The organism is Comamonas odontotermitis, from assembly GCF_014207855.1.
Classification (GTDB): domain Bacteria; phylum Pseudomonadota; class Gammaproteobacteria; order Burkholderiales; family Burkholderiaceae_C; genus Comamonas; species Comamonas odontotermitis_A.
The window spans coordinates 1-45,145 of sequence record NZ_JACHKZ010000029.1 but is presented as its reverse complement, the minus strand read 5'-3'; the positions used below and the strand labels follow the sequence as shown (position 1 = coordinate 45,145).

Sequence of the window (45,145 nt, the reverse complement as noted above, 5' to 3'; positions counted from 1 at the left end):
ACCGAGCTGGGCACGCCCCAAACGGTGGCCGTGGCATAACTACGTCTGGGGTTTGGGGAGACTCAGTCTCAAACCGATTTATGCAACAAAGCCACTTACATCGACAAAATCGAACATGTTTTCTTTCTTGCGTGAACAAGATAAACCGACCATTCAAAAGCTGTTTCGGCTCACTGTTCACATTGGGCGAGGCAGCAACGCTGAGATGCCCGCGAATCTCGTCGGGGCATTCGTTCCCGTTTTCATCGCAGCTGCTGATCATGAAACTGCAGCCCTGCAAGCAGCCACAACCCTGCGCAGGCAAGGCTTTGAATTCATCGACATAGCCGACGGAAAAATTTACGAGCTTGACGTGTCGAAGTGGGATGAGTTCGTACGGGAGGCTTGGCCCGAATTCGTAGACCATTTTCCTACTCAACAAGTAGTAGCTGATCGACTCACATCAGAATTTTTCTTCACTGGCCCGTTCGCCAGCTATGAGACAAAGGAGTCGGAAAACCATCGGCAGTAAGTCCGCTACGGCCAGAGTCCGCGAATTTCCGCTTTGGGTCGCAAGCAGCCCTCTGCCAAAGCCAACAATGGGCCCGTTCCTATTGATGGACCTGGCAAAACCAACAAGACCCCGTCCCTTTTGATGCGCGCGCAGCCCCCCGCGGCCCCATTCGGCGCTACCATCGCAGCCGAGGCATACACCGTTGCCCCTCCGTCCCTTTTCGGGGTTTTGGTCGTTTATCAATCTTGGTGCTGTTGGCGCTTGCTGGTGTTGGGTTTTGGCTGTTTTCATGCTTGAAATTCAATGAGGATGTGCGCTGGTAGCTATGGTTTTTTTGGATACCGCTGTGTCTGATTCCGTGCAACGCCCCGCTTCGCCTCCGCCCCGCCCCAAGGCCCGTGCCACGATTGCCGATGTGGCGCAGGCGGCGCAGGTCTCCAAGGCTTCGGTGTCGCGCTATCTCAATGGCCGCACCGATATCCTGGCACCCGACATGGCCGAGCGCGTGCAACAGGCGATTGCCCAGCTCAATTACCGGCCCAGCCCCATGGCGCAGGCGCTCAAGCATGGGCGCACGCGCCTCATCGGGTTGGCGGTGGCCGATGTGACCAACCCGTTTTCGGTGGCCGTGCTGCAAGGGGCTGAAAAAGCCTGCCAGGCCGCGGGCTATCTGCTGGTGCTGTTCAACCTGGGCAACGAGGCTGGCCGCGAGCGCGATGCCATGCACGCGCTGTCGGCCTACCAGCTCGACGGGATGATCCTCAACCGCGTCGAGACCAGCGCCCAGCTGTGGCACGACGCGCAGCTGCATGGCAAACCCATCGTGCTGGTGGATCGCTTCATGGAAGGCATGGATGCCGATTTCGTAACGGTAGACAACCCCGGCGTCATTCAGCTCGCGCTCGACCATCTGCAGGCCCAGGGTTTTGACGAGGTTTTGCTGGTGACTGAGCCGATTGCAGGCGTGAGCTCCCGCACTGCCCGCCAGCAGGCGTTTTTGCGCTACTTAAGCCGTAGCAAGGTGCTGCAGGGATCGGTGTGGGAGAGTGCGGCCCACAATGGCCCGCAACTGCAGCAGCAGCTGGCGCAATGGCGGCAGGCCGCCGTGCAGGCGGGCCGCAGGCCTGCGGTGCTGGCTGGCAATGGCGTTGCCAGCCTTCGGGCGGCGAGCGCCATCCATGCGCTAGGCTGGGTGCCCGGGCAGGAGCTGGGCGTGATCGGCATCGACGAAACCGACTGGGCACCGCTGGTGGGCCCGGGCCTCACCACGGTGGCCCAGCCTACCGATGCGCTGGGCCAGGCCGCCGCCCAGTGCCTGATCGAGCGCATTCAGGGCAAGCACAGCCCCGCGAGGAAGATCGAGTTACCCGGCACCATCATTGTGCGCGGCTCCACCGCATCACCAAAGCGTTGATTTTTATCAACTTCTGAAACTGTTACGTAGCATCCTAGAAAAAACCCTAGTAACCAAACCGTAACCTGCGATTACACTCCGCGCACTGAAACCGGTTTCAAAGCGACGCATCGCCATGAACTACACGTTCCAATTCGACCAGGTGCTGGCCGCCTGGCCCCAGCTTTTGCAGGGCACCTGGGTCACGATCCAGTTGTCCTTTCTGGCCATGGCCATGGGCCTCGCGGTCGCCATCGTCTGTGCGTGGGGCAAGACCTCGGGCCCGGCGCCGCTGCGCTTTGTGATCAACGCCTATATCGAGCTGATCCGCAACACGCCGTTTCTGGTGCAGCTGTTTTTCTTTTTCTTCGCGCTGCCCGCTATCGGCCTACGCTGGTCGCCTCAGACGGCCGCGCTCGTGGCGATGGTGGTGAACCTGGGCGCGTACGCCACCGAGATCATCCGCGCCGGTATCGAGTCGATTCCCAAGGGGCAGATCGAGGCAGGCCTGGCGCTGGATTTGAAGCGCTGGGAGATTTTTCGCTTCGTTATCTTGAAACCCGCGCTCAAGACGATCTACCCGGCGCTCACCAGCCAGTTCATTTTGCTGATGCTGAGCTCGGCCGTGGTGTCGGTGATCTCGGCGGATGACCTGACCTCGGTCGCCGCCAACATCCAGTCCGAAACCTTTCGCAGTTTCGAGGTGTACATCGTCGTCGCCATCATCTATCTGGCGCTGTCGCTGGCCTTCAACCTGCTGTTCAAGCTCATCTACCAGATGTTCCTGAACTACCCCGACCGTCGCTGAGGAATACAAACATGCGTACTTTTGGTTGGTCTGAACTGTGGTTCATCGTGGAAGCGGCCAAGTGGACGGTTGCGCTGTCTGCCATCGCCTTCATCGGTGGGGCGCTCGTGGGGCTTGTCGTGGCGCTCTCGCGCACGTCTGACAACCGGCTGGCGCGCGGCGCCGCCACGTTCTTCACCCAGATTTTTCAGGGCACACCGCTGCTGCTGCAGCTGTTTCTAGTGTTTTTTGGCGCGCCGATCCTGGGTTTTGAGATCAACCCCTGGGTGGCAGCTGCCGCCGCGCTGATTCTCAACAGCGGCGCGTTCCTGGGCGAGATCTGGCGCGGCTGCATTCAGGCTGTGCCGCGCGGCCAGTGGGAAGCAGCCGATGCACTCTCTCTGTCGTACTACTGGCGCATGCGCGCCGTGGTGCTGCCGCAGGCCATGAAGATTGCCGTGGCGCCCACGGTGGGCTATCTGGTGCAGATCATCAAGGGCACGTCGCTCGCCGCCATCATTGGCTTTACCGAGGTGACGCGCGCCGGCCAGATCATCAACAACGCCACCTTCCAGCCGATGCTGGTGTTCGGTGTTGTAGGCGCCGTCTATTTCATTCTGTGCTGGCCACTCTCCCTGTGGGCGGGCCGCCTCGAAAAACGCCAGGCCCAAGCACTGGCCCGGTAATTCTGCCTTCCCCTTTTTTCCTTTCCCGTTGCGTTATTCAACCCATAGGAGACATGAACATGCAACTCTCGCGCCGCACCTTCACCACCGCCGCTGCCGCCCTGGCCGCCAGCGCCCTCCTGCCCCTCAGCGCTTCGGCGCAGTCGCTGGCCGATCTCAAGAAAAAGGGCAAGATCACCATCGGCATGCTGGTGGATTTCCCTCCCTACGGCATTCTCAACAGCAGCAACCAGCCTGACGGTTACGACGCCGATGTGGCCAAGCTGCTGGCCAAGGAGTGGGGCGTGACGGCCGACATCGTGCCCGTGACCGGCCCCAACCGTATCCCCTTCCTGCTGACCAACAAGGTCGACATGCTGATTGCATCGCTGGCCATCACACCCGAGCGCGCCAAGCAGGTGCTGTTCTCCAAGCCTTACTCGGCCGCCTCGATCGTGCTGTTCGGCAACACCAAGACCGCCATCAAGGGCCCGGAAAACCTCAAGGGCCTGCGCGTGGGCGTGGCCCGTGCTTCGACGCAGGACGTGGCCGTGACCAAGGTGGCCCCCGAAGGCACGCAGATCCGCCGCTTTGACGACGATGCGTCGGCCATGCAGGCGCTGCTGTCCGGCCAGGTGGATGCCATTGGTTGCTCCATCACCGTGGCGGCCCAGATCGCCAAGCGCGCGCCCGCTGGCCAGTTTGAAAGCAAGTTCCAGCTGCTGCAGCAGAACATGGCAGTTGCCTTGCGCCCCGGCCAGGACGAAGTGGCCAATGCCGTCAACGATTTCATCGCCAAGAACACCGCCAACGGCGAGCTGAACAAGCTGTACCAGAAGTGGCTGGGCGCCGATCTGCCGAAACTGGATTGAGCACGCCTGCCGTCTGCCTGATTTGAACTGAAATACCCCGCGGAGCTAGACCATGACCACCCCTGCTGACCAGCCCATCATTCGCCTGCAAGGCGTGGAGAAATGGTATGGCAACTTTCAGGTGTTGACCGATATCAACCTCGACGTGCGCGCCGGGGAACGTATCGTCATCTGCGGGCCTTCGGGTTCGGGCAAATCGACAATGATCCGCTGCATCAACCGGCTTGAAGCCATTCAGAAGGGCAGGATCACCGTCGACGGCACCGATCTGACCGGTGACAGCAAGGCGATCGACACCGTCCGCAAGGAAGTGGGCATGGTGTTCCAGCAGTTCAATCTGTTTCCGCACCTGACCATTCTGGAAAACTGCATGCTGGCGCCGATGCGCTCACGCGGCCTTTCCAAGGAAGAAGCGCAGGAGCGCGCGATGAAGTACCTCACGCGCGTGCGCATCCCCGACCAGGCGGGCAAATACCCCAGCCAGCTCTCGGGCGGCCAGCAGCAGCGTGTGGCAATTGCCCGCGCGCTGTGCATGGCGCCCAAGATCATGCTGTTTGACGAGCCCACCTCGGCGCTCGACCCGGAGATGGTCAAGGAAGTGCTGGACACCATGATCGGCCTGGCCGAAGACGGCATGACCATGCTGTGCGTCACCCACGAAATGGGCTTTGCCCGCAGCGTGGCCGACCGCGTGATCTTCATGGCCGACGGCAAGATCATCGAGCAGGGCCCGCCCGCCGAGTTCTTTGACAGCCCCAGGCACCCCAAGACCCAGCAGTTCCTGGGCCAGATCCTCAGCAACCATTGACACCCCTGTGGCGCCTTCCCTGGGCGGCCCTTGCTCGGTGTGCGTCGATGGGCCGCGCCAGTTCCTGAGAACGTGCGAAGTTCCTGCCGATTGTTTGCTCACTTATAGATAGCTGCTAACGCCTGATGGACGGGCGTAAACGGCAAAGATCACCAAAAACCATGGCCTTGTCTGTGCACAACGCTGGCGCGCCAGCCCTCATCTCCCTCACATCGTTTGGCAATGCCGAAGTGCGCCGCCATGGCCAGCTGTACTTTGCCCGGCTCTCCCACGCCGCAGGCGCGAGCGGGGTGGAGGTGCGCGAAGAACTGCTGATCGACGCCGCTGACGAGCTGCCCGCCATTGCCGCCTATGTACGTGCGCAGGGGCTGGACGTCGTCTACTCCTGCCCGCAGCCACTGTTTGCGATGGATGGCGCGCTCGATACCGCCGTGCTGCAGCACGCCATTGCGGCTACCCAGACCCTGGGCGCCAGCTGGCTCAAGATGTCGATTGGCGGCTTTGCCCGGCAATCGGTCGCGCATTCGGCCACCGGGTTTGGCGCGCTCAAAGCCGCCATTGCAGAGGCTGGCATCACCTTGCTGATCGAGAACGACCAGACCGTGGGTGCGGGCACCGCGCAGGCCCTGCAGCGCTTTTTTGCCGCTGCCGATGCGGCGGGCCTGCCCCTGCCCATGACCTTTGACATGGGCAACTGGCACTACGTGGGCGAGTGCGCCTTGCAGGCCGCCCAGCTGTTTGCCAGCCGCGTGGCCTACGTGCATGCCAAGGGCGTGCAGCGCCTGCCTGCCAAATGGGTGGCCGTGCCGCTGGCCGAATCCGCCGCCGCCTGGCGCGCCGTTCTGCGCGCCTTGCCCGGCGATGTGCCGCGCGCCATCGAATACCCGCTGATCGGCGACGACCTGCAAGCCGTTACCCGGCACGAGCTGGCCGTACTGCGCGACGCCACTGCCCAGCAAAACCACTGAACCGCGAACTCAACCGCAAGAGACCCAGCCATGACCACCAAGACGTTCGACATCGCCACCTTTGGCGAAGCCATGATGCTGCTGATTGCCGACCGCCCCGGCCCGCTGGAGCAGGCTGAATTCTTTACCAAGCGCATTGCAGGCGCCGAGATCAATGTGGCCACCGGCCTGGCACGCCTGGGCTTCAACACCCACTGGGCCAGCCGCCTGGGCGCCGACTCGATGGCCCGCTACCTCATCAACCAGATGAAGAGCGAAGGCGTGCACTGCGAGCATGTGGTGCTGGACCCTGCGCAGAAAACCGGCTTTCAGATCAAGGGCCGCACCGACGACGGCAGCGACCCGCAGGTGGAATACCACCGCAAGGGTTCGGCCGCGAGCCTGATGACGCCGGCCGACATCGACGAGCCCTGGCTCGCCGCGGCGCGCCACCTGCACGCCACCGGGGTGTTTGCCGCCATCTCCGACACCAGCCTGGCGACGGCCAAGCGCACGCTGGAAGTTGCGCGCGCATCTGGCAGCACCATCTCGTTCGATCCAAACCTGCGCCCCACGCTGTGGAAAGACGAAGCCACGATGCGCCGCGAGATCAATGCACTGGCCGCAGGGGCCGACTGGGTCTTTCCGGGCCTGGCAGAAGGCGAGTTGCTGACCGGCCACAAGACGCCCGAAGCCATTGCGCAGTTCTACCGCAACCAGGGCGCGCGGCTCATCGTCGTCAAACTGGGTGAAGCAGGCGCTTACTTTGACGATTCACAAGCAGGCACCGGCTATGTGGAAGGCTGCCCGGTCGACAAGGTGGTAGACACCGTGGGCGCTGGCGACGCCTTTGCCGTGGGGGTGATCAGCGGCCTGCTCGATGGCCGCACCGTGCCGCAAGCCGTCAAGCGCGGCTGCTGGATTGGCGCGCTGCAGGTGCAGGTGCTCGGTGATTCGGAGGGCCTGCCCACCCGCGCCGCGTTGACGGCCGCTGGCTACTGAACCTATTCCAACGCCCAGGAGCTCTGCCATGACCCCATCCACACGCCGCCAGGTACTGGTTTTCCGCGAGCTGCCGGATGACCAGCTCGCCCGCCTGCAAGCCGCGCATGCGGTGACGGTTGCCAACCCGCGCATACCGGGCGAGCGCGACGCCTTTTTTGCCGCCCTGCCGCAGGCCGAGGCGCTGATTGGCTCCAGCTACCCCATCACCGACGCGCTGCTCGACAGCGCGCCGCATCTGCAGGCCATCTCCAGCATCTCGGTGGGTGTGGACAACTACCCCCTGGCCAGCCTGCACCAGCGCGGCATTGCGCTATGCCACACCCCGGGCGTGCTCACCGAGACGACGGCAGACACCATTTTTGCGCTGCTGATGGCCACCAGCCGCCGCATCCCCGAGCTGGCGCTGTTTGTGCGCTCGGGCCAGTGGCAGCGCAATATCGGCGAAGACCTGTTTGGCTGGGACGTGCATGGCAAGACCGTGGGCATTCTGGGCATGGGCCGCATTGGCCTGGCGCTGGCCCGCCGCGCGGCGCTGGGTTTTGGCATGCCCGTCATCTACAACAACCGCAGCGCCGTGCCCGAAGCCGAGCTGGGCGCCCTGGCTGGCCATGTGCGCTTTGTGGAGCGCGAGGCGCTGCTGCGCGAGGCCGATTTCATCGTCTCGATGCTGCCGTCCACCCCAGAGACCCGCCACCTGCTGAACGCCGACGCCTTTGCGCTGATGAAGCCCAGCGCCATCGTCATCAACGGCTCGCGCGGCGCGATCATCGACGAAGCCGCCCTGCTGCACGCGCTGGACACCGACCAGATCCGCGCCGCGGGCCTGGACGTATTCGCCACCGAGCCGCTGCCGGTGGAATCGCCCCTGCGCACCCACCCCAAGGTGGTGGCGCTGCCGCACATCGGCTCGGCCACCCACGAAACGCGCTACGCGATGGCAGAGATGGCGGTGACGAATCTGCTGCAGGTGCTGGAAGGTGAAAAGCCCGCAGGCTGGTTTGATTTGGGCAAAGCCTGAATCCGAAGCGGGCTTACTGCCCCGCAGGGTCGCAGCGCACCTGGTTCATGTAGATGCTGCAGTTGTACTTGTTGCCCTGAAATGTGGCCTGGTAGCGCGTCGATTCGCGCCGGCGGTCAAAGCCAAACACCTGTACATGCGCCTCGGTGCTGCTGAAATAATCAGCCGTCCTGTCGGCAATCGCCTGGTCCGACAGCACGGCGTTGCTGCTGATCGGGCCCACCACATCGCAGCCCGAAAGCGCCAGCACCAGGGCGCTAGCGGCAGCCAGGCCGCCCAGACGAAGGGATGTCGCACGCATGGGGTTTCCTTGGATCGAGTTCATGGCAGATGCGCAACTGTCGCACAAACCCCGGGCCAGCAGCTGCAAACAAAGGTATCCGGGGCCGCCACGCCTGCCACACCCCGGTTATCTAGGGAACCTCTGCAAAACCCTCGCCAGATGGGATGGACGCGGATCGGGATGAGCCGCAAGGCGTCTTTTGAAGGCAATAGCCGTAGCTATTGACGAAAAAGACAACGCAGCGGATCGCCCGAGACCGCGTTCAGACCACGGCAGGGAGTTTTGCAGAGGTTCCCTAGGCCACCCGCGCCATGGCCGCCAGGCGTTGCAGCGCCCAGTCAAGCCAGGCTGGCTGCCCGCCTGGGGGTGCGGGCTTACGCCGCATGAGGCAGCCCCGCATCGGCGGATGCGGCCTGCTTGCGGGCATTCCAGCGCTGCCAGGCCTTTTCATGAAAGAAGAAGGCAAACGCCTGCACTGTGGGTTCGAGCAGACTGAGCGTGAGCGACGCAATCAGGTTGCCGGTGACGGCATAGGCCACCATGGCCGCCACCGTGATGTGGATGACGTAATAGCTGGCGGTCTTGCTGAGCGTCTGGCGGTTGTTGCGAAGGAGGCTGCGGAATTTGGACATGGCGTGCTTTCTGGATGGGCGGGCTATCAGCGTTTTTTGATGATAATTATTCTTATTTACACAGTCCAATGAATCATGGCTACGGTACGCATAGGCAGGCCCAATGGCGTTCGCAATACCGCTATGATGCTCGGCAGCCGGCCAGCCCTGTGAGGGACAGGGGCCTGCGGCAATAGAGCCATTGCGCGCACCACATACACAACAAGCCATGACCACGGACCAGCAACGCAGCTACACCGCACCCTGCCCAGGCTGCGGCGCACCTGTCGAATTTGCCAGCGCACAAGCGGCCTATGCGGTATGCCCGTACTGCCAAAGCTCCATCGTCCGCGAAGGCGATGTGCTCCAGCGCATCGGCAAGATGGCCGAGATCTTCAACGACTACAGCCCCCTGAAGCTGGGCCAGACCGGCCAGTTCCAGAAGGGCAAGGACGGCAAGCCCGAGGGCTTTCGCCTGATCGGGCGGCTGCAGTACAAGGGCGATACGGGAAGCTGGAACGAGTGGCTGGCGCTGACCGATGGCAACGAAATGGCCGTGGTGAGCGAAGACAACGGCCAGTTTGTACTCGCCCGCGCCAGCGACGTTCCCGCCCGCAACCTGCCCGACGAAGGCCGCTGGCGCCCGGGCCAGAACGTGGCGATCAGCGGCGTGCAGTACAGCGTGACCAGCGTGGTGCACGCCCAACTGATGGCCGCCGAAGGCGAAATGCCCAAAAAGCCAGAGCTGGGCAAGCCCTTTACCGTGGTGGAGCTGCGCTCGCAGGACGACCGTGTACTGTCCATCGACTACAGCGACGCGCCGCCCTCCATCTACCTGGGCGAGCCCGTCAGGCTGGCGGATCTGAAGATCGCCGGGCTCAAGGACACCTCCACCAAGAAGGACAAGGGGCGGCACTTCAACTGCCCGCGCTGCGCGGCGCGGGTCGAGATCAAGCTGCAAACCACGCAGAGCCTCACCTGCCCGAGCTGCGGCAGCATCATCGATGTGTCGCAGGGCATCGGCGGCGAACTGCGCGCAGCGCTGCAGGACGAGCCGGTGCAGCCGCTCATCCCGCTGGGCAAGACAGGCACCTTTGCGGGCAGCAAATGGCAGGTGGTGGGTTTTCAGCACCGCATGGGCGTGGAGCCGGGCGACGACGAACACTTTGGCTGGGACGAGTACCTGCTCTACCACAGCAAGCAGGGTTTCCAGTTTCTGGTGAACAGCAGCGACGGCTGGAGCCTGGTCAAGACCCTGACAGGCGCGCCCAACTACCGTGCAGGTGGCAGCACCGCCACCTGGAACAAACAGACCTACGAAAAGCAGTACAGCTATCTGGCAGAGACCACCTATGTGCTGGGCGAGTTCTACTGGCCGGTGGTGCGTGGCGACAAGACCGACAATGTGGACTTCGCGCGCGGCCAGGATGGCGTGCAACTGCTCAATCTGGAACAGGGCCGGCGCGAGGTGAACTGGTCGATGGGTCGCAAGCTGGCGCCCGAGACCGTCGCCGCCGCCTTTGGCATGACCGACCAGCTCGCACTGTTCAAGCCCGCGAGCAGCTCGTTTTCCATGCCCAAGCTCGGCTGCATGCCGATCATCATCGGCCTGGTCATTCTGTTCTTTTTACTGATCTGGCTGTGGCCCAGCGGCTGCAATGCCGCTGATGAGCGGCGCAAACTGGCGGCCGATCCCACCTACGTCAGCAAGTGCAGCACCGGCAGCAGCCGGTCTTCGGGCGGATCGTGGGGCGGCTACAGCTCTGGCGGAAGCCACAAATAGCGGGGCGCGCCCAAGCCCGTTACCGGGCGGGCGTGCCCTTGGTTTTGATACCGGCAAGCAGCGCCCTGGTGCGCGTAGCCTGCCTTGATAGAGGAGTGTTGTGATGAATCTCGACTGGTTTCACCCGAATGCGTTCTTTGGCTCCATCCTGTTTGCCCTGGTGGGCGTGGTGGTGTTCTGGATCTGCTTTCTCATCATCGACAAGCTCACCCCGGTAGACATGTGGGGCGAGATTGTCGAAAAGCAGAACCTCGCCCTGGGCGTGGTGGTGGCCGCCATGTGCCTGGGCATCAGCATCATCGTGGCGGCAGCGATCGGCTAGCCAGCGCTTTTACTATCAAATACATAGCTGTTAGCGCTTTTTGATAGGGCGTCAACGGCTGTTTTGACCTTTATTCCTGCTTTTTGCAGGCATCTCGCCCCGTGTCTTCTTCGCCCCCTGCCGATACCACCGCCCGCGACGCGCACGACGCGCTGGACTTTGGCCCCGGCATCGCTGCCAATCCGCAGGATTTGCCCCGCCGCGCCAGCCCGCTGGAAATCGCCATGCTGTTCAGCGTATTCGTCGTCGCGGCCTGCGGCCTGCTGTACGAGCTGGCCGCAGCCGCGCTGGCGTCCTACCTGCTGGGCGATTCGGTACTGCAGTTCTCCACCATCATCGGCACCTACCTGTTTGCCATGGGCATCGGCTCGTGGCTCTCGCGCTACCTGGTGCGCGAGCTGCCGGCGCACTTTCTGCGCATCGAGCTGATGGTGGCCCTGGTGGGCGGGGCGCTGCCCGCCGTGCTCTCGCTCGTCAATGCCTACGTGCCCACGGCTTTCCACTGGATGCTGTACGGCACCGTGCTCGTCGTGGGCACGCTGGTGGGGCTGGAGATTCCGCTGGTCATGCGCATCTTGAAGCGCAACGTCGTGCTGCGCGATCTGGTCTCCAAGGTACTGACTTTTGATTACCTGGGCGCGCTGGCCGTGTCGCTGGCGTTTCCGCTGCTGCTGGTGCCGCACCTGGGGCTGATCCGCACCGGCCTGGTGTTCGGCCTGCTGAACGCGCTGGTGGCCGTGTGGGCGCTGTTCCTCTTCAAGGGCGAGCTGCGCCGCTACACCAGCCATGCGCTGGCTTGCCTGCTGGTCATCGGCGCGCTGATCGGCGGTCTGGCGGGGGCGGACAAAATCACCTCGCTCACCGAAGACCACTTCTACCAGGAACCCATCGTGCTGGCGCGCAGCACGCCCTACCAGCGCATCGTCGTCACCCAGGGCAAGCGCGGCACGCGCCTGTACCTCAACGGCAACCTGCAGTTTGCGCAAAGCGACGAATACCGCTACCACGAAGCCCTGGTACACCCCGTGATGAGCCGTTTTGGCGCGCCGCGCAAGGTGGCCGTGCTGGGCGGCGGCGACGGCATGGCCGTGCGCGAAGTGCTCAAGTACCCCTCTGTCGAATCGGTGACCCTGGTGGAGCTGGACCCGGCCATGACCGACCTGTTCAAGAACGTGCCCAGCATGCAGGCACTCAACAGCAATGCGCTCAACAGCCCCAAGGTCACCATCATCAACACCGACGCCTTTCAGTGGGTGCAGCAGACCGAAGAAGTGTTTGACGTCATCATCGTGGACTTTCCCGACCCCACCAACTTTGCCGTGGGCAAGCTGTTCACCAACAGCTTCTACTCCATGCTCAGCCAGCACCTGGCCGCCAGCGGTTTTGCAGTCATCCAGACCACCTCGCCGCTGATTGCCCGTGAAAGCTTCTGGACCGTGGTGAACACCGTCGAATCGGTGGGCCTCACGGCCACGCCCTACCACGCCCATGTGCCCAGCTTTGGCGAATGGGGCTTTGTGATCGCCAGCCGCCGCCCCTGGAGCCTGCCCGCCACCCTGCCCGCTGGCATGCGCTTTTTGAGCCTGCCCAGCCTGCCGCTGCTGTTCGATTTTCCGCCCGACATGGCGCGCGTGCCGACCGAAGTCAACCGCCTCTCCAACCAGGTGCTGGTACACACCTATGAGCGCGAATGGGGAAAGGTAGCGCATTGACGGCGGAACACCCCCCTGAGGCGCTGCAGGGCGGATGGCCCGTATGACCGCCATGCAACGCCGCACCGTGTTGAAAAGCGCAGCCGCACTGGCGGCCAGCGCGGCCCTGCCCAGCTGCAAGCCCCAGGCGCCCTCTACCAGCACGGCCCACATCACCGGCGGCTTTATCGGCCAATCGTGGGACCGGGGCCATGCCATGCGCGACCGCCTGCGGCAAGGCCTGCCCCTGCCCGCACCCAGCCGCACCCACCGCGTGCAGGTGCTGATTGCAGGGGGCGGCATTGCTGCACTGTCGGCGGCGCGCGCACTGCGCCATGCGGGCGTGGGCGACGTGGCCCTGCTGGAGCTGGAAGACACTGCCGGCGGCAACAGCCGCGGCGGCAGCATCGACGGCCTGCGTTGCCCGTTGGGCGCCCACTACCTGCCCGTACCCGGCGACGATGCCCCCGAAGTGCAAAACCTCCTCGAAGAACTGGGTGTGCGTGAGCGGGTGGCGGGCCGCTGGCAGTACCGCGACGAATACCTGTGCTTCAGCCCGCAGGAGCGCCTGTTCATCCACGGCGAATGGGTCGAGGGCCTGCTGCCCACCCACGAAGTGCCCGCCAGCACACTGGCCCAGTACCAGCGCTTTGCGCAACTGGTGGCCAGTGCCATGCAGGCGCAGCGCTTCACCATGCCGGTCGCGCGTAGCTGGCAAAAAAACCAAGGGCTGGCGCCCGCCCACCAAGCGCTGGACGCTATTACTTTTGACGCTTGGCTGGCCCAGCACCAGTTGGACGACGCCCACCTGCGCTGGTACCTGGACTACGCCTGCCTGGACGACTTTGGTGCAGGCTGCCGCCATGTCTCTGCCTGGGCCGGCTTGCACTACTTTGCCAGCCGCCACGGCTTTCAGGCCCCCGGCCCTGCAGATGCTGCCACCGAAGAGCAGCACGACGCCGTGCTCACCTGGCCGCAGGGCAACGGCTGGCTGGCCGAGCAACTGGCAGCGCCCACAGCGCAAGCGGGCTGGCTGCACACGGGCCATACCGTGCTGCGCATTGCAGAGGAGCCCGGCGGCGTCACCATCGACAGCTACAACAGCGCCACGCACAGCATCGAGCGCTGGCAGGCCGCGCACTGCATCGTGGCGCTGCCCACCTTCATCGCCGCGCGCGTGGTGCAGAATGCGCCAGATTTTCTGCACGCCGCCGTGCAGGCGCTCGACTGGGCGCCCTGGCTTGTCACCAACATCCACATCCGCGAACCGCTGGCCGACCGGCCCGGCGCCGAACTCGCCTGGGACAATGTTTTGTACGACGATGTGGCGCGCGGTGGCCTCGGCTACGTCAACGCCGGTCACCAGCGCCTCAATGCCCTGCAGCCGTTGCCCACGGTGCTGACCTGCTACCGCGCCCTGGGCGGCGTGGCAGCGGCAGACACCCCGCGCGCCGCGCGCCAGCAACTGCTGGATGCACCATGGGAAAGCGTGCGCGACCAGACCCTCGCCACCCTGGCCCGCGCCCATGCCGATATCTACGAAAAAGCCACCCGCATTGACGTGATGCGCTACGGCCACGCCATGGCCATCCCCAAGCCCGGCGCGCAAACCGTTTTAAGCCAGATCGGCCACTGGCGCCCAACGGGTGCGCGCCATTCGCTATCTAATGCAAAGTACCCCACCCCCAGCACCGCCCGCCTGCACTTCGCCCACAGCGACTGGTCGGGCTACTCGGTGTTTGAAGAGGCTTTCACGCGCGGGTGGTATGCGGGGCTGGCGGCGGGCCTATAGATCGTCTAAAGGTTGCCCAGGGGTTGCGGGCGCGCAGCATTCCGTATTGCCTGCCAAGACCCACAGGGTCTTGAAAAACCATCAGCCTGATAGGGAAAGTGCGGCTCTTTTCACATCAAGAATAATTCTCATTTAATATTAAGATATATCTTAATTATCGAATGAGCTATCCATGACCTTGCAACTGAGCCTGCCCACCCCGCCTTCTACCGAGCTGCTGGCCGCCCGCACGCCGCAGCGTGTGCGCCACGACATTCAGCTGCGCCGCACTACCGTTCAATCCGTTCATCGCCTCACACCGCACATGCTGCGCATCACCGTACAGGGCAGCGATCTGGCGGGGTTTGCGAGCCAGGGGTTTGATGACCATGTGAAGCTGCTTTTTCCCGATGCCAGCGGCCAGCTGCAAGTGCCGCCGATGGAGTCCGATGGCCTGCCCCCGGCGTTGCGCGCCTCGATGCGCGATTACACGCCGCATTCGTATGACGCGGATGCCCAGCAGCTGTCCATTGACTTTGCCGTGCACGAGGCAGGCCCCGCCACTGCATGGGCATTGCAAGCTGCTCCTGGCCAGCAGTTGGGCATTGCCGGGCCGCGCGGCTCCTTCATCATTCCTGCTGCGTTTGATGGCCACCTGTTGATTGGCGACGACACTGCCCTGCCCGCGATTGCCCGCCGCCTGCAGGAGCTGCCCGCAGGCACGCGCGTAGTTGCAGTGGTGGAAGTGGACAGCGCCGCCGACGAGCAGGCCCTGCCCAGTGCAGCCCTGGGGCAGGTCTACTGGGTGCACCGCAATGGCCGCCCTGCGGGCGACGCAGACGGTCTGCTGCAAGCCCTGTCGCAGCTGAATGCACCTGCTGGCGACTATTACTGCTGGGTGGCACTGGAGTCGGCGGCTGCCAAGACGCTGCGCCATGCCCTTATTACCCAGTACGCCGCCCACCCCAAATGGACCAAGGCGGCCGCTTACTGGAAGCGCGGCAGCCAGGGCGTGCATGAGGTGATCGAGGAGTAAGCGGAGAGTCTCACCCAAAGGCCGTCAACCCGGCGTCTGGCTCAAGGCATCGGGTGACGCGCCAGCGCCCGATGCCTCGGTACTGCAAACGCCCTACCGAACCACTTCGCCCGCCGAAATACCGGCTTCACCCGCCTGGGATTGGGGAAGCGGTTGTGCCGAAGCTGGCGTGGCGCGGCGCCACACCACATCACCGCTTGCCGAAGGCTGCTGCGCAGGCACACCAGAGTTGACGGGGGAGACCACCACGCCGCGTTCGATGGGCGGTGGATTGCCACGCGGGGCAGATGCCGTGCCGCCGAGCGAGGGAGTAGGAGCCGCCTGCGCGCCGTCACTGCCGCCCGCAGCGCCCGGCCCGGGTACCACCACACCCGGCTGAGGGCGCACCGGGTCATTGGGGCGCGGCCCCTGGGGCTGCACCACTTCGCCATTGAAGACGGGGTAGTCGCCTTCGCCGCTAGGGCCGCGGGTGCCGTAGTCGGGCTGGGCAGGCGTGCCAATGGGGCGCGCTTCCGGGTCGTCCACCACAGGCGGGCGACGATCGCCACCGTTGTTTGCGGGGCCTTGTACGGCGGGAGGCTGCTCGAAGGGATCCACCGGCTCCTTGCTCGTGCCAAAACCCAGCATCCAGCTGCGCAGGCGCTGTACAAAGGTGTTGTTTTCGGCGGGTTGCTCAAAGCGGGCTGCAGCATCGACCAGCTTGGTACGCTGCGCAGCCGCAGCAATATCGGCCACGATGGGCAACGCGCTGTGCGCACCCTGGCCCCAGTAGTCGTTCAGGGTGACGCGACTATCGTTGAAGCCGACCCAGGCCCCCGCCACCAGGTCGGAATGCATGAGCATGAACCAGCCATCGGCGTTGTCCTGGGTGGTGCCGGTCTTGCCGGCCCAGTCGCCACTCACGCCATAGCGTGCCACGCCCCTGCCGGTGCCTTTGCTGATGACGCCGCGCATCATGTCCACCAGCGCGTAGGTCACGCCACTGTCGAGGGCCAGCTCGGTAGGCTGCGGCTCAAACTCGGCCAGCACCTTGCCTTCGCGGTTGGTGATGCGGGTAACCATGACGGGAGCCCGGTAGCCGCCGCCGTTGGCCAGCGTGGCATAGCTGGTCACCATTTCCTGCAGAGTCACAGGGCTGGTGCCCAGCGCCAGCGACATCACCTCATCCAGCTTGCTGTCGCGCACACCCAGCGCGCGGGCCAGCTTGGCCACCTTGGCCGGGCCGACCTTGGCCATCACCTGCGCGGTGATGGTGTTCTTGGAGTAGGCCAGGCCATCGGCCAGCGTCATTGGCTGGTTGGAAGGCGGGCCGCCATCGGTGGGGCGCCAGTGCTGGCCGCCGGGCAAGGCAATGTCCACCGCTTCGTCCATCAATTGGTCGGTGGGCACGGCGCCGTTCAGCAAGGCCGCGCCATACACAAAGGGCTTGAAGGTGGAGCCGGGCTGGCGGCGCGCCTGGGAGACATGGTCAAACGGGTCGATGGCAAAGTCGCGGCTGCCCACCCAGGCCAGCACATGGGCGTTGCGCGGGTCCATGGCCATGAAACCAGCCTGCACGCGCACTTTGTCCTGCCGCAGGTCAGCCATGAAGTCGGCGTCGGCCAGCAGGCGCTTCAAGGCCTCGTCCTTGTCCTCTCCGCCCTCCACCGCCTGGCGATAGGCCTTGCTTTCGCGCACAAAGCTTTGCACCAGCGGATTCTTGGCCGAAAAGGCCGCGCGCGGGCTCCACAGCCCGTTGGCCGTCACCTGCAACTGGCGGCCATGGCGAGCAACAGCCTGGTTGGCCCATTGCTGGATGCGCGAATCGATGGTGGTCTGCACCACCAGGCCATCGGCATAGAGGTTGTAATCATTCGCATCGGCCCAGTCGATGAGCCATTTGCGCAGCGCCTGGGCAAAGTGCGGCGCCATGCCAACGGCTTCGTCCTGGCGCTCGAAGTCGAGCTGGATGGGGCGCTTTTTCAGCGCCTCGAATTCCTTGTCGCCCAGCTTGTCGTGCTTGTGCATCTGCGCCAGCACGGTGTTGCGGCGCGATACGGCGCGCTCGGGGTTGCTGACCGGGTTGTAGTAGCTGGTGCCCTTGAGCATGCCCACCAGAGTGGCAGCCTCGATCACGCTGAGCTTGCTGGCCGGCTTGTCAAAGTACGTGCGGGCCGCCATCTCGATACCGAACGCGTTGTAGAGAAACGGTACGGTGTTCAGGTAGGTCTCCAGGATCTCGTCCTTGGTGTAGGCCGATTCGATCTTGTAGGCGGTCACCGCCTCCTTGAGCTTGCGATTGAGCGAGCGCGCGCGGCCGATTTCTTCAGGGAACATATTGCGCGCCAGCTGCTGGGTGATCGTCGATCCGCCCTGTGGCCGCCCCATGACCGTGTGGATGACCGAGCCGAAGGTGCGGCGCCAGTCCAGTCCCCCGTGCTCATAGAAACGGTGGTCTTCGGTAGAGATGAGCGCGTTGATGACGTTGGGCGAAATGTCCTTGAGCGCCACCCATTCGCGGTTGGACCGCTTGTATTGCGCCAACACCTTTCCATCTGCCGACATGAGCTGTGTGGGCGCCTCCACCTTGGCTTTCTTGATATCGCTGATCGATGGCGTCAGCGGTATCAGCAGCAGCACGTACAGCAGCAAAGCCAATGGCAGGGCCAGTACAGCCATCAGCCATTGCTTCTTGCTGCGGGAAGCCACCCAGCCACGCAAGCGGACGGCGTGTGGAGCAAGGGCTTGGGCCATGCGGGTGGCCGTATTTTTGAGTGCGGAAAAAAGAGGCATCGCCTGGGTATCTCGTCTGCAGAACAAGGCTTGCCGGGGTGCTTCAATTTCGCATGCCCGCAAGCCAATCGCACATTGTCAGGCAGGAGCAGATGTACGGTAGGCCTCTGTGCCAATACCGCGGCGGGCTCTGTAACAGATGGGCGGAAGGGCATCTGCCCGCCATTACTCTTGTTTTAATAGCTGTGCGCGCTTGCCACTCGTACATCAACAGTGCTTTTTTTTGCTATTTGGAGACGCGCGCGCTGTAACGGCTGCCTCCGCTTTTGCAACGGCAGCGCGAAGGCTTTACGTTTGGCCATACAAGCCGTGGCTGCGCTCTGCTGTGGCCGGGCATTCTCCGATTTACTGCATGAACCAGCCGTGGCTCACCACCATCGACTGGCCGGTCAGCGCATTGGTCGGAAAGGCGGCAAAAAACAGTGCCACGCGCGCCACATCGTCCAGCGTGGTGAACTCGCCGTCTACCGTCTCCTTCAGCATCACGTTCTTGATCACTTCCTCTTCGGAAATTCCCAGCTCCCTGGCCTGCTCCGGAATCTGCTTGTCCACCAGGGGCGTGCGCACATAGCCCGGGCAGATGACATTGGCCCGCACACCCTGCGGCCCGCCCTCTTTCGCCACCACTTTGGCCAGGCCTTCGAGCCCGTGCTTGGCCGTGACATACGGCGCTTTCAGCCGCGAGGCCTCCTTGGAATGCACCGAACCGGTGTAGATAATGCTGCCGCCCCGCCCCTGCGCATACATATGCTTGATGCAGGCGCGCGTGGTCAGGAATGCGCCATCCAGCTGGATCGCCAGCATCTTCTGCCATTCACCCAGCGAAAAATCCTGCACCGGCTTGACGATCTGGATACCTGCATTGCTGACCAGGATGTCGATACCACCAAAGGCCCGGGCCGCGGCCTCCACCGAAGCATCCACCTGCGCTTCCTGCGTCACATCCACCGCCACGCCCATTGCGGTGCCCCCTTTGCTTTCAATATCCTGGGCTGCGGCGTTGGCCGCCTCCTGCTTCAGATCTGCAATCACCACCTTGGCACCTTCCTGTGCATACAGATCGGCGATTGCCTTGCCAATGCCACTGGCGGCGCCCGTCACATACGCCACCTTGCCTGCGAGTTGCTGAGCCATTGTTCACGTCCTTTCGATAGAAAACAGATATCGCCGGGCCATGCTGCGCCGGGCTGGAACCACCGCTCGTAGGAGCACAGGCCATTTGCACAAGTACACACAGCCAGGCTTGCAGCAGCCCACAGCGCAAGCCGCAATCGTCTCCTCCGCCATGGCGCTGTGCCTCAGAGTCTGAATGACAATCACTGCCCAGGTTGCAGACGCGCGCAGCGCGGCAATGCGTCGTGCAAGGCTTCGCACCAGCCTCTACACTTGCACTTTTGCCAGACTGCATGACAACACCATGAACATCTCCAAAGACAGCGCTGTCACCATCCAGTACAAAGTGACCGACGACAAGGGCAAGCCGCTCGACAGCGGCAACCTCGCCTACCTGCACGGCGGCTATGAAAACATCTTCCCCAAGGTGGAAGCCGCTTTTGAGGGCCAGTCCGCAGGCTTTAGCACCACCGTCGATCTGGCCGTGGAAGATGCCTTTGGCGCGCGCGACGAAAGCCTGGTGCGCACCATCCCCAAGGCAGAGTTCCCACCCGGCGTGAAGGTGGGTGGCCAATTGCGCGGCGCCAATGACAAGGGCGAACCCCAGGTCTATTACGTCAAGAAAATCAAGGGCCCCGAGGTCCATCTGGATGGCAACCACCCATTGGCAGGGCTCGCACTGCGCTTCAGCGGCAAAGTCATCGATGTGCGCGCCGCCAGCGCAGAAGAAATTGCCCATCGCCACGTGCATGGCGCGCACGGCCATCACCATTGAAAACATGGGGTAACCGACATTGATACCAGGTTACCCCTGACCGTGAGGCAAACAAACGGCTGACGCACAATTTTTATGCGCCAGCCGCTCTTTTTTCTATAGCGAATTCATGCCACCTGCATTGATCGAACCTCGTACTGCCCGACTGCAGCTGCGCCAGTGGCGCGCGCAAGACCGCGATGCATTCGCTGCCATGGTCGCCGACCCCGAGGTCATGCGCTACTTTCCGGCCCCATTGACGCGCACGCAAAGCGATGCCATGGCGGACAAATGCGAAGCACTGATTGCCGAGCGGGGCTGGGGCATATGGGTGGTGGAGCGTCTGGCCGACCAGCAGTTCATTGGCTTTGTCGGCCTGCATGTGCCACAGCCCGATCTGCCGTTCTCGCCCTGTGTGGAAATCGCCTGGCGTCTTGCGCAGCATGCATGGCACCAGGGTTTTGCCACCGAAGCAGCACGGGCCGCACTCACTGTCGGCTTTGGCACACTGCAACTGGCCGAAATCGTCGCATTCACCACGAAAACCAACACCCCTTCGCAAGCGGTGATGCAGCGCCTGGGCATGGAGCGCGACAGCGCCAGCGATTTCGACCACCCTGCCCTGCCGGCAGGCCATCCGCTGCGCCCCCATGTGCTCTATCGGCTGGGTGCAGCGAACTTTGGTGCACCTCCCGAACGCCAGGCTTATCCGGTGCCCCTGTAGGACAGTTGATATTTCTCAGGGCTTTTACCGATAAGCCGGGGTATATGGCCAGCGCCCCGCATTTGCGCGCTACGATGGTACGCAACCTGGTGTAGCAATGCATCGCCATTGCGCCACCCCGTTGCAATGGCCGGGCGGGGGCCCGGCAGGTTCGAGAAAGGAGCACATCTATGCAAGTTCAAGTGCACGCTGGCGACAACGTTCAAGGCGGTGAATCCCTCGCGCAATGGGCGCAGACCGAAGTACAGGACAGGCTCTCACGCTTTCGCGAATATGTGACTCGCGTAGAGGTCTATCTGACCGATGTGGATGCACTGAAAAACGGCGGCAAAGGCAAGCGCTGCGTGATGGAAACCCGTGCAACCGGCCGCCAGCCACTGGCTGTGAACGCCGAAGCGGAGAAAGTGGCGGAAGCATTCAATGCGGCTCTTGAAAAACTGCACCGCGCGCTGAACACCGACATCGCCAAGATGCGCGACAAGAGCAACCGCGACACCATCCGCACCGGCAGCGAGCAGGACAGCGAAGCCTGACTCCACCTCTGCATCCCAGCAAGGCACCGTGCGCGGTGCTTTTTTATTGCATGAATGTCCGCTCTCCTGTGGATAGCGGACCAGCTCCAAGATTTTCGCAACCGCATAGTTGCGGTATCGCGCAGTAACGCAGGTAACGCAGGTCATCAGAACAGCGCAGAGGCGGCACTTTTGCCTGGTTTGACAGGCCTTGCCGCGAAGGCAGATACAGGAGCCAGCGCACCCCAACCCCAAACGCCGCAAACAAACAGGCTGGCAGGCCTTGCCCGGCTTATTGGGCAATTGGCTTGAACTCTTGGCTTATTCATGGGCAGCGCAGACGCTTTTTTGGCATCCGTTGTTGGCCCGCCAGTGGCATTGCGCTTGTAGCAACCCCTTTCGCTCCGTCCCTGGAGCAACTCGGCCTTTGGCATCCAATCCCTGCTCCGACAGACACCTCTGCTGCGGACTCGGCGCGCCTACTCCGGCCAAGAGCAGGCTGGTAACGCCCCTCACCCGGCACGGCCATGCCCACACCAACATTTCTCCGCAAAGCATGCCCAGCACGTTCAAGCCTGCAGTGCGCGCTTGATACCCTCGTCGGTGGGAGCGGTTTCTATCAAACCATTCAACTTATCAACAAATTATCAACTTACAAATAGACTAGCACACACAAAAAAGATGGTCACAATGTTATCAACAATGCAAGATTTCCATAAGTTCCTTCAAAATATGAAAAATTGCACCTTAATTTCGTTAAATAACAACATCTATAGAATAATCTGCAGATTGGATTTTTTATTTCATCCTTTTTGTTCACTTAATTTTTCATTTAAATTCAACGATCTATTCGCAAGACAGTTGCCTCAATCAGCCATCGAACTTGTCAAATATTTTTGTGGATATCTAATAAGTACATTGAAAACTAAGAAGATTTTTTACAAAAACTGTTGATAACAAAGGATAACAACCTTGCTTGTCGGCACTTTTCTTTGCCTTTTTGTTAAATTTCATATATTTGTGGATAACTAGCGTTATTGCTTTTTTCATTGCAGAATGTGGATAAAATTCTTGGAAATATTGGAAAAAGAGAAATTCTTAGATGGTACTTCGTTGTTGAATTTCTGTTGATAAGTTATATTTGATTCTGCCTAACAACTTTCCATTTTCAAGAAATTTTTAGTTATCCACTACTCTTCATGGTATAAATTGTGCATGGATTGAGCACCGGCGTCGGAAAAAATTGCTGTTTTTTGAGGCATTCAACTGTTTTTTCTAGTACTAAAGCTTTCATTTGGAATTGCATTTAGGAGCACTCATAATTCATTTTTTTTGAATTAAATTTTCAAAATTCCCTTCGGGGCTTCTAGGTGGAAGCCATGGAATTTGGAGAAAAAATGGGGTTCTGGGCAGATGCATCCCTGCGCTCTACCAACCAAACAAAGAAAAAATCACGGCCTTTCAATGCATGGGTGATGGAGCGACTCCAGCCGTATGAACTTGCGCGAGATAGGCTGACGAAGAAGGCGCGATGCGCAAGATGTGTTCGTAGGCTCCGCCTTTAAAACCCTTCTGCAAAACGCCCTGGCGAGGTCTGAACCCGGCATCGGACGATCCACGTCCATCTCATCGGGCGAGGGTTTGGCAGAGACCCGTCGCGGTTCTGATCCGAGGCCTCTTGGAGCGCATTGCTTTGCATGGACTGCAATACATTCGCCCCCTCTCGTATGAAGCCATAGACTCGGTGACCCCGGCTGGCATTCCGTCCCGGCAGCGCTTTGCGCAGGCGGCATTCATGGGGCCTGGCTGAATGCATTTAGAGCCGCGAACACCACCCAGCAAATCGCGGGTTTGTGGTACGAGGCAAGGTGCCGGGCCGCATTAGGCAAAGCCGTAGGGAGTGCAGATTTGCGGCAAGGCCAGGTTCTCCCGGCTGTGCACCTCCAGCTATACGTACCCAGCCTAGCAACGACGTATTGAGGCTGCTGTCGGCACGCTGGCGTCACGGCTTCAGTAGCGGCACACACGCAGGGCGCAAATGCAGGATGTTAGATTTTTTTGTGGATATAGATGTGAATAAGTTGATTTTCTTCGAAGACTTACTCACACAAATGAATGCCTGCGCAGGCTTGTCCCAATCTGTCCATTGCATCAAGCAGGTCCGCACACAATCCTATCCACATCTATCTATTTGTTTTTTATATAATTTTCGAGTTATGCACGGAAAGAATCGGTATTATTGAACCCTCTTTCTGTGGACAACTAAAGGAAATGCGCCAATATATCTTGCACAAAAATGAAGGTATGCACTCACATCTGAAGCCGATTAAATGGAATGTGCTTAATTTTTCATCAAATCAAAAGAATAGAAATAAATCCACAAATAAATCATGATGTTATATGGCCCATGCCTAGTGAGGATCTCTGTGAATAAGTTATCAACCAGAGGCATCTTATTCACACCATCGGCGATACTCTCTCACTTATCCACTTTGGAGTGACAGCGGCAGCGGTGTCCCACACACAGAGTTGGAGAAGAGGAAAGTCTTTGAAGAGAAAAGAAAATTTAAAGTTACCCACAAAAAAGAGCGACTTCTACTACTATCTACTATTCTTTTAAACCTCTTAAAGGAAAAACAAAAAGACCGTTCGGCAACATTTCAGGATGCGAAATTTTTCATGATGTAGAAGAGCAATGCAGTTTTTGGATGCACTACCCTCCCTCTTTGTCCTTCCACTGTGCCAACAGCCATTTCAAATAGCTGTGGAAAACAACGCATATTGGTCTTGCTGTCTCATAGCGGTGACTCCGTCATGGCATGTGCAAACATGCACAAATGCATATAGATTGACTCTATGAATGCATCCCGCAGAAGCCTTTGATGCTCTTACTAGTTGCCCTTCGTCAAGTTCAGTTGCTGTATTGAACAGCGCCGCTGTTATATGGAGAAAGCGTTGATCGGCTTTTCAAGGAGCCAATCAAAGCAACGGCTTTTGAGAGATGTATGCCGAACATGTAGGGGATGGTCAAGGCAAGCCCTGTTGCAGGGGCGAGGGGGGCCTCCAGACGCGTCGTATGCCGATGTCTTCCACGGGCGCAGGGGCACTCACTTTTACCCAAGGCGCCTGCGAAGCGTTTGTAGCGCGGCGCTGTGAACCAGGTGTGCTGGCGAGCCTGGGGATGGATGGATCGCCGCTGAATCGCGCTGTTCGAGCCTCGGCGCTGCGGATAGGCCTTGCTGAATGTGAGCCAAGCGAGGATCGAAAAAAAGCCGCCAGACGAATCTGGCGGCATGGGGTGAGAAGAGAGAAGAGAGTTTGGCGCTTGGGCTCAGCGCTTAGGGGTTAAGGGTTAGAAATGGCGTGCATAGCGCAACTGGATGAAATTTTCGCCAGGGTTGGGCCGTTTGATCGATGCGTTGGAGAAATGCTCGATCCGCAGCATCCATTCGTTTTCGCGCTTCATGCCGGTGAAATAGCCCAGACCCAGGTGCGAGCCGAAGTTGAACGCGGTGGAAAAACGCTTGTCGCGGTTTTCGTAGAGATGGTTGGAGATAAACCCTCCAATGCCTGCTTCCACGAACCACGGATATTGGCTTTTGCTATGAAACCGCAGCACGGGCTTGAGGCCCAGCACCGCGATGTTGCGCCGCCCGTCCTGGTTGTCGCGTTCGGCGTTCCAGATACCCAGGCTCAGATCCCAATGGGCGGTGACCGCGTTGCCCCACCAGTAGGTGCGCCACTGCATGGGGATGGTAGATCCAACGGTTACGGAGCGGCCACTGTTCTCGGCCAGTCCGCCCTGCAGGTAGAGCGTCGGGCTTTGGCGCATATCGGCAAACTGCGCATGGGCTGCTGCACTGGCACCGAAAAGGGCACATGCGCCCATAACAGAAATCAAGGTTCGGTATGACATGCCGTTGATGTTACATGGTGTCAAGTGAGCCGTTTGTCAGTGGATGCTGCGTGTTGGCTGTGGTGTACGGGCCAGACAACAGAGAGAGGGAGAGATACAGAAAAACACCCTCCGGCCTTGGGGGCGAGAGGGTGTTCCGTTGCCAGCAAAGGCCCATGCCTGCTGGCTGGCCACCAGGGCGTCGGTATTCGGATACCGAGCTTTTACTTGCTGTCGGTTGCTGGAACAGTCTGTTCTGCTTTTGCGCCTTGACGGTGGCCGCGGCGCTCGTGCTGGCCTTCACCGCCAGGGCCTCGGCGATCATGCATCTTCAGCGTTTCGGCATCGAATGTCTTTTGCTGCTCAGGCGTCAATGCAGCATAGAAAGTCTTGGTGGCTTGGTTGCGCTGATCCATCGCTGCCTGGTGTTTGGCGTGCATGGCCTGCATGGCGTCGATGCGTTCAGGGGTCGTCATGGCGGCAATGGCTTTGCGATCAGGATGGGCCGGGCGCTCGCCATGCATAGGTGGTTGGAGGGCTGCCACATAGCTGTTCCATGCGCCTTCCTGGCTGGCGTTGAGCTTGAGCGCGGTTTTGAGCGCTTGCATGCGCTGCTCCATGCGCGCTTTGCGGGCCTGTGGATCTGGGCGGTGGTGTTTTCCAGAGGGAGCGCTCTGGGCTGTGGCGGCTGCCGGTGCATCGGCAGGCGAGGGCTGCGCAAAGGCGGGCACCGACAAGGCGGCAAGCATGGCGGTCACGATGGCACTGCGTTGCAGGAGGGACATGGTGGTTTCCTTTCTTGTTGGGAAGGGCGGTGGCGGCGCCACTGCGATGGATGCAGTGTCCCGCGTGGATGTAAGAGCGCCGTACCTGCTTGGTATGGCTGTGTAAAGAATTGCCAATTTGTTTGGTGTTTCAGCGGTACCGCATTTAACAAAAATGACCGTTAACCCTTTCCAGTCGGGCGTAAGTTCATCAAAAAACATAGCAGATGAGCCGCTTCGCAAAGAACCTCTGCACCACACCCATTCGTGCAGGCTGCGGCCTGGCGGATTCGCGGCACAATGGGTGGCAGATGAATGCGGCTGGTGATGGCCGCTTGTGTTTTTTAAGGCTGGTGTCTCTAGGCAGCCAGTCTCCCGAACGAAGGAATTGCATGTTCAAGAACATGATCGTCTACCGCATCTCCGAAGCCTGGCAGCCAGACTGGGCTCAGCTGGATGAAGCGCTGGCCAAGCAGCAGTTTGAAGAGTGCGGCGCGACGCAGGAAAAATCCGTGGGCTGGGTACCCCCGCGCGGCGAGGACAACGGCGCGATGGTCGAATCCGTGGGCGGCCAATGGATCATGCGGTTGATGAGCGAGAGCAAGATGCTGCCTGCCAGCGTGCTCAATCGCAAGCTGGGTGACAAGCTGGCCCAGATTGAGGCCAAAGAAGGCCGCAAGCCGGGCAAGAAGGAAAAGCAGGAGCTCAAGGATGAATGCAAGCTCGACCTGCTCCCCATGGCTTTCACCAAGCAGGGCGGCTTGTGGGTCTGGATCGATCCGCAAGCCCGCCTGCTGGTGCTGGATACCAGCAGCCAGGGCAGGGCAGATGAGGTGGTGACCATGCTGGTGGAGGCGTCACCTGGCTTCGCCGTGGCCTTGATCGATACGCAGACCAGCCCGCAGGCCGCCATGGCAGGTTGGCTGCACAGCCATGACGCGCCGGCAGGCTTCAGCATCGACCGCGAGTGTGAACTCAAGAGCGCCGACGAGTCCAAGGCTGTGGTGCGCTATGCGCGCCACCCTCTCGATATTGATGAGATCCGCGAGCACATTGATCAGGGAAAGCTGCCCACCAAGCTGGCCATGACCTGGGACGACCGCGTGAGCTTTGTGCTGACCGAGGGGCTGCAGCTCAAGAAGGTGGCCTTGCTGGATGTGGTGATGGAAGGCCAGAGCCAGGATGACGCCGGCTTTGATGCCGATGTGGCGATTGCCACGGGCGAATTCAGCCAGCTGATTCCTGACCTGATCCAGGCACTGGGGGGAGAAGGCCGTACCGAGCTGGGCCAACTGCCCGACCGGGGAGGCGCCAAGGCCCTGGCAGACGGCGCAAACCGCGCTACAGCGGCTGAAAAAGGGGTAGGGCAGGGGACAGGTGCCACACAGGCCAATAATGCGTCTGGTGGCGATTTTGCGCGCCGCACTGCCAGTGGAGGCGCCCACACCGGGCCAAAGCAGGCGCCTGTTGATGAAGACCCGGCGACCGCTCCGTTCTGATTGCGGTTCTGAATTCATCCCCTCCATGGCGCAAGCCTGAGAGGCGCAGGAAGTTTTCCTGTCGATTCGCCAACGAAAGAGCATCCCAATGGATGCTCTTTTTTTATGAGCGCATGGCGCGCATTCATTGCGCGCGAGCAGTGTTTTTTAGTGGCAGCAGCTGGAGCCGTCGGTGGCTGGGTCGGCCAGATTGTCCAAGATAGGGCAGTCGGGCCGGTGATCACCATGGCAACTGTGCACCAGTTGCTGCAGCGATCGCTGCATGGATTGCATCGCCGCTATCCGTTCGCTGAGCACTTCAATATGCTTTTGCGCAATCTCCTTGACGGAGCTGCTGGCGCGCTGCTTGTCGTTCCACAGATTCAGCAGGGTTTCGATCTCGTCCATGGAAAAACCCAGATCGCGGCTGCGACGAATGAAGCGCAGCGTATGTACATCTGCTTCGCTGTAGAGCCGGTATCCGCTGTCGGTGCGGCCTACATGTGGCAGCAGGTTCAACGACTCATAGTGCCGCGCCATGCGGGCAGAAATACCCGCCAGCTGCGCAGCCTTGCTGATGGACACGGGCCATGCAATCGATGCGGCTCCCGCCACCTTGTGCGAACGTGGTGCCTGGGGTGCTGCGCTGCTGTGGGCCATGGTTATTGCACCTGGTAGCCTTCAGCAGCAATGGCTGCTGCGATGGAGTTGGCGGGTTGCATGGATTCCACGACCACCTTGCCCTGGGCGCGGTCGATCTGCACCTTGGCGTTGGCATCCAGCGCTTTGACCGCATTGGTCACGGTTCGCTCGCAGTGGCCACAGGTCATGCCCTGTACATTGAAAGTGTTCTGCATGATGTTTCCTTTCGGTAGAAGTTGTTGATGTGCTTATGATGAAAGTTAACACGGTGTGAAGGTCAAGCGTGTGGGTATCAATTTGATGGGAGTCAGAATTACGCCAGCCAGCCCCAGAAAAAAAGCCTGTTTCACGTGAAACAGGCTTTGCAATGAATGCAAGAAGCGGTTATTGCTTTTCGTCGGCAATGGCCTTCTGCACGGCTGGGCGGGCACCGACACGTTCCAGGAACTTTCCGAGATTGGCCAAGCCCGAAACATCGACGCCTACGAACTTGGTCCATCCGCATACCGTGAACAGATAGCCATCTGCCACAGTGAACTGGGCGCCTGTCAGATAGTCCTTGCCGGCCAGTTGAGAATCCACCCAGGTCAGGCGTTTGAGGATTTGCGCACGGAACATGTCCTTAGCGGCATCTGGCATGTTTGGGTTGAACAGGGGCGAGAAGGTCTTGTGGATCTCCGTGCCGATGAAGGTCAGCCATTCCTGCAACTGGTAGCGCTCCCAGGTGCCATTGGCAGGAGCAAGCTTGGATGCGGGCGCCTGGTCGGCAATGTATTGCACGATGGCCGGGCCTTCGCGCAGCCGCTGGCCGTTGTCCAGTTCCAGCACCGGCACATAGCCCAAGGGGTTGATGGTGTAGAAATCGGTGCCATCCTTGAGCTGGTGCGTTTTGGTGCTGGCCAACTCCAGGGTGAAGGGCAGGCCGGATTCCAGCAGTGCAATATGGGGCGACAGCGAGCAGGCGCCGGGAGAGAAATACAGCTTCATCTACATTCTCCTGTACAGGGTAAAAAGCCAAATGATGCTAGCGCGTTTCATAAAGCTTTGCAGAGCGGGTTCATCGGCAGTGTTTCACGTGAAACCGCAATAACACGGCCCGCAGCGTGAAAACCCTCAAGTCATTAAAATACCAAGCCAATCCCCGCATATTCGCCACTTCTGCCCAAGGGCTGCAGAAGGGCATGAAACAAGCAGAGCACATGCTTTGCGAGCCCTGGAATGAGGCCGTATGAGCCAGACCCCCTCTTATATCTATCCGCAAGAATTTGATGTCATCGTCGTTGGTGGCGGCCATGCCGGTACCGAGGCGGCGCTGGCTGCTGCACGCATGGGTTGCAAGACGCTGCTGCTGTCCCACAATATCGAAACCCTGGGGCAGATGAGCTGCAACCCTTCCATTGGCGGCATCGGCAAGGGCCACCTGGTCAAGGAGGTGGATGCGCTGGGCGGCGCCATGGCGCTGGCCACCGACAAAGGTGGAATCCAGTTCCGTACGCTCAATAGCTCCAAGGGGCCAGCCGTGCGCGCCACGCGTGCCCAGGCCGACCGCATTCTCTACAAGGCCGCCATTCGTGACATGCTGGAGAACCAGCCCAATCTGTGGCTGTTTCAGCAGGCAGTGGATGACCTGATGGTGAAGGGTGACCGCGTGGTCGGTGCCGTCACCCAGGTCGGTATCCGCTTTCGCAGCCGCACGGTGGTGCTGACGGCAGGGACGTTCCTTGACGGCAAGATTCATGTAGGCCTGAACAACTATGCAGCCGGCCGCGCAGGTGATCCGCCGGCAGTCAGCCTGTCTGGCCGCCTCAAGGAACTGAAGCTGCCGCAAGGCCGCCTGAAGACGGGCACACCGCCGCGCATCGACGGCCGCAGCATCGACTTCAGCCAGTGCGAGGAGCAACCCGGTGACGGCATGCCCGGTGGGGTGAACGAGGGCCATGTGCCGGTGTTCAGCTTCATGGGCAACACAGCCATGCACCCGCGCCAGGTGCCATGTTGGATCACGCACACCAATGCTCGCACGCACGAGATCATTCGCAGCGGTTTCGACCGCAGCCCCATGTTCACAGGCAAGATCGAGGGTGTGGGGCCGCGATACTGCCCCAGTGTGGAAGACAAGATCAACCGCTTTGCCGACAAGGAAAGCCACCAGATCTTTCTGGAGCCCGAAGGCCTGACGACCCACGAGTTCTACCCCAACGGCATTTCCACCAGCCTGCCGTTTGATATTCAGTACGAACTGGTGCGCTCGATGAAGGGACTGGAGAACGCTCACATCCTGCGTCCTGGCTACGCCATCGAATACGATTATTTCGATCCGCGCTCGCTCAAAAGCAGTTTCGAGACCAAACAGATCCAGGGCCTGTTCTTTGCCGGACAGATCAACGGAACCACGGGCTATGAAGAGGCGGCGGCCCAGGGTTTGTTTGCAGGCTTGAACGCGGCCCTGCAATGCCGCGGAGAAGGCCCCTGGATGCCGGGGCGTGATGAGGCGTATCTGGGTGTTCTGGTGGACGACCTGATCACCAAGGGCGTGACCGAGCCCTACCGTATGTTCACCAGCCGCGCGGAGTTCCGTCTGCAGCTGCGTGAAGACAATGCCGATATGCGCCTGACCGAAGTGGGTCGCAAGATGGGCCTGATAGATGATGCGCGTTGGGATGCCTTCAGCCGCAAGCGCGATGCTGTTTCACGTGAAACAGAGCGCCTGAAAGCCACTTGGGTGAATCCGCGCATCGTGGCCGCAGAAGAAGCGGAGCGTGTACTGGGTAAGGCGATGGAGCGAGAGTACAACCTGTTCGACCTGCTGCGCCGCCCTGGAGTGGACTACGCCACATTGATGAGCATGAACGAGGGCGCGTACCGTTCGGAAGCTGTTTCACGTGAAACACTCGGCGACCTGGGTGATTCGGTGGTGGAGCAGGTGGAGATTGGTGCCAAGTACTCGGGCTATATCGACCGCCAGAAGGACGAGGTGGAACGCGCAGCCCATTACGAGAAACTGCGTCTTCCGACTGAACTGGACTATATGCAGGTGACGGCCTTGTCTTTTGAAGTGCGCCAGAAGCTTCAGACGCACCGGCCCGAAACACTGGGCCAGGCATCGCGTATCTCCGGTGTCACGCCTGCCGCCATTTCTCTGTTGATGGTGCACTTGAAGAAGGGCGGCTTCAAGGGTTTCTCGACAACCGAAGAGGCAAGCATCGCATGAGCGCCGCATTGGAAAACAAGCTGCGCGAAGGTGTGCTGCAGTTGGGATTGACGTTGGACGATGGCCAGATCGGACTGCTGATGGCTTTTCTGGACTTGCTGCAGAAATGGAACAAGGTCTACAACCTGACCTCGGTGCGCGATCCGCAGGAGATGCTGACCCACCATTTGCTCGACAGCCTGGCAGCCGTTACTCCTTTGCAGCGCCATCTGGCGGGCAATGCATTGGTGGAGCCGAAGTTGCTGGATGTGGGCTCGGGCGGCGGATTGCCTGCCGTGGTGTTTGCCATCTGCCTGCCGCAGCTCGATGTGAGTTGCGTCGACACCGTGGGCAAGAAGGTGGCTTTCATCCAGCAGGTGGCAGCCCATCTGCGGCTGCGCAATCTGCGTGGTATCCAGTCGCGGGTCGAGAACCTGACGCAGCAATACGACGTGGTCAGCTGCCGTGCCTTTGCCGCACTGCAGGATTTCACGGCCTGGTCGCAGCAGACCTTGAAGACCTCTGGCATCTGGCTGGCCATGAAGGCCAAGCGCCCCGATGATGAATTGGCGCTGCTGCCCGATGGCGTGCAGGTACTGCAGATCGAGCCGCTCGTGGTGCCTGGGCTCGATGCCGAACGCTGCATCATATGGATGCAGAAAACGCCAGCTGCTGCATAAGCTGCTGAAAACCAATGTGAACAAGGCCCCGATTTCGGGGCTTTTTGCTGACGTTTCGGGCCGTAACGGCGCGCTTTTGCTGGTTGGAAGGCGGGGGTGTCGTTTACACTCAGGGTTTCATCGCAGCAGGTGGGATATGTTTGGCATTTCCGACTACGGTGCATTTGTGGTGGCCGTAATCCTTTTCTTGATGATTCCGGGCCCGGGCAATCTGGCACTGATCACATCCACCGGCAAGGGTGGAATCTGGGCTGGGATGGCCGTATGCCTGGGCTGCATGGCTGCTGATCAGGTGCTGATGTGGCTAGCCGTGGCCGGAGTGGCCGCTGTTATGACTGCCTACCCTGCGGCCTTTCAAGCCGTGCAATGGATTGGGGCGATCTATCTGGGATGGATCGGCTACAAACTGATCACTGCCAAGCCGGGCGACAAGCCGGTCATCAGGATTGAGCCGCGCCACTATTTCAAGCAAGGCTTTCTCATCACCTTGATGAACCCCAAGGCCATTGTTTTTTACATGGCGTTCTTTCCGCTGTTTGTCGATCCGGCAACCCATCGCGGCATTCCGACGTTTGCCCTCATGGCAGCGACGGTGGCGGTGATCAGTCTGGTGTACTGCACGATCGTTGTGCTGATCACCAAGACTCTGGCCGAACGTTTGCGCGCCAATCCGTCGGTCGTCAAATGGCTGGAGAAGACCGCCGGTGTGTTTTTGATTGGTTTTGGCCTGAAGCTGGCCCTCACCAAGTAAGTATTGGATTGAAGCGAACTTTCATGGCAAAAATCTTTTGTATCGCCAACCAGAAGGGCGGCGTGGGCAAGACCACCACGGCAGTCAATCTGGCCGCAGGCCTGGCCAAGGTGAAGCAGCGTGTACTGCTGGTTGATCTCGACCCACAGGGTAATGCCACCATGGGTTCGGGCATTGACAAGCGCGCGCTGGAAACCTCGGTCTACGATGTGCTGCTGGAGTCGAACACCATCAAGGAAGCGGCGGTGTACTCGGACAAATGCGGCTACTGGGTGCTGGGTGCCAACCGCGAGCTGTCGGGCGCTGAGGTAGAACTGGTCGAGTTGGAGCGCCGTGAAAAGCGCCTCAAGGCCGCTCTTGATGCCGCCAATGCCGACTTTGATTTCGTGCTGATCGATTGCCCGCCCAGCCTGTCGATGCTGACCCTGAACGGCCTGTGCTCAGCCCACGGCGTGATCGTGCCAATGCAGTGTGAATACTTTGCGCTCGAAGGCCTGACCGATCTGGTCAACACGATCAAGCAGGTGCATGCCAACCTCAACAAGGATCTGGAGATCATCGGCCTGCTGCGCGTGATGTTCGATCCGCGCATCACCTTGCAGCAGCAGGTGAGCGACCAGCTCAAGGACCACTTTGGCGACAAGGTGTTCGACACCGTCATTCCGCGCAACGTGCGCTTGGCCGAGGCGCCCAGTTATGGCTTGCCCGGCGTGGTGTTTGATCCATCTGCCAAGGGCAGCAAGGCATTTGTTGAATTTGCCAAAGAGATGGTCAAGCGCATCAAATCGATGAAATAAGCCAGCCCTGCTTGACAGGGAAGCGGGCCTCCACATGCATGGCATGGGAGGCCTTTTTGTTGGCAAGTGCGGCAGCACATTGCAGCGGGCAGACAATCAGGCACAATAAGCGTTTGATATTTTGAAAGAAATTGGCCTGTAGCGCATATTTTTAGAGCGCTGATAGCTATAAAAAAGAGAGTATGCAATCCTCGTCCATCAAACTGTTGCCTGGCTGGCAAAACAGCGGCCCGGGCCATTGGCAGACCGTGTGGGAAGAAGAATTCGGCTACGAGCGCGTACAGCAGCATGACTGGATGCGCCCCAAGCGAGGGGATTGGACTGCACGGCTGCAGGACGTGGTGGTGGATGCGCAAGAGCCCGTGGTGCTGGTGGCACACAGCCTGGGCTGCATTCTGACGGCCTGGTGGGCCGCACATTCGCCACAGGCGGCGCAAAAAGTGCGTGGTGCATTGCTGGTGGCGCCGGGCGATGTGGAACGGCCGGATCTGGCCGAATTGATTCCTGGCTGGTCGCCCATTGCGCTGCAGAAGCTGCCGTTTCCCGCCATTCTGGTGGGTAGCCAGAACGATCCGTACTGCAGCGCAGAGCGTGCCAGTCTGCTGGCAGACAGCTGGGGTGCCCGCTGGGTGGATCAGGGCAACTGCGGCCACATCAATGCGGAATCCGGGCTGGGCAACTGGCCACTGGGACAAGGCCTGCTGGCCGAACTGAGCGCCGTTGCGGCAGCCAAAAACTAAAGGTAAACAAAACCATGGCAACCAAAAAACCCAAGGGCCTGGGACGCGGCCTGGAAGCATTGCTCGGCCCCAAGGTGGAAGCTGCGCCGCAGGCCGCAGAAGACAGGGGCCACAACCCGAGCCAGCTCGCGCTCGAAGACATGGTGCCCGGCATCTACCAGCCGCGCACACGCATGGATGAAGGGGCGTTGTACGAGCTGGCCGAAAGCATCAAGGCACAAGGCATCATGCAGCCGATTCTGGTGCGCAAGCTCACGCAGGGCGAGCATGTGGGCAAGTACGAAATCATTGCGGGTGAGCGGCGTTTCCGTGCGGCACGCATTGCGGGCCTTGCCGAAGTGCCGGTGCTGGTGCGCGAAGTGCCTGACGAGGCTGCGGCTGCGATGGCTCTGATTGAAAACATCCAGCGCGAAGATCTCAATCCGTTGGAAGAGGCGCAAGGTCTCTCGCGCCTGGTGGGCGAATTCAACATGACGCATGAGCAGGCTGCGCAGGCCGTTGGTCGCTCACGCTCGGCTGCATCCAACCTGCTGCGCTTGCTGAATCTGGCTGAGCCGGTACAGACCATGCTGATGGCCGGAGACCTGGACATGGGCCACGCCCGCGCGCTGCTGGTGCTGGACCGTGCCGCGCAGATCACTGCTGCCAACCAGATCAATGCGCGCAAGCTGAGTGTGCGTGAGGCCGAGAGCCTGGTCAAAAAGGTGAGTGCAGAGTTCTCGGGCGAGACTCCGGTCAAGGCCAAACCCGCGAAATCGCGCGATTTGAAGCGGGTGGAAGAAGAACTCTCCGACCTGCTAATGGCAGAGGTGGAAGTTCGCGTGAAAAAGCGCGTCAAACGTGCCGGCAAGGTGGAAGAGATGGGAGAACTCGTGATCCAGTTCGGCTCACTTGATGCTCTTAATGGATTAATTGATAAATTACGCGGATAATTTCGTTCGAAGTAATTTGTGAAATCACCTTTTTTGCAACAATTTGTCGCAATTTACGTGCCGTTACCACCTTGATCGAGAGCAAATCTTGATGCCATTTGGCAAGGGATTTTCTACAATTGGCGGCGTCTATTGCACCGATAGCGGTGGTTTGAACCCAGGCAATGCTCCTGGGTTTCTTTGTAAAAGTAATTGAGAACTTGCGGGAGCAACACATGAAGAAACTGGCATTGGCGGCACTGGCCGTATTGGCATTGGCAGGCTGCGAATCCACAGGCATGAAGCTGGGCGGGGGCACTAACAACACCGTGACCGGCGGCGCCGCAGGCGGCAACAGCCAGGGCGAGAACAGCCAGCTGGAAAAATGCGATTCTCCCGTGGGTACCGTCTCGCTGGTGGAAAACCAGCAAGCAGGTTGGTACACCATTCTGCGCAATGAATACCGTCTGCCTCCCACCGCCAATCTGCTGCGCGTGCTGATCCAGCAATCGAACTGCTTCGTGGTGGTGGAGCGCAGCGCTGCTGGCATGAACGCGATGAACCGCGAGCGCGCCATGATGGACAACGGCGAAATGCGCAAGGGCAGCAACTTCGGCAAAGGCCAGGTGGTGGCATCGGATTACGGCCTGACGCCTGAAGTGACCTTCAGCGAAGACAACGCTGGCGGCTTTGGCGCTGCTCTGGGCGGCATTCTGGGTGGCCGTGGAGGTAGCGCCCTGGGTGGCGTTGCGGCCAACAGCAAGACGCGCGAGGCCTCGGCCATGCTGACCCTGGTGGACAACCGCTCGGGTGTGCAGGTGTCGTCTTCCACCGGCAATGCCAGCAACACCGACTGGGGCGGCTTTGGCACCCTGTTTGGTGGCTCGGCGGGCGCCAGCATTGGCGGCTACTCCAACACCTCGCAAGGCAAGGTGGTGTCGGCAGCCTTTGTTGACGCCTACAACCAGATGGTGCGTGCGTTGCGCAACTACAAGGCGCAGGCCGTCAAGGGCCAGGGCCTGGGTGGCGGCGGCCGCCTGTCGGTGGATGGCTCGGCTGCGCCCAGCCAGACTTCGGCTCCCGGCGCCAAGACCAATGTGCGCATGACCATGAAGCAGGCTCAGCAGCGCCTGAACGAACTGGGCTTTGATGTGGGCACGCCGGACGGCTCCGCCGGCCCGCGCACGCAAAATGCACTGCGCACCTTCCAGCAGGACCAAGGTCTGCCCGTGACCGGTCGCCTGGACCAGGCCACGATGCGCCAGCTGTCGGAATAATATTTTCCGCGCCTTCAGGCACAAGCCTCCAAAACCCGCTCAGGCGGGTTTTTTCATGCCCAGGCTATGTTTGGTGTCTTTGGCTGCCGAGGCGCGCCACACGGCCTCTGAAGCGTTGTGCGTGCCATGGACGAATGTGGGGCAAAGTCGGTAGCAGCAATCTCGCACCCTTTGCGTGCGAATTGTGCGCTGGGCTACCCTCCATGGCTTTGTCATTGGAGCGGCCAGCCAAAGGTCGCGCACAAGGAGAGAGAGCCATGCTGACCGCTATGCCGCCCTTCTGGGCATCCTGGCTGTACCGGCCGGTGGAGTTGCGCATCGATGTGAGCCCGATTCCACCCAAGCAACTGGAAGGCGAATGCGCCTCCATCCACGATCGCATCAACACCCCGGGCGATTGCCTGTACGGGATTGCCGAAATCCCGCTGTCCGATCCCCGCTTCGCCATCCGCTACCGCGCGGCCGATGGTGAGTTCTACGTCTATGTCGAAGACCTGCAGGAACACCGCATCGCGGGTTTCACAGTGTTCAGCCGCCTGATTGAGCTGGACAAGCGTGCCGACCGCATCATTCGAGGCCCCCATTCCAAATTCGATGTGGCCTACCAGCGCAAGGGGCTGGCCTCGTGCATCTATCGCTGGGCCCTGGATGCGGGGCTGTGCCTCGTCACCGGTGCCCGCCAGTCGCCCGGTGCCCATGCGCTGTGGCACAAGCTGGCGCGCGATTACCGCCTTGGCTACGTCGATATCACTGACAAGAAAATGCGGTATCTGGGCAACAGCGTCGAGCCGCAGGTACTCAACCACTTGAACACCCGCATGTTTCTGCTGGGCCAGGGCTGGAGCCTGGGCAGTTTTGCCGCTGCTGCACGCATGCAGATCGACTGAATCAACGCGCCATCACGCGGGCCATGCCCACCGAGGCAATATCGGCGGGAGACGCATCAGCGCGGGCGCATCATCACCCGCTTGCCTGCTTCGCTGATCGTGAAATAGTCGCCCGGCCCACCGCCGCGCAGCAGAGGCTGGCCTGCCGCAGTCTGGTAGATGCCATCCTTAAGCAGCCGCTCGTCGATATGCACCATCACCACCTCGCCCAGTACCAGCCAGGTGGGAACCTGCACGCCATCGGCGCCTTGCAGCTGGATGATCTGCGTGCAGCGGCATTCCATGGTCACGGGGCTGGCCTGCACGCGCGGCGGCTTCACCTTGACGGACGGCTCGGCCGCAAGGCCCGCCAGCTCAAACTCGTCGACCTCCGGTGCCACGGCGGCGCAGCTCTGGTTCATGGGTACGGCCAGCGGCTCGCTCGCCAGGTTCCAGACGAATTCGCGTGTGGCTTCGATGTTGGCCAGAGTGTCCTTGCGGCCGATGCTGGCAAAGCCGACGATCGGCGGGATGTAATTGAACGCGTTGAAGAAGCTGTAGGGCGCCAGATTGCGCACGCCAGCACTGTTCAGGCTGGAGATCCAGCCAATCGGACGCGGACCCACAATCGCGTTGAATGGGTCGTGCGGCAGGCGGTGGCCCAGACGAGGATCGTAGCTGTGAAGTGGCATGGCTTCGCTATAAAAAATAGAGCCGTTTGCGCAACAAGGTTGAGCGCCAAGGGCTGGTAATTCCATAAATTCTGCAGGAAGGATAGCGCAGCGGGGCATTTTTACAGCCAGCCTGCACAGGCACTTGCTCGCCTATCAGCGGCGTTGCATGCCCAGAAAACGTGCGGGCGGCAGGCCGACGGCGCGTTGCACCATGGCACTGAAGGCGCTGGGCGTGTAGCCCAGTTCCACCGCAATCTGCCCCATGGCCAGGCCGCTGGCGCCCAGTTGCACGGCCTTGGCCAGAATCACCTGCTGGCGCCATTGCTGGTAGGTACAGCCCAGCTCCTGCCTAAAGAGGCGCGCCACGGTGCGCAGGCTGGCGCCACTGTTGCGCGCAAATGCCTGCAAGCTGTCATGTGCCAGAGGGTCTCGCAGAACGGCCTGACACAAGGTGAGCAGGCGCTTGTCGCTTGGCATGTCGATGCGCAGATCCAGCTGGGTGGCACGGGCCAATTCGTCGAGCAGCAGGGCGCTGACGTGGCACTCGCGCGCCAGCTGTGCCGGGGTAGGTGGCTCGGCTGCGTCGGAGTTCGTGGACAGGTCTCGCACCAGTGCCTGCAGCAGATCCGATACCTCCAGCACCCGGCAGCGTTGCCAGCGCGGGCTGGGCGCATCACCCGCGACAGGCCCGCATTGGCCTGGCGCCTGGTAGATGTACAGCGTGCGCAACTCGGCTGTCTCCACCATGGTGACTGCGTGTTCTACCTGCGGCGGAATCCACAACGCCCGCCCGGGCGGCACTACAAAGGTGGCGTGGGGCACCCGCAGATGCAGGGTGCCGGTGGTGGATACCGCCAGCTGCGCCCACTGGTGGTGGTGTGGCAGCACTTGCGTATCGCGCTGCAGCACCCGCTGCTTGGCGCGAACGGGCCGCTGCAGCGTGGGCACAAACAGATGCGGGGTGAGTGAATCCACATACTCCCAGGCGCGCGGCCCGGTTGCCAGCGATACGGTTGGCACCGCAGTGATACGCGGCCCGCTGGCGCGTCGGCGCGAAGGAGGCGGTATGGTGCTTGGCATGTTGGCGATAGTAATTGGCTTGCTATCGCATACAAGACGACGGGGCTTTGGCTACCATGCCGGGTATGACAACGAACACCAATGCCTCTGCGCCCGGAGCCGACCAGATCGGCAGCCTGCGCCAGGACAGCCGCACCATCGGCCTCATCGGCCTTGCCCACGGCTCGTCCCACTTCTTCCATTTGCTGCTGCCACCGCTGTTTCCGTGGCTGATTCAGGATTTCGGCTTCAGCTATTCGGAGTTGAGCGTGCTGGTGTCGGTGTTTTTCATCGTCTCTGGTGTCGGCCAGGCCCTGGCGGGCTTTGTGGTTGACCGCTTCGGCGCGCGGCCCATCCTCTTTTCCGCGCTTGGAAGCTTTGCCGTGGCTGGTGTGATTGCAGGCACGGCGCACAGCTACGTGCAACTGATGCTGGCTGCCATCTTTGCAGGGCTGGGCAATGCGCCTTTCCATCCGGTGGATTTCACCATCCTCAACAAGCGCCTGTCGCCACAGCGCCTGGGCCATGGCTTCTCGGTGCATGGTCTGTCGGGCAACCTGGGGTGGGCAGCCGCGCCGGTGTTCATGGCGGGTATCACATCGGCTACTGGTTCGTGGCGTCTGGCCTGCCTGTGTGGCGCGGCGCTGGCAACCATCATTCTGGCCATCATGGTGATCAACCGTGATGCACTGGACGACCGCGTGACGGCGAATGCTCCTGGCGCTGCCAATGGCCTGGCAAAGGCAACTGCAGCGTCTGCAGCGCAAGAGCACCCCTTGGCTTTTCTGAAGCTGCCATCGGTGTGGCTGTGCTTCTCGTTCTTCTTCTGGACCACCTGTGCCATGAGCGCCATCCAGTCCTTTGCCAGCCCGGCATTGCAGCAGCTGTATGGCCTGCCGGCCAGCATTACCGCCTATGTCGTGACGGGTTACATGCTGTTTGGCGCGGCGGGCATGGTGGTGGGCGGTTTTCTGGTCGGCCGGGTGGAGCGCCTGGAAAAAACCATCTCCGCGTGCCTGCTGTTCTCTGGAGGCTTGCTGGCGCTGGTAGCCACGGGGTGGCTGCCAGGCTATGCAGCCCTGGGTGTGGCAGCGCTGGCAGGCGTGGGAACGGGCCTGGCGGGGCCCTCGCGCGACATGCTGGTCAAGCGCGCCGCACCGCCTGGCGCCACGGGTCGGGTGTATGGCATGGTGTATTCGGGGCTGGATCTGGGTTTCTGCCTGGCCGCGCCGGTGTTTGGCTACATGCTCGATCACCACATGAACGCAGGTGTGTTCTACGGTGCTGCAGTGGGAATGGTGCTCAGCGTGGTATCTGCCGGTTTTGTGGGTGCGGGTGTCGCTGCGCGCAAGGCGCAACTGGGGGCTGCCAAGCCAGCCTGATGGGGCGTGGACGGGGGCGCAATTCATGTGCCTCAAAAACAAAGCCCGCGCAGCGTAGCTCGCGGGCTTTGTTTTTTGGGCGTCGTGCGCTATACGGCCAATTGAAAGATCTTGCCCGGGTTCAGAATGTTCTTCGGATCCAGCGCCTGCTTGATGGCTCGCATCATGGCCACCCCGCCGTCCCCTGCTTCTTCTGCGAGAAAGCCTTGTTTGTGGATGCCGATGCCGTGCTCGCCGGTGCAGGTGCCGCCCAGGGCAATGGCACGTTCCACAAGTTGGTGGTTCAGCTGTTCGGCCTGCTGGCGCTGGGCGTCGTTGTCCGGGTCGATCAGGTAGCCGAAGTGGAAGTTACCGTCGCCCACATGGCCCACCAGGAAGTACGGGATCCCGCTGGCATCGGCTTCGTTCACGCAGTCGAGCAGCGCATCGGCCAGGCGGCTGATAGGTACGCACGTATCGGTGGTGATGCAGCGGCAGCCTGGCACGCTCGCCACGGCGGCAAAGTAGGCGTTGTGGCGCGCGGTAAACAGGCGGGTGCGGTCTTCGGGGCGTTCGGCCCATTCAAAGGCATTGCCGTCAAATTCGCTGGCGATGTCCTGCACCATCTCGGCCTGCTCCTTCACGCCGGTGGGCGATCCGTGGAACTCCATCAGCAGCATGGGTTCTTCGCGCAGGCTGAGCTTGCTGTAGGTATTGACCATGCGGATGGCATTCACATCGATCAGCTCCACCCGGGCGATGGGCACACCCATCTGGATGGTCTGGATCACGGTGCGCACGGCAGCCTCGATGCTGGGGAAGGAGCAGATGGCGGCGCTCACCGCTTCGGGCAGCGGGTAGATGCGCAGCGTAACCTCGGTAAAGATGCCCAGCGTGCCCTCGCTGCCCACGAGCAGGCGTGTCAGGTCATAGCCCGCCGCGCTCTTCTTGGCACGGTTACCGGTGCGGATGCGTTCGCCGCTGGCGGTCACCACTTCCAGTGCCAGCACGTTCTCGCGCATGGTGCCGTAGCGCACGGCGTTGGTACCACTGGCGCGGGTGGATGCCATGCCGCCGATCGATGCATCGGCGCCAGGATCGATGGGGAAAAAGAAGCCGGTGTCCTTGATCGCTTCATTGAGTGCCTTGCGCGTGATGCCCGGCTGTACGGTGATGGTCAGGTCTTCGGTGTTGATGGAGAGCACCTGGTTCATGCGGCTCACATCCAGCGTGATGCCGCCCTGTACGGCCAACAGGTGGCCTTCCAGCGACGAGCCTGCACCATAGGCAATCACCGGCACGCTGTATTCGGCGCACAGCCGCACGGCATCCTGCACATCCTGCGCGGATTCGGCAAACACCACGGCAGCGGGTGGCGGTGCAGCAATGGAGCCTTCGTCGCGGCCATGCTGTTCACGCACGGCCTGCGCGGTGGAGTATTGCGCGCCAAAGCGGGCAGCGAGTTTTTGCAGGAAAGCGTCGGGAACGGGCCGTTGCCCCGCTTGCAATTGGTGGTTGGATTCGGGTGCGTTCATGGGAGTCTCCGGTCTGGTCTTCAGGATAGCACCGCATCTGCGCCGACGCTGTCTGCTGCGCGAAGCCACAAAAAAACCCGCCGAGGCGGGCAGAGGAGAGTCCGAGGGGGGACAAAGAGGACGCTACATGTTCTTTTTGACCGGCTGGCGCACCTGGTGACGACGAGGGTCGCTGGTGTTCAGGTTGCGTTCGGCCTGGACAATACGGTGCGCGCCGGCACCTTGGGCTATGCGCTGTGCGGTGCTGCCACTCGCAGGCTGGGCGTGGGCCATGGCGGATGTCACGGCGATGGATGCAAACAGCATCACGCTGCGGGCGTCAAAGGGATGGGTGAAAAATTTTGCAGGCATCTGCACCTCCTTATAGGATTCAGACATGGTGCCTATTGCACCCCAGATACTCGCCAAGCTCTATCATTTTTGCTTGCTGTTGCTTCCGCTACAAATTACGGTGGACAGGTAACAGAAAATAGGCCCCAGTACACAAGCTTCACAAGGATTACCAATGGGCAACCGACTCTCCCAGATTGCGACCAGAACCGGTGACGATGGCACCACCGGCCTGGGCGACAACAGCCGCGTCTCCAAGGCCAGCGGCCGGCCACACGCGATGGGCGATGTGGACGAGCTCAATTCACACATCGGCCTGCTGCTGTGCGAGCCGCTGCCCTCGGATGTGCGCGAGCTGCTGATCGATATCCAGCACCAGCTGTTCAACCTGGGCGGGGAGTTGTCGATGCCTGGCTACGAATTACTCAAGGACGACGCCCTGCTGCAGCTGGACGATGCGCTCGCACGCTACAACGCGCAACTGCCCCGGCTGGCGGAGTTCATCCTGCCCGCAGGTACGCGCGCGGCATCGCAAGCCCATGTGTGCCGCACCGTGGCACGCCGCGCGGAGCGCATGGTGGTGGCCCTGCAGGAAGCAGAGGCCATGCGCCCTGCGCCACGCCAGTACCTCAACCGTCTGTCCGATCTGCTGTTCGTGCTGGCGCGGGTGCTCAACCGCGTGGATGGTGGCGACGATGTGTACTGGAAGAGCGAGCGCCTTGCGCGCATGCAGGCCGAAGATGGCGGTCAGTGACGTGGTGAAGGGCTGAACCATGCGGTTGCGCCATATCGAAGTGTTCAACGCGGTAATGCACACGGGTAGCGTGAGCGCGGCTGCGCGGCTCATCAACATCTCGCAGCCCGCGGTCAGCCGCACCTTGCAGCATGCAGAGCTGCAACTGGGCTTTGCGCTTTTCCAGCGCAGCAAGGGGCGCCTTGCACCCACGAGCGAAGCGCTGGCCCTGCTGCCTCACATGGAAAAGCTGTTTGCCCAGCTCGAAGACGTACAGCGCCTGGCAGACAGCCTGCGCAAGGGCCGCGCCACCGATGAACTGCGCATTGCCAGCGTGCTGGCGCTGAGCCACGAGGTGTTGCCACGCGCGCTGGCGCAGTTCAAACAAAAACACCCCAATGTCACCGTCACCCTGCAGTCGCTGCACTCGCCGCAGATCGTGTCGGCGCTCATGATGCAGGAAGCCGATGTGGGCTTTGTGCTGAGCAATGTGCAGCAGCCTACTCTGCTGCAGGAAAACCTGGCGCGCGTGCCGATGATGTGCATCGTGCCCAAGGGCATGCTGCCGCCGTTCAAGCTGCGCGCGGGCACCCTGTCACAGGAAGATCTGGCGGGCGTTCCCCTCATCAGCCTCGATGCGCAAGACCCCGTGGGCATGCTGCTGAACCAGCTGGGCCGGGAGTCGGGCGCGGGCCAGAACCATTTTGTGACGGTGCAGACCTACCACACTGCACTGGCCATGGCGCACCATGGTTTGGGCGTGGCGATGGTGGATGGCTGCACGGCCTTGTCGGCCGACCGAAGCAAGGTGGAGGTGCTGCCGCTGGCCCCCGAGCTGCAGGTGCCAGTCAATGCCATCCGTGCGGCTGCGCAGCCGCATTCACTGCTGGTCAAGGCCATCATGCGCGAAATGCAGAAAGTGTTGGCAGCGCAGTTGTAGCAGGGAGCCGCTCTGGTCGTTCGAGGGCTGCGCAATCCTGCGATAAGATGGACGGCGTGCGCGGCCCGCGCCTCCTCCCTCCATTTGGGGAAGCATTGTTTGTGCAGGGCATACCTTTAGCCCAACCTGCTTGTTGGCGATGTGCATAAGGAGGGATTGCTCAGCTGCCTTGAACAGGAGGTTGACCATGGGATCCATTCCCCTTTCCGCGCCGTTGTATGCGCTCAAACGCCAGGCGAAGCGAAGGGCTCGCCAGCACGGCATGCCGCTGCATGTGGCGCTCGATGACATCGCCAGGGAAAACGGCTTTGCGCATTGGAGCCTGCTGATGGCCCGGCATGCCCCGCCAGACGCGCTGACCCAGCTGTCCCGTCAACTGCAGCCAGGCCGTTTGCTGCTGCTCGCAGCGCGGCCCTTGCAGGGCAAAACCAGGCTGGGTTTTGCATTGATGGCACGCGCCTTGCGAGCGGGCAAGCATGCAGCTTTTTTCTCGCTCGATTGCACCCCTGCGCAGGTACATGCCCTCACGGCTGCAGTCGATTCCGACGGGGCGCTGTGGGGCAACCGCTTTCGCTGGGATTGTTCGGATGATGTGTGCGCCGCGCATGTGGCCGCACAGTTGCAAGATGCGCCCCCGGATACCGTGGTCGTGATCGACTATCTGCAACTGCTGGATCAGCGGCGCGACCACCCTCCGGTCATGCAGCAGGTGCAGGCCTTGCGAAGGCTCGCGCGGGAGCGGCAATTCACTGTGGTGGTGATCGCACAGATTCAGCGTGGATTTGACGAGACCCAGCGGGACATGCCAGGCTGGAGCGATGTGCGCCTGCCCAACCCCTTGGATGCGAGCCTTTTTGACCACCGGTGTTTTGTACACCAGGGGCAGATAGCGATTCAATAGAAAACGCCACTTAGCACTTTTGGGTTAAGAGCCGCTAACACAACCCTTGATACGTCGTTGCTTCGTCGGGGGCGCCTAGCCTGGGGCGCCCAGCCTTGTCGTACGTCTGTACTGCCTGCAGCTTCGCCTGACGCGGCCCGGCGCCTCGTCTCAACCGCAAATCTGTGATTTGCTGGGTTGTGTTAGGTTCTATGTTTTGCGTCAAGCGACTTTCGGCAATAGTTGCTCCGGATTAAAGGCGGTCTGGCCTCTCCAAATTGC

The 45,145-nt window shown here is 61.0% G+C and carries 43 protein-coding genes; 30 read left to right on the top strand and 13 right to left on the bottom strand.

All coding sequences use genetic code 11. The features are described from left to right. From HNP33_RS17540 to HNP33_RS17500, 9 genes are all read left to right on the top strand, one after another. The coding region (locus HNP33_RS17540) for a hypothetical protein (RefSeq protein WP_221452119.1) at positions 1-511 on the top strand (511 nt) is incomplete at its 5' end. A 328-nt stretch (positions 512-839) separates the two neighbouring features. Continuing rightward, positions 840-1,907, top strand: a complete 1,068-nt coding sequence (locus tag HNP33_RS17535) for a LacI family DNA-binding transcriptional regulator (RefSeq protein ID WP_325064951.1) — start codon at positions 840-842, stop codon at positions 1,905-1,907. Between the two features lie 115 nt (positions 1,908-2,022). Beyond that, positions 2,023-2,694, top strand: coding sequence for an amino acid ABC transporter permease (locus HNP33_RS17530; protein WP_184710744.1), 672 nt, complete (start codon positions 2,023-2,025; stop codon positions 2,692-2,694). A gap of 11 nt (positions 2,695-2,705) precedes the next feature. Further along, positions 2,706-3,359, top strand: coding sequence for an amino acid ABC transporter permease (locus HNP33_RS17525; RefSeq protein ID WP_184710746.1), 654 nt, complete (start codon positions 2,706-2,708; stop codon positions 3,357-3,359). A 53-nt stretch (positions 3,360-3,412) separates the two neighbouring features. After that, positions 3,413-4,210, top strand: coding sequence for a transporter substrate-binding domain-containing protein (locus HNP33_RS17520; protein WP_184710748.1), 798 nt, complete (start codon positions 3,413-3,415; stop codon positions 4,208-4,210). Between the two features lie 52 nt (positions 4,211-4,262). Then, entirely contained in the window at positions 4,263-5,018 is a 756-nt protein-coding gene (locus HNP33_RS17515) for an amino acid ABC transporter ATP-binding protein (RefSeq protein WP_184710750.1), read from the top strand. Positions 5,019-5,179: 161 nt separating this feature from the next. Then, entirely contained in the window at positions 5,180-5,986 is an 807-nt protein-coding gene (locus HNP33_RS17510; protein ID WP_184710752.1) for a sugar phosphate isomerase/epimerase family protein, read from the top strand. 30 nt (positions 5,987-6,016) lie between these two features. Next, entirely contained in the window at positions 6,017-6,967 is a 951-nt protein-coding gene (locus HNP33_RS17505) for a sugar kinase (RefSeq protein ID WP_184710754.1), read from the top strand. 28 nt (positions 6,968-6,995) lie between these two features. Continuing rightward, positions 6,996-7,988 (top strand): 2-hydroxyacid dehydrogenase, encoded by a 993-nt coding sequence (locus HNP33_RS17500; RefSeq protein ID WP_184710756.1) that lies wholly within the window; start codon positions 6,996-6,998, stop codon positions 7,986-7,988. 13 nt (positions 7,989-8,001) lie between these two features. On the opposite strand, the gene HNP33_RS17495 is transcribed toward HNP33_RS17500, so the two are convergent. Further along, entirely contained in the window at positions 8,002-8,289 is a 288-nt protein-coding gene (locus tag HNP33_RS17495) for a hypothetical protein (protein WP_184710758.1), read from the bottom strand. Between the two features lie 356 nt (positions 8,290-8,645). Further along, on the bottom strand, positions 8,646-8,903 hold the full coding sequence (locus tag HNP33_RS17490) for a DUF2061 domain-containing protein (protein WP_184710760.1): 258 nt from the start codon (positions 8,901-8,903) through the stop codon (positions 8,646-8,648). A 208-nt stretch (positions 8,904-9,111) separates the two neighbouring features. Between HNP33_RS17490 and HNP33_RS17485 the strand changes: the two genes are divergently transcribed. The 5 genes from HNP33_RS17485 (at position 9,112) to HNP33_RS17465 (ending at position 15,485) form a co-directional block, all read left to right on the top strand. Next, entirely contained in the window at positions 9,112-10,665 is a 1,554-nt protein-coding gene (locus HNP33_RS17485) for a DUF4178 domain-containing protein (RefSeq protein ID WP_184710762.1), read from the top strand. A 103-nt stretch (positions 10,666-10,768) separates the two neighbouring features. Next, entirely contained in the window at positions 10,769-10,987 is a 219-nt protein-coding gene (locus HNP33_RS17480) for a DUF350 domain-containing protein (protein WP_184710764.1), read from the top strand. Positions 10,988-11,211: 224 nt separating this feature from the next. Then, the gene (locus HNP33_RS17475) at positions 11,212-12,699 is read left to right on the top strand and encodes a polyamine aminopropyltransferase (protein WP_184710829.1); all 1,488 of its coding nucleotides are present in this window, start codon (positions 11,212-11,214) and stop codon (positions 12,697-12,699) included. A gap of 43 nt (positions 12,700-12,742) precedes the next feature. Continuing rightward, a complete protein-coding gene (locus tag HNP33_RS17470; RefSeq protein ID WP_233464584.1) occupies positions 12,743-14,470 on the top strand; it encodes an FAD-dependent oxidoreductase in 1,728 nt (575 codons plus the stop codon). Between the two features lie 172 nt (positions 14,471-14,642). After that, on the top strand, positions 14,643-15,485 hold the full coding sequence (locus tag HNP33_RS17465) for a siderophore-interacting protein (RefSeq protein WP_184710767.1): 843 nt from the start codon (positions 14,643-14,645) through the stop codon (positions 15,483-15,485). A gap of 93 nt (positions 15,486-15,578) precedes the next feature. Here the strand turns inward: HNP33_RS17465 and HNP33_RS17460 are convergent, their stop codons facing one another. Together HNP33_RS17460 and HNP33_RS17455 are read right to left on the bottom strand one after the other, a co-directional pair. Then, positions 15,579-18,257, bottom strand: coding sequence for a transglycosylase domain-containing protein (locus HNP33_RS17460; protein ID WP_184710770.1), 2,679 nt, complete (start codon positions 18,255-18,257; stop codon positions 15,579-15,581). A gap of 345 nt (positions 18,258-18,602) precedes the next feature. After that, complete coding sequence (locus HNP33_RS17455; protein ID WP_184710772.1) at positions 18,603-19,391, bottom strand: 3-hydroxybutyrate dehydrogenase; 789 nt, start codon at positions 19,389-19,391, stop codon at positions 18,603-18,605. 283 nt (positions 19,392-19,674) lie between these two features. Between HNP33_RS17455 and HNP33_RS17450 the strand changes: the two genes are divergently transcribed. The 3 genes from HNP33_RS17450 (at position 19,675) to HNP33_RS17440 (ending at position 21,381) form a co-directional block, all read left to right on the top strand. After that, complete coding sequence (locus HNP33_RS17450; protein ID WP_184710775.1) at positions 19,675-20,145, top strand: FKBP-type peptidyl-prolyl cis-trans isomerase; 471 nt, start codon at positions 19,675-19,677, stop codon at positions 20,143-20,145. A gap of 109 nt (positions 20,146-20,254) precedes the next feature. Next, entirely contained in the window at positions 20,255-20,848 is a 594-nt protein-coding gene (locus HNP33_RS17445; RefSeq protein WP_184710777.1) for a GNAT family N-acetyltransferase, read from the top strand. 170 nt (positions 20,849-21,018) lie between these two features. Then, the gene (locus HNP33_RS17440) at positions 21,019-21,381 is read left to right on the top strand and encodes an HPF/RaiA family ribosome-associated protein (RefSeq protein WP_184710781.1); all 363 of its coding nucleotides are present in this window, start codon (positions 21,019-21,021) and stop codon (positions 21,379-21,381) included. A gap of 3,331 nt (positions 21,382-24,712) precedes the next feature. On the opposite strand, the gene HNP33_RS17435 is transcribed toward HNP33_RS17440, so the two are convergent. Further along, on the bottom strand, positions 24,713-25,249 hold the full coding sequence (locus HNP33_RS17435) for an acyloxyacyl hydrolase (RefSeq protein WP_184710783.1): 537 nt from the start codon (positions 25,247-25,249) through the stop codon (positions 24,713-24,715). A gap of 230 nt (positions 25,250-25,479) precedes the next feature. Beyond that, the gene (locus HNP33_RS17430) at positions 25,480-26,040 is read right to left on the bottom strand and encodes a Spy/CpxP family protein refolding chaperone (RefSeq protein WP_184710785.1); all 561 of its coding nucleotides are present in this window, start codon (positions 26,038-26,040) and stop codon (positions 25,480-25,482) included. Positions 26,041-26,411: 371 nt separating this feature from the next. Between HNP33_RS17430 and HNP33_RS17425 the strand changes: the two genes are divergently transcribed. After that, complete coding sequence (locus tag HNP33_RS17425) at positions 26,412-27,518, top strand: recombination-associated protein RdgC (RefSeq protein ID WP_184710787.1); 1,107 nt, start codon at positions 26,412-26,414, stop codon at positions 27,516-27,518. 147 nt (positions 27,519-27,665) lie between these two features. On the opposite strand, the gene cueR is transcribed toward HNP33_RS17425, so the two are convergent. The 3 genes from cueR to gstA form a co-directional block, all read right to left on the bottom strand. After that, on the bottom strand, positions 27,666-28,157 hold the full coding sequence (gene cueR / locus HNP33_RS17420) for a Cu(I)-responsive transcriptional regulator (protein WP_184710789.1): 492 nt from the start codon (positions 28,155-28,157) through the stop codon (positions 27,666-27,668). Positions 28,158-28,159: 2 nt separating this feature from the next. Next, positions 28,160-28,354, bottom strand: coding sequence for a heavy-metal-associated domain-containing protein (locus HNP33_RS17415; protein ID WP_184710791.1), 195 nt, complete (start codon positions 28,352-28,354; stop codon positions 28,160-28,162). Positions 28,355-28,523: 169 nt separating this feature from the next. Further along, a complete protein-coding gene (gene gstA / locus HNP33_RS17410; RefSeq protein ID WP_184710793.1) occupies positions 28,524-29,126 on the bottom strand; it encodes a glutathione transferase GstA in 603 nt (200 codons plus the stop codon). 241 nt (positions 29,127-29,367) lie between these two features. Here gstA and mnmG point away from each other — a divergent pair, with 241 nt between their 5' ends. From mnmG to HNP33_RS17370, 8 genes are all read left to right on the top strand, one after another. Further along, a complete protein-coding gene (gene mnmG, locus HNP33_RS17405) occupies positions 29,368-31,350 on the top strand; it encodes a tRNA uridine-5-carboxymethylaminomethyl(34) synthesis enzyme MnmG (RefSeq protein WP_184710794.1) in 1,983 nt (660 codons plus the stop codon). Then, positions 31,347-32,009 carry a 16S rRNA (guanine(527)-N(7))-methyltransferase RsmG gene (gene rsmG / locus HNP33_RS17400; RefSeq protein ID WP_184710797.1) on the top strand — a complete coding sequence of 221 codons (663 nt, stop codon included), beginning with the start codon at positions 31,347-31,349 and terminating at the stop codon, positions 32,007-32,009. Before mnmG ends, rsmG begins: the two co-directional genes overlap by 4 nt. Before the next feature lie 136 nt (positions 32,010-32,145). Further along, on the top strand, positions 32,146-32,760 hold the full coding sequence (locus HNP33_RS17395) for a LysE family translocator (protein ID WP_184710833.1): 615 nt from the start codon (positions 32,146-32,148) through the stop codon (positions 32,758-32,760). Positions 32,761-32,783: 23 nt separating this feature from the next. Continuing rightward, positions 32,784-33,557, top strand: a complete 774-nt coding sequence (locus HNP33_RS17390; RefSeq protein ID WP_184710799.1) for a ParA family protein — start codon at positions 32,784-32,786, stop codon at positions 33,555-33,557. A gap of 182 nt (positions 33,558-33,739) precedes the next feature. Continuing rightward, positions 33,740-34,297: an RBBP9/YdeN family alpha/beta hydrolase gene (locus HNP33_RS17385; RefSeq protein ID WP_184710801.1), complete on the top strand. Its 558-nt coding sequence runs from the start codon at positions 33,740-33,742 to the stop codon at positions 34,295-34,297. A gap of 14 nt (positions 34,298-34,311) precedes the next feature. Beyond that, positions 34,312-35,229 carry a ParB/RepB/Spo0J family partition protein gene (locus HNP33_RS17380; protein ID WP_184710804.1) on the top strand — a complete coding sequence of 306 codons (918 nt, stop codon included), beginning with the start codon at positions 34,312-34,314 and terminating at the stop codon, positions 35,227-35,229. A 215-nt stretch (positions 35,230-35,444) separates the two neighbouring features. After that, positions 35,445-36,485 carry a peptidoglycan-binding protein gene (locus HNP33_RS17375; protein ID WP_184710807.1) on the top strand — a complete coding sequence of 347 codons (1,041 nt, stop codon included), beginning with the start codon at positions 35,445-35,447 and terminating at the stop codon, positions 36,483-36,485. A gap of 257 nt (positions 36,486-36,742) precedes the next feature. Continuing rightward, the gene (locus tag HNP33_RS17370) at positions 36,743-37,372 is read left to right on the top strand and encodes an N-acetyltransferase (protein ID WP_184710810.1); all 630 of its coding nucleotides are present in this window, start codon (positions 36,743-36,745) and stop codon (positions 37,370-37,372) included. A gap of 56 nt (positions 37,373-37,428) precedes the next feature. On the opposite strand, the gene HNP33_RS17365 is transcribed toward HNP33_RS17370, so the two are convergent. Further along, entirely contained in the window at positions 37,429-38,043 is a 615-nt protein-coding gene (locus tag HNP33_RS17365) for a flavin reductase family protein (RefSeq protein ID WP_184710812.1), read from the bottom strand. A gap of 135 nt (positions 38,044-38,178) precedes the next feature. Then, a complete protein-coding gene (locus tag HNP33_RS17360) occupies positions 38,179-39,105 on the bottom strand; it encodes an AraC family transcriptional regulator (RefSeq protein WP_184710814.1) in 927 nt (308 codons plus the stop codon). A 65-nt stretch (positions 39,106-39,170) separates the two neighbouring features. On the opposite strand from HNP33_RS17360, the gene HNP33_RS17355 reads away from it, so the two are divergent. After that, the gene (locus HNP33_RS17355) at positions 39,171-40,466 is read left to right on the top strand and encodes an MFS transporter (protein WP_418903857.1); all 1,296 of its coding nucleotides are present in this window, start codon (positions 39,171-39,173) and stop codon (positions 40,464-40,466) included. 89 nt (positions 40,467-40,555) lie between these two features. Here HNP33_RS17355 and HNP33_RS17350 read toward each other — a convergent pair whose 3' ends face one another. Together HNP33_RS17350 and HNP33_RS17345 are read right to left on the bottom strand one after the other, a co-directional pair. Then, positions 40,556-41,980: an FAD-binding oxidoreductase gene (locus HNP33_RS17350; RefSeq protein ID WP_184710820.1), complete on the bottom strand. Its 1,425-nt coding sequence runs from the start codon at positions 41,978-41,980 to the stop codon at positions 40,556-40,558. A 123-nt stretch (positions 41,981-42,103) separates the two neighbouring features. Next, complete coding sequence (locus tag HNP33_RS17345) at positions 42,104-42,358, bottom strand: hypothetical protein (RefSeq protein ID WP_184710836.1); 255 nt, start codon at positions 42,356-42,358, stop codon at positions 42,104-42,106. Positions 42,359-42,485: 127 nt separating this feature from the next. On the opposite strand from HNP33_RS17345, the gene HNP33_RS17340 reads away from it, so the two are divergent. The 3 genes from HNP33_RS17340 to HNP33_RS17330 all read left to right on the top strand — a co-directional run bounded on the left by HNP33_RS17340 (position 42,486) and on the right by HNP33_RS17330 (position 44,884). Further along, the gene (locus HNP33_RS17340) at positions 42,486-43,064 is read left to right on the top strand and encodes a cob(I)yrinic acid a,c-diamide adenosyltransferase (protein ID WP_184710822.1); all 579 of its coding nucleotides are present in this window, start codon (positions 42,486-42,488) and stop codon (positions 43,062-43,064) included. A 19-nt stretch (positions 43,065-43,083) separates the two neighbouring features. Continuing rightward, complete coding sequence (locus HNP33_RS17335; protein WP_184710825.1) at positions 43,084-43,983, top strand: LysR family transcriptional regulator; 900 nt, start codon at positions 43,084-43,086, stop codon at positions 43,981-43,983. A gap of 187 nt (positions 43,984-44,170) precedes the next feature. Then, positions 44,171-44,884, top strand: coding sequence for a DNA helicase (locus tag HNP33_RS17330; protein WP_184710827.1), 714 nt, complete (start codon positions 44,171-44,173; stop codon positions 44,882-44,884). The last annotated feature ends 261 nt before the right edge of the window (positions 44,885-45,145 follow it).

Bases quoted from the DNA above. Each gene is read 5' to 3' on its own strand.
- HNP33_RS17530 (WP_184710744.1), top strand. From the start codon at position 2,023: ATGAACTACACGTTCCAATTCGACCAGGTGCTGGCCGCCTGGCCCCAG.
- HNP33_RS17525 (WP_184710746.1), top strand. From the start codon at position 2,706: ATGCGTACTTTTGGTTGGTCTGAACTGTGGTTCATCGTGGAAGCGGCC.
- HNP33_RS17520 (WP_184710748.1), top strand. From the start codon at position 3,413: ATGAACATGCAACTCTCGCGCCGCACCTTCACCACCGCCGCTGCCGCC.
- HNP33_RS17515 (WP_184710750.1), top strand. From the start codon at position 4,263: ATGACCACCCCTGCTGACCAGCCCATCATTCGCCTGCAAGGCGTGGAG.
- HNP33_RS17510 (WP_184710752.1), top strand. From the start codon at position 5,180: ATGGCCTTGTCTGTGCACAACGCTGGCGCGCCAGCCCTCATCTCCCTC.
- HNP33_RS17505 (WP_184710754.1), top strand. From the start codon at position 6,017: ATGACCACCAAGACGTTCGACATCGCCACCTTTGGCGAAGCCATGATG.
- HNP33_RS17500 (WP_184710756.1), top strand. From the start codon at position 6,996: ATGACCCCATCCACACGCCGCCAGGTACTGGTTTTCCGCGAGCTGCCG.
- HNP33_RS17495 (WP_184710758.1), bottom strand. From the start codon at position 8,289: ATGCGTGCGACATCCCTTCGTCTGGGCGGCCTGGCTGCCGCTAGCGCC.
- HNP33_RS17490 (WP_184710760.1), bottom strand. From the start codon at position 8,903: ATGTCCAAATTCCGCAGCCTCCTTCGCAACAACCGCCAGACGCTCAGC.
- HNP33_RS17485 (WP_184710762.1), top strand. From the start codon at position 9,112: ATGACCACGGACCAGCAACGCAGCTACACCGCACCCTGCCCAGGCTGC.
- HNP33_RS17480 (WP_184710764.1), top strand. From the start codon at position 10,769: ATGAATCTCGACTGGTTTCACCCGAATGCGTTCTTTGGCTCCATCCTG.
- HNP33_RS17475 (WP_184710829.1), top strand. From the start codon at position 11,212: ATGCTGTTCAGCGTATTCGTCGTCGCGGCCTGCGGCCTGCTGTACGAG.
- HNP33_RS17470 (WP_233464584.1), top strand. From the start codon at position 12,743: ATGACCGCCATGCAACGCCGCACCGTGTTGAAAAGCGCAGCCGCACTG.
- HNP33_RS17465 (WP_184710767.1), top strand. From the start codon at position 14,643: ATGACCTTGCAACTGAGCCTGCCCACCCCGCCTTCTACCGAGCTGCTG.
- HNP33_RS17460 (WP_184710770.1), bottom strand. From the start codon at position 18,257: ATGCCTCTTTTTTCCGCACTCAAAAATACGGCCACCCGCATGGCCCAA.
- HNP33_RS17455 (WP_184710772.1), bottom strand. From the start codon at position 19,391: ATGGCTCAGCAACTCGCAGGCAAGGTGGCGTATGTGACGGGCGCCGCC.
- HNP33_RS17450 (WP_184710775.1), top strand. From the start codon at position 19,675: ATGAACATCTCCAAAGACAGCGCTGTCACCATCCAGTACAAAGTGACC.
- HNP33_RS17445 (WP_184710777.1), top strand. From the start codon at position 20,255: ATGCCACCTGCATTGATCGAACCTCGTACTGCCCGACTGCAGCTGCGC.
- HNP33_RS17440 (WP_184710781.1), top strand. From the start codon at position 21,019: ATGCAAGTTCAAGTGCACGCTGGCGACAACGTTCAAGGCGGTGAATCC.
- HNP33_RS17435 (WP_184710783.1), bottom strand. From the start codon at position 25,249: ATGGGCGCATGTGCCCTTTTCGGTGCCAGTGCAGCAGCCCATGCGCAG.
- HNP33_RS17430 (WP_184710785.1), bottom strand. From the start codon at position 26,040: ATGTCCCTCCTGCAACGCAGTGCCATCGTGACCGCCATGCTTGCCGCC.
- HNP33_RS17425 (WP_184710787.1), top strand. From the start codon at position 26,412: ATGTTCAAGAACATGATCGTCTACCGCATCTCCGAAGCCTGGCAGCCA.
- cueR (WP_184710789.1), bottom strand. From the start codon at position 28,157: ATGGCCCACAGCAGCGCAGCACCCCAGGCACCACGTTCGCACAAGGTG.
- HNP33_RS17415 (WP_184710791.1), bottom strand. From the start codon at position 28,354: ATGCAGAACACTTTCAATGTACAGGGCATGACCTGTGGCCACTGCGAG.
- gstA (WP_184710793.1), bottom strand. From the start codon at position 29,126: ATGAAGCTGTATTTCTCTCCCGGCGCCTGCTCGCTGTCGCCCCATATT.
- mnmG (WP_184710794.1), top strand. From the start codon at position 29,368: ATGAGCCAGACCCCCTCTTATATCTATCCGCAAGAATTTGATGTCATC.
- rsmG (WP_184710797.1), top strand. From the start codon at position 31,347: ATGAGCGCCGCATTGGAAAACAAGCTGCGCGAAGGTGTGCTGCAGTTG.
- HNP33_RS17395 (WP_184710833.1), top strand. From the start codon at position 32,146: ATGTTTGGCATTTCCGACTACGGTGCATTTGTGGTGGCCGTAATCCTT.
- HNP33_RS17390 (WP_184710799.1), top strand. From the start codon at position 32,784: ATGGCAAAAATCTTTTGTATCGCCAACCAGAAGGGCGGCGTGGGCAAG.
- HNP33_RS17385 (WP_184710801.1), top strand. From the start codon at position 33,740: ATGCAATCCTCGTCCATCAAACTGTTGCCTGGCTGGCAAAACAGCGGC.
- HNP33_RS17380 (WP_184710804.1), top strand. From the start codon at position 34,312: ATGGCAACCAAAAAACCCAAGGGCCTGGGACGCGGCCTGGAAGCATTG.
- HNP33_RS17375 (WP_184710807.1), top strand. From the start codon at position 35,445: ATGAAGAAACTGGCATTGGCGGCACTGGCCGTATTGGCATTGGCAGGC.
- HNP33_RS17370 (WP_184710810.1), top strand. From the start codon at position 36,743: ATGCTGACCGCTATGCCGCCCTTCTGGGCATCCTGGCTGTACCGGCCG.
- HNP33_RS17365 (WP_184710812.1), bottom strand. From the start codon at position 38,043: ATGCCACTTCACAGCTACGATCCTCGTCTGGGCCACCGCCTGCCGCAC.
- HNP33_RS17360 (WP_184710814.1), bottom strand. From the start codon at position 39,105: ATGCCAAGCACCATACCGCCTCCTTCGCGCCGACGCGCCAGCGGGCCG.
- HNP33_RS17355 (WP_418903857.1), top strand. From the start codon at position 39,171: ATGACAACGAACACCAATGCCTCTGCGCCCGGAGCCGACCAGATCGGC.
- HNP33_RS17350 (WP_184710820.1), bottom strand. From the start codon at position 41,980: ATGAACGCACCCGAATCCAACCACCAATTGCAAGCGGGGCAACGGCCC.
- HNP33_RS17345 (WP_184710836.1), bottom strand. From the start codon at position 42,358: ATGTCTGAATCCTATAAGGAGGTGCAGATGCCTGCAAAATTTTTCACC.
- HNP33_RS17340 (WP_184710822.1), top strand. From the start codon at position 42,486: ATGGGCAACCGACTCTCCCAGATTGCGACCAGAACCGGTGACGATGGC.
- HNP33_RS17335 (WP_184710825.1), top strand. From the start codon at position 43,084: ATGCGGTTGCGCCATATCGAAGTGTTCAACGCGGTAATGCACACGGGT.
- HNP33_RS17330 (WP_184710827.1), top strand. From the start codon at position 44,171: ATGGGATCCATTCCCCTTTCCGCGCCGTTGTATGCGCTCAAACGCCAG.